41 protein-coding genes and 1 pseudogene (1 of these 42 running past the window's edge) are annotated in these 57671 nt (G+C 42.7%); 5 read left to right on the top strand and 37 right to left on the bottom strand.

Annotation, left to right across the window (positions count from 1 at the left end):
* Nucleotides 1-283 carry the beginning of a Cof-type HAD-IIB family hydrolase gene (locus HP548_RS04620; RefSeq protein ID WP_175381041.1) on the bottom strand. The gene continues 518 nt to the left of window position 1, outside the view, so only the first 283 of its 801 coding nucleotides appear in the window; it begins with the start codon at nucleotides 281-283; its stop codon lies beyond the left edge, outside the window.
* A gap of 455 nt (nucleotides 284-738) precedes the next feature.
* Nucleotides 739-1482, bottom strand: coding sequence for an SDR family NAD(P)-dependent oxidoreductase (locus tag HP548_RS04615; RefSeq protein WP_076291428.1), 744 nt, complete (start codon nucleotides 1480-1482; stop codon nucleotides 739-741).
* 159 nt (nucleotides 1483-1641) lie between these two features.
* On the opposite strand from HP548_RS04615, the gene HP548_RS04610 reads away from it, so the two are divergent.
* Complete coding sequence (locus HP548_RS04610) at nucleotides 1642-2775, top strand: LuxR C-terminal-related transcriptional regulator (protein ID WP_175381040.1); 1134 nt, start codon at nucleotides 1642-1644, stop codon at nucleotides 2773-2775.
* Nucleotides 2776-2844: 69 nt separating this feature from the next.
* On the opposite strand, the gene HP548_RS04605 is transcribed toward HP548_RS04610, so the two are convergent.
* From HP548_RS04605 to HP548_RS04570, 8 genes and pseudogenes are all read right to left on the bottom strand, one after another.
* On the bottom strand, nucleotides 2845-4149 hold the full coding sequence (locus HP548_RS04605; protein ID WP_175381039.1) for a sensor histidine kinase: 1305 nt from the start codon (nucleotides 4147-4149) through the stop codon (nucleotides 2845-2847).
* A complete protein-coding gene (locus tag HP548_RS04600; protein WP_076291430.1) occupies nucleotides 4124-4822 on the bottom strand; it encodes a response regulator transcription factor in 699 nt (232 codons plus the stop codon). Before HP548_RS04600 ends, HP548_RS04605 begins: the two co-directional genes overlap by 26 nt.
* Nucleotides 4823-5113: 291 nt before the next feature.
* On the bottom strand, nucleotides 5114-7714 hold the full coding sequence (locus tag HP548_RS04595; RefSeq protein WP_217504619.1) for an InlB B-repeat-containing protein: 2601 nt from the start codon (nucleotides 7712-7714) through the stop codon (nucleotides 5114-5116).
* Between the two features lie 103 nt (nucleotides 7715-7817).
* A complete protein-coding gene (locus HP548_RS04590) occupies nucleotides 7818-10319 on the bottom strand; it encodes a X2-like carbohydrate binding domain-containing protein (RefSeq protein WP_175381037.1) in 2502 nt (833 codons plus the stop codon).
* A gap of 678 nt (nucleotides 10320-10997) precedes the next feature.
* Nucleotides 10998-12206 carry a CynX/NimT family MFS transporter gene (locus HP548_RS04585; RefSeq protein WP_175381036.1) on the bottom strand — a complete coding sequence of 403 codons (1209 nt, stop codon included), beginning with the start codon at nucleotides 12204-12206 and terminating at the stop codon, nucleotides 10998-11000.
* A complete protein-coding gene (locus HP548_RS04580) occupies nucleotides 12203-12895 on the bottom strand; it encodes a FadR/GntR family transcriptional regulator (RefSeq protein ID WP_076291392.1) in 693 nt (230 codons plus the stop codon). The genes HP548_RS04585 and HP548_RS04580 overlap by 4 nt, the downstream gene beginning before the upstream one ends.
* 248 nt (nucleotides 12896-13143) lie before the next feature.
* Nucleotides 13144-15132: a Na+/H+ antiporter gene (locus HP548_RS04575; protein ID WP_175381035.1), complete on the bottom strand. Its 1989-nt coding sequence runs from the start codon at nucleotides 15130-15132 to the stop codon at nucleotides 13144-13146.
* 272 nt (nucleotides 15133-15404) lie between these two features.
* A pseudogene (locus tag HP548_RS04570) lies at nucleotides 15405-15829 on the bottom strand (family 16 glycosylhydrolase); the annotation flags it as partial.
* 121 nt (nucleotides 15830-15950) lie between these two features.
* Between HP548_RS04570 and HP548_RS04565 the strand changes: the two are divergent.
* Nucleotides 15951-17057, top strand: coding sequence for an FAD-dependent monooxygenase (locus HP548_RS04565; protein ID WP_175381034.1), 1107 nt, complete (start codon nucleotides 15951-15953; stop codon nucleotides 17055-17057).
* 188 nt (nucleotides 17058-17245) lie between these two features.
* On the opposite strand, the gene HP548_RS04560 is transcribed toward HP548_RS04565, so the two are convergent.
* The 10 genes from HP548_RS04560 to HP548_RS04515 form a co-directional block, all read right to left on the bottom strand.
* A complete protein-coding gene (locus HP548_RS04560; protein WP_175381033.1) occupies nucleotides 17246-17734 on the bottom strand; it encodes an NUDIX hydrolase in 489 nt (162 codons plus the stop codon).
* Nucleotides 17735-17881: 147 nt separating this feature from the next.
* A complete protein-coding gene (locus tag HP548_RS04555) occupies nucleotides 17882-18781 on the bottom strand; it encodes an SDR family oxidoreductase (protein WP_175381032.1) in 900 nt (299 codons plus the stop codon).
* Between the two features lie 189 nt (nucleotides 18782-18970).
* Nucleotides 18971-19966 carry a helix-turn-helix domain-containing protein gene (locus HP548_RS04550; protein WP_143764814.1) on the bottom strand — a complete coding sequence of 332 codons (996 nt, stop codon included), beginning with the start codon at nucleotides 19964-19966 and terminating at the stop codon, nucleotides 18971-18973.
* A 16-nt stretch (nucleotides 19967-19982) separates the two neighbouring features.
* Nucleotides 19983-21188, bottom strand: coding sequence for an MFS transporter (locus tag HP548_RS04545; protein WP_175381031.1), 1206 nt, complete (start codon nucleotides 21186-21188; stop codon nucleotides 19983-19985).
* A 489-nt stretch (nucleotides 21189-21677) separates the two neighbouring features.
* On the bottom strand, nucleotides 21678-22859 hold the full coding sequence (locus HP548_RS04540; protein WP_175381030.1) for a NupC/NupG family nucleoside CNT transporter: 1182 nt from the start codon (nucleotides 22857-22859) through the stop codon (nucleotides 21678-21680).
* Nucleotides 22860-22861: 2 nt separating this feature from the next.
* The gene (locus HP548_RS04535) at nucleotides 22862-24178 is read right to left on the bottom strand and encodes a purine/pyrimidine permease (RefSeq protein WP_175381029.1); all 1317 of its coding nucleotides are present in this window, start codon (nucleotides 24176-24178) and stop codon (nucleotides 22862-22864) included.
* Nucleotides 24179-24223: 45 nt separating this feature from the next.
* Nucleotides 24224-24931, bottom strand: coding sequence for a purine-nucleoside phosphorylase (gene deoD / locus HP548_RS04530; RefSeq protein ID WP_076291400.1), 708 nt, complete (start codon nucleotides 24929-24931; stop codon nucleotides 24224-24226).
* Between the two features lie 158 nt (nucleotides 24932-25089).
* Nucleotides 25090-26526, bottom strand: coding sequence for a helix-turn-helix domain-containing protein (locus HP548_RS04525; protein WP_076291401.1), 1437 nt, complete (start codon nucleotides 26524-26526; stop codon nucleotides 25090-25092).
* Nucleotides 26527-27095: 569 nt separating this feature from the next.
* Entirely contained in the window at nucleotides 27096-27725 is a 630-nt protein-coding gene (locus tag HP548_RS04520; protein WP_076291402.1) for a DapH/DapD/GlmU-related protein, read from the bottom strand.
* Between the two features lie 71 nt (nucleotides 27726-27796).
* A complete protein-coding gene (locus tag HP548_RS04515; protein ID WP_246317930.1) occupies nucleotides 27797-29218 on the bottom strand; it encodes an MATE family efflux transporter in 1422 nt (473 codons plus the stop codon).
* 91 nt (nucleotides 29219-29309) lie between these two features.
* Between HP548_RS04515 and HP548_RS04510 the strand changes: the two genes are divergently transcribed.
* Nucleotides 29310-30209, top strand: coding sequence for an AraC family transcriptional regulator (locus tag HP548_RS04510; protein ID WP_175381028.1), 900 nt, complete (start codon nucleotides 29310-29312; stop codon nucleotides 30207-30209).
* A gap of 6 nt (nucleotides 30210-30215) precedes the next feature.
* Here HP548_RS04510 and HP548_RS04505 read toward each other — a convergent pair whose 3' ends face one another.
* The 5 genes from HP548_RS04505 to HP548_RS04485 form a co-directional block, all read right to left on the bottom strand.
* A complete protein-coding gene (locus tag HP548_RS04505; protein WP_175381027.1) occupies nucleotides 30216-32000 on the bottom strand; it encodes a sensor histidine kinase in 1785 nt (594 codons plus the stop codon).
* Entirely contained in the window at nucleotides 31993-33630 is a 1638-nt protein-coding gene (locus HP548_RS04500) for a response regulator (RefSeq protein ID WP_175381026.1), read from the bottom strand. Before HP548_RS04500 ends, HP548_RS04505 begins: the two co-directional genes overlap by 8 nt.
* A gap of 19 nt (nucleotides 33631-33649) precedes the next feature.
* The gene (locus tag HP548_RS04495; RefSeq protein WP_175381025.1) at nucleotides 33650-35191 is read right to left on the bottom strand and encodes an extracellular solute-binding protein; all 1542 of its coding nucleotides are present in this window, start codon (nucleotides 35189-35191) and stop codon (nucleotides 33650-33652) included.
* Between the two features lie 235 nt (nucleotides 35192-35426).
* Entirely contained in the window at nucleotides 35427-36587 is a 1161-nt protein-coding gene (locus HP548_RS04490; RefSeq protein WP_175381024.1) for a Gfo/Idh/MocA family protein, read from the bottom strand.
* Nucleotides 36588-36605: 18 nt separating this feature from the next.
* Complete coding sequence (locus HP548_RS04485) at nucleotides 36606-37352, bottom strand: TIM barrel protein (protein ID WP_175381023.1); 747 nt, start codon at nucleotides 37350-37352, stop codon at nucleotides 36606-36608.
* A 154-nt stretch (nucleotides 37353-37506) separates the two neighbouring features.
* Between HP548_RS04485 and HP548_RS04480 the strand changes: the two genes are divergently transcribed.
* Nucleotides 37507-38337, top strand: coding sequence for a helix-turn-helix domain-containing protein (locus HP548_RS04480; protein ID WP_076291409.1), 831 nt, complete (start codon nucleotides 37507-37509; stop codon nucleotides 38335-38337).
* 52 nt (nucleotides 38338-38389) lie between these two features.
* Here HP548_RS04480 and HP548_RS04475 read toward each other — a convergent pair whose 3' ends face one another.
* The 12 genes from HP548_RS04475 to HP548_RS04420 all read right to left on the bottom strand — a co-directional run bounded on the left by HP548_RS04475 (nucleotide 38390) and on the right by HP548_RS04420 (nucleotide 56148).
* Nucleotides 38390-41485, bottom strand: a complete 3096-nt coding sequence (locus tag HP548_RS04475) for an alpha-mannosidase (RefSeq protein ID WP_217504618.1) — start codon at nucleotides 41483-41485, stop codon at nucleotides 38390-38392.
* Between the two features lie 169 nt (nucleotides 41486-41654).
* Nucleotides 41655-43016: an ABC transporter substrate-binding protein gene (locus HP548_RS04470; RefSeq protein ID WP_175381022.1), complete on the bottom strand. Its 1362-nt coding sequence runs from the start codon at nucleotides 43014-43016 to the stop codon at nucleotides 41655-41657.
* 130 nt (nucleotides 43017-43146) lie between these two features.
* Nucleotides 43147-44124 (bottom strand): carbohydrate ABC transporter permease, encoded by a 978-nt coding sequence (locus HP548_RS04465; RefSeq protein ID WP_064637608.1) that lies wholly within the window; start codon nucleotides 44122-44124, stop codon nucleotides 43147-43149.
* Nucleotides 44121-45017 carry a carbohydrate ABC transporter permease gene (locus HP548_RS04460; protein WP_157258433.1) on the bottom strand — a complete coding sequence of 299 codons (897 nt, stop codon included), beginning with the start codon at nucleotides 45015-45017 and terminating at the stop codon, nucleotides 44121-44123. Before HP548_RS04460 ends, HP548_RS04465 begins: the two co-directional genes overlap by 4 nt.
* Nucleotides 45014-47185: a DUF5696 domain-containing protein gene (locus HP548_RS04455; protein ID WP_175381021.1), complete on the bottom strand. Its 2172-nt coding sequence runs from the start codon at nucleotides 47183-47185 to the stop codon at nucleotides 45014-45016. Before HP548_RS04455 ends, HP548_RS04460 begins: the two co-directional genes overlap by 4 nt.
* 46 nt (nucleotides 47186-47231) lie before the next feature.
* Entirely contained in the window at nucleotides 47232-49247 is a 2016-nt protein-coding gene (locus HP548_RS04450) for a YIP1 family protein (protein WP_175381020.1), read from the bottom strand.
* A gap of 28 nt (nucleotides 49248-49275) precedes the next feature.
* Nucleotides 49276-50142 carry a carbohydrate ABC transporter permease gene (locus HP548_RS04445; RefSeq protein WP_076291413.1) on the bottom strand — a complete coding sequence of 289 codons (867 nt, stop codon included), beginning with the start codon at nucleotides 50140-50142 and terminating at the stop codon, nucleotides 49276-49278.
* Nucleotides 50143-50144: 2 nt separating this feature from the next.
* Nucleotides 50145-51116, bottom strand: coding sequence for a carbohydrate ABC transporter permease (locus HP548_RS04440; RefSeq protein WP_343054762.1), 972 nt, complete (start codon nucleotides 51114-51116; stop codon nucleotides 50145-50147).
* A complete protein-coding gene (locus tag HP548_RS04435) occupies nucleotides 51113-54073 on the bottom strand; it encodes an extracellular solute-binding protein (protein ID WP_175381019.1) in 2961 nt (986 codons plus the stop codon). Before HP548_RS04435 ends, HP548_RS04440 begins: the two co-directional genes overlap by 4 nt.
* On the bottom strand, nucleotides 54070-55188 hold the full coding sequence (locus HP548_RS04430; protein WP_175381018.1) for an ABC transporter ATP-binding protein: 1119 nt from the start codon (nucleotides 55186-55188) through the stop codon (nucleotides 54070-54072). The genes HP548_RS04435 and HP548_RS04430 overlap by 4 nt, the downstream gene beginning before the upstream one ends.
* A 294-nt stretch (nucleotides 55189-55482) precedes the next feature.
* Entirely contained in the window at nucleotides 55483-55650 is a 168-nt protein-coding gene (locus HP548_RS04425; RefSeq protein ID WP_246317927.1) for a LysR substrate-binding domain-containing protein, read from the bottom strand.
* Between the two features lie 69 nt (nucleotides 55651-55719).
* The gene (locus HP548_RS04420; RefSeq protein ID WP_076291416.1) at nucleotides 55720-56148 is read right to left on the bottom strand and encodes a MarR family winged helix-turn-helix transcriptional regulator; all 429 of its coding nucleotides are present in this window, start codon (nucleotides 56146-56148) and stop codon (nucleotides 55720-55722) included.
* Nucleotides 56149-56306: 158 nt separating this feature from the next.
* Between HP548_RS04420 and HP548_RS04415 the strand changes: the two genes are divergently transcribed.
* Nucleotides 56307-57617, top strand: a complete 1311-nt coding sequence (locus HP548_RS04415; protein WP_175381017.1) for an amidohydrolase family protein — start codon at nucleotides 56307-56309, stop codon at nucleotides 57615-57617.
* The last annotated feature ends 54 nt before the right edge of the window (nucleotides 57618-57671 follow it).

The following is a 57671-nucleotide window of genomic DNA, read 5'->3' as shown; positions in this document are numbered from 1 at the left end:
TTTCTTCAATGGCTCGCAGAACAAGCGTGCGATCAATGCTAAACTCTTTGACGACTTTTCCATCTTTCTTAATTCTGGCCGCGCTATCTCCGAGAATCCAAATTCCTTTTCCATGGTTACCAAACAACTTTTCTACTCGTTCACACTGTTTTCCCGTACAGGCAACAAACGTTATTCCTTTCTTTTGCATTTCTTCATGTACTTCATTAAAAAGTTCATTATTAAACGAACCTTGATTATTCAGAAATGTTCCGTCCAGATCAGTTACTACGAGTTTAATCATTTTAAATCCTCCGACTTCAAGTTGGATTTATTATTTATCTTTATAAAGTAAACTTATTAAGTATCTATGGCAATTCCTTTATCTATTCAAAGAGATCATTAATGGATCGAACTGGCTTCACTTCTATAGGCTGATTCGACAATTTCAAAGCCGCATATGCCCCAATCCAAATGATAGCTGCTAAAATTATATATACCATAACGCTCACCTCCTGTATCTCCATTGGTCCTTTCTAATGTAGCCGTGCGTTTTGTAACCATCTTTATAAAACAACTTTATAAAGTCAGTATGCAGCAAACCTTAATGCTCTGTCAAAGGGTATTTTAGGAAGCTTCTATAGCCTCGGCCGTATGTAAAAGAAAACCTCTAATCATGAATGAATTCTTCAATGATTAGAGGTTTATTTCGATTTGAACATTGGTTTTCAGATAAAATCATCTTTTATCTCACCAAAATTAATGTGCGGTATACCCTCCATCAACAAGCAAGGTTGTACCATTCACGAAACTAGCATCATCGCTGGCTAAGAATAATACAGCTTTTGCTACTTCTTCTGGTCGTCCAAGTCTGCCCTGTGGGTGAAGTGAAGTTAAATATTCTTTGCTTTTTACATCTACATTTTTCAACAGAGGCGTTTCAATGTATCCTGGACATACCGCGTTGACACGGATTCCCTCGCTTGCATATGCAGTACATAAATTCTGAGTTAACAGTTTAACGCCTCCTTTTGCCGAGGCATACGCTGTCGTTTTAGGCAACGCAACAAAGCTGTGGATTGAGCCAGCATTAACAATAACTCCACCATTTCCTTGCTTAAGGAACTGCTCAATCGCATATTTATCGGAAAGAAATACACCTGACAAGTTAATATCGATCGTCCGTTTCCATTTATCATATGACAATACATCAGCGATTTCGTCATCGGCAACCCCTGCATTTGCATACATAATATCCAGCTTACCGTATTTCTCAACGGTTTCATTAATCATGTGTTTAATATCTTCTTCTTTAGTCACATCTGTTTTGACAAATAACGTATCATGACCTTCCCCGTTGAGTTCGGCAGCTAGTTCTTTACCATGTTCAGAAAAGTCAGCAATGACCACTTTTGCTCCTTCTTTTGCGAAAAGGCGAACGGTGGCTTCTCCAATTCCACTAGCACCACCTGTAACAATAGCTACTTTTTCATTTAATTTCATAAGATTCAACCGCTCCATTTCTTCATAGTAAGATTCATGAACTTGTACTCCTCAATCTTACTCCTTTAATTTTGAAATACTATCCTATAAAGTTCTGTGTAATAATGGATTGTATACCCCCCATTTGTAGGGTATTTCATTTGAAGGGAACGACTTATTATGACACAAAATTTTCATCCATATACTGAAATGACTTTTCAGGAATTTGTATTATTTTTCAAAACGCATAGCAAACAGCTCGAAGAAAACACAAACATTTACCTGATCGCGGAAGCTAATATTTCTGAAACACATCGGATCGAAACGGAAGTACTGATGAGATCCTTTTTTCAGATGTTTACTTATTCAGACTTGGATCATATGGATAATCATTATTCTTCTTATTTGGATACCTGGGTTCAATCCCAGTTAACTATTTTAAATATGGCAAGCTTACAATGGCTTCAAATTATATTGGAAAAATCTTTACTAACACTATTAATACAACTGAAACATCAACGGATGTTGGACCCGCTTATGTTCCTGTTATCTGTCTTTTCGTATCTGATGCATAGCTTTCATAAGTGGGCTGATACGGAGTCTGGTAATCATGAAACGGAGGAAAATAACGAATTAAAAAAACTGCGTTTGCTGGACCAATTAAACCAACTCCTAGTCAGTTCTTCGGGAGCTTCAGATCTAGCCTTTATCCTGAAAAAATGTGAGAAGTATTTCAATTACAAACGTTGTGTCTTCTATGCCTATGTACCTTGGTCCAACCAGTTCTATGGGGTCATTGGTGAAGAACTTCCGAAAATTCAGAGTATGAAAGGACAATTGACCGAGCAAAATCTAATCTTCAACTCTAAAAGACCGATCTATTTGAAGAATCCAAAACCTTATCTAAGGGATGAGCATATCCAGTTATTTCAGTTGTCTTCGATTATATTTATACCGATTGCTCACGAGCATCAATTGTATGGCTGGGTCACTTTTGACCAAATGGGAGATTCATTTGATTGCACGAAGTCTGAGCTGGATTTGCTTGAACAAGTGGGAAAAAGGATTGGTTTGTTTTTATCTAGGAAAGAGAAGGAAAATACCGCCAAAACGATGGCCATCGCTTTAACAGAAAGAGAGGCAACCGTTCTCGAACTTCTGGCGGAAGGTTATGATAACAAGAAAATCGCTTCCTTGTTGTTCCTCAGCGAGTATACAGTGAGAGATTACGTAAGCAGCTTGATGACCAAGCTGCGTGCAAAAAATCGGACACAGGTCGTTGCCTATGCTTTCCGTTGGGGATTATTGAGTTAGTACCGTTGAATTTAATTCGCAAAAAAAGATCACCAACATATGTACCCTGTTGATGATCTTTTATTTCATTCAGCGCTTCTTGGGTAAATGCACAATAACGTTGAATTGATCGCCGTGAATCTCGACTTTGATCTGCCCTCCATGCAACTCAACGATGCTTTTCACAATAGCCAGACCTAGTCCCGAGCCCTCTGTCTGGCGGGATTCGTCTGCTCTTTTGAAACGTTCAAACAATTCTTCCGCATCAAAATCAATCTCATAAGCAGAGGTGTTTTGAATTTTGAATCTTACCAGATCATCCGTCTCGTCCAAGTAAATATAGATGCGGGTTCCTGGAAGCGAATATTTCTGCGCGTTGTTAATTAGATTTTCAAATACACGCCATATTTTATTACCATCCAAATACGCATGGATCGGGAACTTGGCAATCCTCTCCCGCATTTCGAGCGACTCCTGTCCCATATGAGTGTTGGATTCCGCTATCGCTTGTGTCAATAACGTTGCCACATCGATGTACTCCATATCCAGCTCTATTGAACCGCTGGCCATCTTAGAGATATCGAACAGGTCTTCAATTAACAGTTTCAGTCGAAGCGACTTGCGCTCCAGCGTTTCAATATAGGCTCGGCTGGTTTCCGAAGTATGATTTTCTTTTTTTAATAAATCGACATAGTTGATAATCGAAGTAAGCGGAGTCTTCAAATCATGCGATACGTTAGTTATCAGTTCCGTTTTTAACCGCTCGCTTTTCATTTGATGTTCCAATGCGCTTTGGTACCCGGCTTTCATATTGTTAATATAGCCAGCAAGTTCAGATAGGGAATCGTTTCCGGCAGCATCTTGAATTGAACTCTGAATATTCCCTTCGGCAATCTTTTTACTTCCATTGATGATGGCAATGAAACGTCTAAGCTTGGAGAGTATATAAGGAACCACAAACAGCACAAATAGCAACAAATAAAGGATGAGCCATCCCTCTCCGTAATATGTGACTGCCTCCCAAAAACAAATGCCGGCTAAGGCGGTCAGCAGAAACATAATAATGAGGCCAAACGTTAGTCTCCCGTTTTGCAGACTGGCTCTAAAGCCGGTCCTCCAAATATAAAAGTAATCTAGCAACACACTGCCATCCCAGAAGGTACGTTTATTATGAGGCGCCTTAAAATAACGAAACAGTCTGGCTACCAACAAACCCAAGATAATAATGGAAAGTAGTTCCAAAATAAAACGTGAAGTTGAAAATCTCAGACCCACCCCCAAGTATGAATACTCGTTAATAAGTAAGAAGATCCCTAAAATAACTGCGATGATGAGGACAAGAGGGTCGATTCCAATCGTTCGATCCGCTTTACTTTTTCTCAATTTTGTATCCAATTCCCCATACCACCTTCAAATATTTTGGGTCTTTAGGATTGATCTCAATTTTTTCACGAATATTTCTCACATGTACGGCAACCGTATTCTCTGAAGCAAAAACCGGTTCATTCCACACGCGTTCATAAATCTCTTCAATCGAGAAAACTCGGCCCTTGTTCTCCATTAACAGCTCCAAAATTTTGTATTCCTTCGCAGTCAGTCTAACGTCCTCTCCATCCACTTCAACAGTTTTCGAGCTTTTGTTCAACACGAGTCCTTTCACTTGAATGATCTCTTCCCCAATGGAGTGAAAGGAACCTAAATTCGTAAACCGGCGTAGCTGAGATCGGACTCTAGCGACCAGTTCCAAGGGATTAAATGGTTTTGTTATATAGTCATCGGCTCCAACATTAAGTCCCAAAATCTTGTCACTATCCTCCGATTTGGCGGAAAGCATAATGATCGGTATATTTTTATCTTCACGAATTTTAAATGTCGTCTTGATCCCATCAAGCTGCGGCATCATGAGGTCCATGATAATAAGATGAATCGTTTCTTGTTCAAGGATCTCCAGTGCCTCCAATCCGTTAGAGGCCGTAAATACATCTACTTCATTGCTTTTTAAGTAAATAACGAGAGCTTCTCGAATTTCCGGTTCATCGTCTACAACAAGAATATTATTGATCTCCATATTTCTCACCTTCATCGCGTAATTGCTCCTACAACTCTACAATACTTTGTGCAGACGCACCAGTTACGTAATGCGAATACATTTTTCCATTTCGTTTCCTTAAGACCAGCATACACAATCTAAATGAAAAATCTCTGTTATAAAAACGAAGGAATTTATGAAGTTTTTATACATCGTCAGGAAGTGATTGAGACTTGAAAGTTCTTCTCCTCCATCAAGTAATAAAAAAGAAAAACCAGCCTCTAATAAAAATATATAGTAGGCTGGTTTGTAATATTGTTAAACTATTTGTCAGTTATTCTGATTATCGATCAAATTGCTTCCTACCAAAAAACGTTGTACTATCGCTGCAGTTTCGCCCCGAGTCAGGTTCTTTGTTGGCATCAAGCCTTCAGTCGATCCTTCCACAAGTCTGTTCTTCACGGCTGCAGCCATGGCCTGTTTCGCCCAGGCAGCAACCGCTGCTTGGTCTGCAAACGGAGACAGCAGAGATATTGCATCGGCTCCGTCGGTTTCTAGACCCGCGAGTCTCAAAGCCCGGTTCATGATCACCAATGCTTCTTGCCGAGTAATGGTTTGGTTAGGAGCGAAGGTCTGGTTTTCATAGCCTTCAATCAAGCCATATTCCACAGCCTTGGCGATAGCGCCAGCATACCAATCACTGGACGTAACATCAGTAAACGTCGTCTCGTTGCCATTATCAGACAAGCCCAACGCGCGAACCACGATGGCTGTGAGTTCTGCCCTTGTAATGACAGCATCAGGTTCATAATGGTTCTCGTCTTTACCTTTGATAATTAAGCGGGAAGCCATATCATTTACGGCCTGCTTCGACCAATGACCTTCCACATCTGCGAAGTTCTTCTGATTCCAGACCAGGAAATAGTCGCTGTTGGTTAGACTGTTCACGGTCGCATAATTTTTCCCATCACGACTTGTGATATAGGTCGGAACATGGCGTACACTTCCATCCGAATTCAGCACGGCTGCCGTTGTCACCTTGCTCATGTCAACGCCAGCGGGAAGCGGAATTTCGCGTTTCACGTAGCTGCTGAACTGCTCGACGCCTACCGTTTTACCTTTGTAGGATGCCGTAACATTAAAGGTAACAGGCGGAGCCGCAATCTCAAATCCTCCTTGAGCCGCCGCAGTTTCTGCGAGAACCACCACAGCCTCATTACTCTTGGTAATTTCCACATGAACGACAATGTCCGAAAGTTTGACCTGTTCGCCCATTTTAGAGGAAATGTTATCAATGGCGATTTGCCCGGCAGGCAGCTTGTAGGTACCGTTTGGCGTCTGAACTTCCAAAATCGCTTGCTTGTTTTCCATACTCTTCACCGCTTCACCCGTCAAAACGACCAATACTGTGTCCACACTTCCGGTTACGGGGATAATCACGGTGGATTTGTTGGCCGCCTGTTTGAGCTGATCAACTAGTTTGGATGGATCGATCGTAGCCGTCAACACCGATTTGCCGTTCTCTTTAGTCATCGATCCTGTAGCAATTTGGTCTTTCACAATGCCGTCAACAATGACTTGTAAGCCCGCAGGTTTCTCGACGGTCGGTGTACTTGGAATTGATGGCGTGCCAGAGTTATTCGAACTATTTGAACCATTGTTTGAACCACCGGTTGTCCACTTCGCAAACAATGTCATATCAGATATGACTATATCTGCCGCAAAGTTCCAAGCATTTGTTCCCGCTGGTTCTTTGTACCAGCCTGCGAATGTGTAGTCCGCTCTCGTCGGCGCTGGCGGAGCACTGATTGTCTTGCCGCTATCCACATTGGCGATACTGGAAACCACACTACCTCCCATGGAGTCGAACGATACAGTGTGTTGTATCGGTCCCTCTTTTACCGTTACCTTGCCAGGGATCAACGTTTTATTCATCTCTTCCCCGGACGAATCCAGGATAGAGAAAAGAGTGGGTTCTTCTGTCTGAACCGTCAGTGCCTTATTACCTAAAGTCGCCTCGCCCTTAATCTTGAAGCTGACGGTGAACAACTTCTCTCCAGCCGCAATTGGCGTATCTCCTGCATCGCTGTCTACCCATACTGTTTTGAGCCAGCCTGCATCGTTATCGTAATTGGAGTCGAAGTAATCTCCTGAATTACCCACAACGCCCGTTACTTCCAGACCCTCTGTGTCAAAATCAATCTGTAGGCTGTGAGCTGCAATTCCATAGGTAGAGTCGATCACTGTTACCGGTACGTCCACTGTAGACCCCGGCGCACCACTGACCGAACCGATCTGGATCTGTGCTGCGTGCCGCGTCCACTTGGCGTACAGCGTTACATCGGACGTTACAGCGTCTTCTTCGAAATTCCAAGCTTCAGTACCGGACTCATCTTTATACCACCCTGCAAACGTGTAACCCGCCTTATTAGGCGTTGACGGAGCACTCAATGTCATGCCGTTAGCCACATCAGTCGCCGGCTCTACCGTGCTCCCTCCCTGCGAGTCGAACGTAACGGAGTGCGCTGCATTTGTTGCCTTTACTGTGATTTTTCCGTTCTCTACTGTAGTCGAAGCGATATCATTACCCTCATAGAGTTCGTATTTGAGCAAACTCAAGTTAGAATCCCCAGACTGTGCAGTGTTCTTAATTTTGAAATGAAGTGTGAACACCTTTGTATCTCTTTCTACAACCAATACTGGATTAGCCTTTACATTGATTGTCCCATCAATGGAGAGATCCGTTGCAAAATCTCCCTCATCTGTAAAGCTCCCTAATTCATCTGTCACTTCATTTCCGGATTCCAGCTCCAGAGAGTTGGTATCGAACCCAATCGAAATGTCGTATTGGTTAATCATTTCCTCAGGTGTCAAAAATACCGACACGCTAACGGAATCTCCGGGATACCCTTCTTCGCTGCTTACCTTCATTGAGTTTGACGCTATTTCTGACTCCGCATAACCCGTCGTTCCGAAAGGCAACAGCATTACGGCCGCCAGCATTGTAGATATGATTTTTTTCCAACGCATTATATCAACCCTTTCCCACGGAGATGGCAAGAATCACTTTGATATCTTCATCGTCCCATTTACCGTCACCATTCATGTCAAGCGCCTGCAATTGCTCGGGCGTTAGTGTGATCTTGCCTTTGATATATTTGCTCAACAGAAGTGCGTCCGCAGCCGTCACTTTACCGTCGCCATCGGCGTCCCCCATGACAAACACTTTATAATATGCGGTATACGTCACATCAGCTGTCACCGTAACTGCAGTTACTTGTTGACTTGTAAGCTTTGTAATCCCGCCATCGCTGCTCCATCCTGCAAAATGATATCCCTCCGCTGGCGTGACTGTTGGCACCGTTGCCGGATGTCCACCAATTGCTACATTTTCGCTTGTACCTTCGAAAGCGCCGTGATCTCCGGGCAAATAGCTAACCGTTAGCATCTGCGGTGTCGTGTCACTGATTGTAACTTCCAGCTTCTGTGGTGCTCCCTTACTAAAGGTGAAGATCAAGTTTAGCGTTCCTTCCGCTTGTTTCGACAAATACTCTTTACTGATCGTCACCGTACCAGCAACAACGTTATAGTCGGTACCCAGCACAAGTGCTTCAACCCCATTGGTAATTCCAGTAAGTTCATTTCCGTTTAAGACAACTTCTGTTGTTACATCCTTGTAATCCGGTGATGAGCTGTATTTATCGAAAAATCCAGTTGTGGGATTGATTGTACTGTTCGTTACCGTTTTCCGTAAAATGACCCCCTCCTGTCCGATCACTACATCTTCGCTTCCGCTCGAAACAATATCCATAAGATAAATGTTAGTACCGCTAGGTTGCTTCGTCCAAGTGATTCCATCTGTCGAAGTTACAATGGTTCCGGAAGCCCCAGCGGCTTTGAAGCCATTCTCGTCATAATGAATACCATGCAGGGCGCTATAAACCGGGCTCGTTTGATCCGTCCAGGTTAACCCATCGGAAGAAGTAATGATCTTTCCGCCTTCCCCGACCGCTACAAACAAACCGTTGCCGTAGGTTACATTATACAGATAGGTTGAAGAGTCAGTGGGTTGTTGCTTCCATGTTATCCCATCAGAAGACGTTAAAACTGTGCTGCCACCTACTGCGACATATAGACCGTTTCCATAACTGACACCATAGAGCACGTCTGACGATTCATTAGCCTGGCTCGTCCAAGTCTCCCCATTTGATGAAGTCAGTATCGTGCCGTTAGCACCTACAATTACATATTGCTGATCTCCATATACACTTCCTAAAAGCGTACCCTCACCATACGTTTGCTCAGTCCAGGATATCCCATTGGACGAGGTCATAATAAGGCCCTGGAATGCGGCTGATTCCTTATACCCCAATGCAATAAATTTGCCATTACCATAACTAACACTTCCAATATAATCTCGCGTAAAAGGTGCTACGGATGGCTTCCGGTTAATCCAAGCCTTCCCATCTGGAGATGTGAGAATCAAACTTTGTGAGGTTGTCGATCCCACCAGTTCATTCCCTACAGCAACAAACATACCATTGCCATAAACTAAGCCCTCGAGGCCTGCCGCCGTTCCCTTCAACTGGTCTGTCCATGAGATCCCATTGTCTGAAGTCAAGATCACACCGCTGTACCCAACGACCACAATGAGTCCATCTCCAGTTCCGATGCCGTTGAGATCCTTAGCAGTCTCTTTTATTTGAACTGTCCAGGTCGTACCATCAGGAGAAGTAACAATGGTCCCTCCTCCGCCTACCGCCACATATAAGTTGCTGATATTGTCATAGATTACTTTATTCAGAGTGGCAGAGGTATTGCTCGTCATACTGTTCCAGTTCGTCCCATCTGTCGATGTCATAATCAAGCCACTCTGCCCTACGGCTACGTATTTGTTGTTGCCATAGGTTACTCCGTAAAACATGTTAGTAGTACTAACCGTTTTGGTACTCCAACTAATCCCGTCGGCGGATTGAATGACAAATCCTCTAATCCCTACTCCAACAAACTTATCTTTGCCATATGTAACACCCATGTGAAAGTTACTTGTACTGCCTACGGTCTGTCCCGTCCAAGTCATCCCGTCGGTCGAGGTCATCACTTTCCCGTCGGCCCCTACTGCTACAAACTTCCCGGTGCCGTATACAACACTAGATATACCGTAAGTTGTAATATTTTGCTTCTGAATCTTCCACTCTGTTTCCCCGTCTACCAAAGTTACTACCAATCCGCTTGATCCAACCGCGACAAATCTGCTATTGCCGTAGCTGACACTTGATAGACTGGAATTAATGGCTTCTGGATGATCCGAAACCATCCAATTCTTCCCATCAGTGGAAGTGAGAATCACTTGATTTCGTCCCACTGCGACAAATTGATGGTTGCCATAGGTTACATCATTAATTGTATTAGCTGTTGGGAATGGACTTAGTTGTTCCCATTCGTCGGAAACAGCTTCTGCATAATTCTGCGGTATGAACGCCACCGTCATCAGGAATGCCAATACTATCGCCAGACCTCGTTTGAAAATTTTCATGTTCTTCCTCCCGCGTTTATTATTTTCCTATAAATGGAATTATAATGAGTTCAAATTTTGAACTCGCTATCTGGGACCTTTTTTGGTTTGGTTTTCCCTTCAATTCATGTTCCCCCTCGTGTACATTTTAAAAATTGCAATTACATGCAAAGTATATCGAACTATTCTGAACCAATTCTGAACATGAGTTTTTTGGTTTTCCAACTGCAAACATCAAAAAAATGTCATGTGATATATATTCATGACGCTAAACCAAATCGTATCGATTCTAAATAATCCATTTTTTTACTCTATGAGCTTTCTGAGGTCAACCGTATAACATCCTATCTTCAAATTAAGTTCCTTTTGTAATACATAACCGTAACAGCAGACAAGAATTTGGAGCATTAAAACAAAAAAAGTCGCTAAAATAGCGACTTTCAATGGGATGATGTTGTATCCCTCGACAGGAATTTTGAAACTAGATCAATATTTTAATCTAGATCTAAACGAATGGTTTTATTAAGTAAATGGATAGTCATCCCAAACAACATAGTCTTTTGGATAAACGATTCTTTTTGGTTGCCTTAAAGTTGAAATGGTATTCCGGCAGAACCGACAGAATTGATGCTACAAATCTCATTCTGCATCTGCCGTTGGAATTCGGCGTGTTACACAAGCTCTGCTTATTCTTCTCTCTTATACCGTGCGATTGCTGGATGCGCCCAAACCAAACAGGAGCAGCAAAGCGCTAACGCCAAGCAGAAGCAATAGCGGGGGGTTCCAGCTTGCCGTGATGTCATGAAGCAAACCAAACAAGATCGGTCCAGTTGCCGCCAGCAAATATCCTACGGATTGCGACATGCCGGACAAAGAAACTGTATCGTGGGCATCTTTCGTCCGCAAACTTAAAAAGATCATGGCCAAGCTGAACGCACATCCCCCACCAATTCCGAGTAGAACTGTCCATAACGAAATGAGCGCATTTCCCCCAAAGTAAAGACCTCCCAATGAAACAAACAACAGGATAGTCATGATGATGACCAGTAAACGTTGGTTCTTCATGCGTCCCGCAACAATCGGCACGATGAACGCTACAGGCAGCGCAGCAGTTTGAAACAGCGATAACATCCAACCGGCGCTGTCTTCACTCAATCCCCGGCTTGTCATGATTTCTGGCAACCAAGCGACCAAAACATAGAAAAGGAGAGACTGTATCCCCATAAAAAACGTAACCATCCATGCTAGAGGCGAACGCCACAGACTTCGACGCTTGAGCGCACCACTTGTTGCCGATACGGCAGCCCCCCTACTCGCCCGAGCTTGAGGCAACCAGAACAATGCAGCCAAAAGAACGAGTACGCCCCAAATGCCGAGCGCACCATTCCAGCCGAAACCGAGATCACGGGCGACCGGAACACTGACACCGGATGCAATCGCACCGGATAAATTCATCGACACCGAGTACACACCGGTCATGAGACCGACTTGATGAGCAAAATTACGTTTAACCAGACTTGGTATGAGTACGTTGCACACCGCAATCGCCAACCCAATCAAAGCAGTTCCTGCAAACAAAGAAGCTGTTGCGGCCAACGAACGGAGCGCGATACCTACCATGAGTAAAATCAAAGCATAAAGAAGAGTTCGTTCCACCCCAAGACGGCGTGCCAGAAAGGGGGCGAACGGCGAAAGCAGCGCGAAAGCAAGCAACGGCAGCGTAGTGAGCAGACCTGCTGTAGCATTTGACAGTTCGAGGGATTCGCGAATCGAGCCGATCAATGGGCCTACCGATGTTAAAGGCGACCGCATAATCATTGCAATCAGAACGATGCCGAGGATGATTGGCCAAGCCAACGACAACGGTTTCTTCCCAATCGTTGACTTTGTATCGCTTAGTACGCTCATGGCTGCTCATCTCCTTTGACCTCAAAAACAGCTTTCGATTCCGCAATATGACGGTGAACCGCTGCCACGGCACGTTCGGCATCTTGATCAACTATCGCTTCAACCAGATGCCGGTGCATCTCCTTGAAACTCGCGCCGATTTCATAACGAGTCAAGCTGATAATGGTATCTTGTGATGCGTCCGCGATATGGTTGTATAATTCGATTAAGATTTCATTATGAGACGCCGCGATGATGCCTTGGTGTAGACGGATATCCTCTGTTACAATTCCATCCATGTCACCGCGTGCTGCCGCCGCCTCCCAGCGTTCCAATTGGAGAAGAAGTTCGCGCGCCTCGTCGTCCGTTCTGCGCTGTGCGGCAAGATGGGCTCCCTCGCGCTCGAGCGCATGCCGGACTTCCAATGTCTGCATTGTATCGGAGCGCATGATTCGTTTATGTAGCACAACGCCCAGCACGCTCGAAGAGCAGACATACGTCCCGTCCCCTTGTTTTGTCTTCAAGAGTCCTGCGTGGACCAACGCCCGAATGGCTTCCCTCAATGTATTACGGCTAACATTCAACTCGACCATCAATTCTGGTTCAGCAGGAATACGAGTCCCGACAGCCCACTTGCCAGATTCGATCTGTCTTTCCATTTGCAATGCGACTTGCTCGACCAGTGTCAGCCGATTTGTTTTCTGAAGCATACGTAAGCCCTCATTTCATCTATTTTTTTCAAACGTAGGATGTTTGGTTAATAGGTACTTTAACACACTTATATCCTCTAGGCAACTCCTTGCCTAAAAACAGCCTATGAGTATTCAGGTCAAGGACAAAGTTCTATAGTTCCATAAAAACAAAAAAACCGCTAAAATAGCGGTTTTCTTCAATGCGCTTTCGGAAGAGATCTTTGCATTCCCCCTAGGTTTTTGACAAAAACATCGAACGGTACCTCTCAGCTTGTCTCTTCTCGCAAATCATGCTCCATGAATAGAATATCTCGTTTCATCTCCTTCACGCCCTGTCTTGAAATCCTGCCTGTCTCGAACATGGACTGGATGTTGTCTCTCTCCAGCTGAATTCCGACTCGGGCCAGCTCCTGCAGCGATATGCCAAACTCTTTTCGGGTGCCGGTTTCCTTTTCATTTCTGGTCAGACCCAGCAACATTCGTTCATACTGCAGAATTAGCGAGCTGACCATCTCCATATCTTGCTCGCCTTCTGCGAGTTGAACATTTAGCTGCTTAATGACATAAGTAATATTTTTAATTCTAAGACTATTCAATTCAGCCCTTCTTTCACGGAAGCTTAACCGGACTTGCTGCAGCATCCCGAACACTTCGTCCCAATGCTTAACGGGGAAAAACTCTTTTTTATAACGGGCATCTCTTGTGTGCATAAACAACAGTTTGTTAATTCGGTTAAGATAACGGTACGCTGTGTATGGATTCACTTCTTTCTTTTCAAGCGCATGCAGCGTATTTTCTCTTTCCCATTTCAATACGGACAAACCCAAGGATCGCTGTGCCTTATCCTTCTTCTCATCTTTCTTGAGTGTTCGTATTCTGGAAGTATACGTATTGATGATTTGGGCGGTCGCAAGACGATTCTGGTCCGTGATCAGTTCATTTAATCCGGTAACCACATTCCTCAGAATCTCAATTTTTGCCTGAATTTCGTCCTCTTCCTGCTCCGTTTGTGTTTCTTTACCCAATAAAAGCGGCAACAGATAGTTGGATGCCAGAAGTGTCCACAGGATAACTCCAGCTGCGAGGAAAATGATCAGATCTCTGGCTGGAAATGCAGTGCCATCATTAAGTAAAAACGGCAGTGACAAGGTACTCGCCAGTGTAATCGTTCCCCGAACTCCCGAAAGACTGAGGATAAGCGCCTTCTTCAACCTCAGCGCCCAAGGATCACGCGGTTTGGTCCCTTCGAAAATATCCATCAGCATTGCCCAGATGAGACGCAGTCCGAGTACAGCCAAAGTCAATAATAGTGTGTACATAATGATTTTAAAATTACCTATTTCGGGGTTACTCCAAATTGTCTGGATAATTTCAGGAAGCTGTGTTCCAAGCAAGAGGAAAACGAGTCCGTTTAATACAAAAATAATAACTGACCAGGTGCTTTTGGATACAACACTTAGCTTGGCTACTTCAGGGTTCATTTTCTTGTAACCGAAAGAATGGGCAATTCCTGCGGCGACAACGGCCAGGATACCATTGACCCCCAATTCCTCAGCAGCCATGAAAATTAAAAATGGAGTCAGGATCTCAATCAGCATATGAAGCGTGACATTCTCCATTCCCAGTTTGCGCAACCACTTCACCACACCATATTTTACTAAGGTGAGCAGCAGACCCAACACCACACCGCCAAGTGAAATCGCAATAAAGCTGATACTGGCCGTTTTGAAAGAGAATACACCTGTGACCATTGCGGCTACGGCAAACTGAAAGGAGACCAGCCCTGATGCGTCGTTTATCAAAGACTCTCCCTCAAGAATTTGCATTGTCTGATGGGGGATCTTCACTTTCTGCTCCAGTGCGCCTACGGCCACAGCGTCGGTAGGTGCCAGTGCTGCTGCCAATGCGAAGGCTGCCGCCAGCGGGATGACCGGAAGTAACCAATTCAGGAAATATCCCATCACAGCTACTGTTACAAATACCAGACCCAGTGCAAGCAAAAGGATCGGTTTCTTTAGCTTCCACAGTGCTTCTTTATCCGCATGTCTGCCATCATTGAACAGTAACGGGGCAATGAATAGAAGTAAAAACAGCTCCGGATTTAATTTCAGTTCATAGTGCAAGGGTAGCAAAGTAATCAACATCCCCAGCACGATTTGAATAATAGGCACGGAGATCGAAGGTATAAACCGGTTTACTAAATTGGATAAAGAGACCGCCACCAGCATCAATAAAATAAATTCAAACAATTCCAAACGAATCTTACCTCCATATTTATCTGTAATAAGCAGCTTTTCGTAAAACACGTTACTAACAAGAATTTATCTTATTGTAAATTGCATTTATGAACTGTATATGAATCGCTTGCCCCTAGGCTGCCCAGAGCATTCTTCCATAATCCCCTCAGCTATTTTTATCGGAATTGCCGATAATTTCATTAACATCTTCTACTCGAAATTTCTTTTCAGGAGGTACCTCGTGCTCTTGAAAAAACAAAAGCAGCCGCTGAGCGGCTGCTTCTGCATAACTAATTACTCGTATATTTAACCCAATCATATTCAGCGTACAATGGATTGGCACCGTTATAAGCACCTAACCAACTATCAATCCCGGTCCCATTCCATATGTTCATCATAATTTTACCGGGAGTTATGGGGATATTGCTGGTTGCCAGTCGAAAGCATAGGTATGGAATCCCTGTGATGCATCAAAGCCAAGGTTAATAACCTTCTCGTGACCACCGACCCCATTCGTAAAATAATTAAACTGTGCTTTGGTCGTGTCTTTTCCTAAGAATTCAATATCAATCTCATCCCATTGCGTGCCATGAGCAGGTCCTGTGTAGGTGAAAAAGGAGGATACGATGCCTGTATTTTTGGCAGGCTTCATGCTTACTTCATACAACCCATATCCATAATTATTAGTGGAGCAATACTCCCCACAATCAAACTTGGCTTTTCTTGAGGAAAATATCAACGACTGGCTCTGCACGAGCCATTCATATTCAGTTCACAAAGCTATTTTATTCTATACAACATCATTAGAACTATTATGGATCATGAGAGGAACGAATATGATAAAAAATATTCTAGTTAGCGGGGCGAGTTTCGCCGGCATCTCAACAGCCTACTGGATGAAGCAGTTTGGCTACAACGTGACCGTTGTTGAGATTGCTGAAGATCTTAAAAAAGGCGGTACACCTGTAAATATCCGCGAAAATACCGCCGACATTGCGAAACGTATGGGGCTTTTAGACCAAATCCAGTCGAATAAAATAGACATGGAATTAATGGAATTCAAAAATTCCGATGATGTCACTGAAAGAGTCGAAATCCGTGAGCAGCTTGCAGAAGATGAATATGAAATTGAGCGAGATGTATTGCTGGATATCATGTTCGAGGCTGTCCAAGATGACGTTGAGTTTATTTTCGGGGATAGCATTACGTCTTTGAAGGAAGAAGCTAATGGCGTTGAGGTAGCTTTCAAAGGAGGACAAAAACGCTCTTATGACCTGGTGTTCGGCTGTGATGGTATTCATTCGGTCGTCAGAAAATTATGGTTCGGCGAGGAAGCGGAATTTTCGCATTTTCTTAAAACGTATTTCTCTATCACCATCGTGGATAAGTTGTTGATCCGGGAGAATACGACACAAATGTACAACGAGCCGGGCAAGGCGGTCATGCTGAACTCTTATAACAATAAAACCGATATCGTGCTCTGCTTTTCTTCGGAGAAGGAGCTCCCCTACGACTACCGAAACGAGGAACAGCAGCGGGATATCATTTTGAATCAATTTTCCGGACTAGGCTGGCGAACGCCAGAATTGCTGGAAGAAGTGAAGAACTCCAAAACTTTTTACTTTGACAAACTGTGCCAAATGAAAATGCCCTCGTGGACAAAAGGCAGGGTAGCGCTAGTCGGTGATGCTGGATACTGCGCCTCTCCGGCTGCTGGCATGGGTGGATCACTCGCAATAGATGGAGCGGCAGCCTTGGCTGATGCTTTCCATAAAAACCATGGGAACTATGAACTTGCGTTCCAAGAATATAATCAGAGTTTCCGTCCTTTCATCGAGGAAGTGCAAGCAAACGCGGAATTGATGGTAGATTTTCTTGTCCCACGAACTGAAGAAGACATTCGCGAAAGAATTTCGCAAACAGCATCCATCAAGGACATCTAGGGACCGCTCTGTAGGATATTGAGAGGATATCATTTGATGGTATTTTTTCAGTGAGTATTTGTTGAGTTTAATGATCAGATCAAGTTCTTGTCCTCAGTTTGGAGCAAGAACTTGGTCCAACAATAAAAAAAGCCGCTATTGTAGCGACTTGGGTTGGAGCTATGTTCTTGTTTGATCCTTCGTACACTTTAAACACGCCTTTGAAGCTTGATATCACATTCTGACATTGTTCCCGTGACGTATTCGATATAATTCACAGAACCGTTAAAGTTCAAATAAGCTTCATAACGCATACGGATGGCAGGTAATGTGATCAAATCCAGAACATTTTCCTTGGGAACCCACCTACATTCACTCGTTTCATCAGAAGTTGCTAACTCTCCACCTACAGCCTTGCACACGAAATCAAACATCACTTTCGTAGGAACATCAGTTACACCGTCATACCACTTATGTACCGCTGTATTCGAAACAACATTAATTAAATGGTTAACCTCGGCGTCTATTCCACTTTCCTCTTTAATTTCACGAATCACGCCATCAATCAGATTTTCTCCAACTTCAGTTATACCACCAGGATACACCCAACCATCGTCATGGGCTTTTACTAATAGGATATTTCCTTTTCCATCTTCTACAATTCCACCAGATGAGACAATATGTGTCGGAAACGCCATTTCACGACCTCCAAATTCGGTAAAGTTGTATACTTATTCCACATGATTCCTAAATTATCCTGCTTTTGTGAACATGCTTGATTTAACAAAATTAATGTATGGAGATCGGTCGTTACAGAATTGAACATAATATTCATTAATTGCTTATTAGCCTTTTAGTTTAAAATAGTTCAGGCTATCTATATCATTAAGAAGCCCATGTTGTTTTGGTTTCCATCCTAGCTTTTCTTTCGTTTTTTCACTTGAAGAATTTAGATCCATTTCAGCAAAATGAGTAAACCATGTGAAATGGTTGTTAGCTTCCTCGCGAGCTATGCTTTTAACAGGAACGTTAAGTCTTTCCCCTATCACAGCTGCTATTTCTTTAAAAGCTACACCCTCCTCTGCAACTGCGTGATATACCCCTGTTGTTTCGCTCTCCAGAACCAGCCTAAATAGTTGAGCAGCATCAAGCCTGTGTACCGCCGGCCAACAATTATTTCCTTCTTCAATAAAAGCCGAAACACCTTTATTACGAGCTAAATCAATTAGTGTTGGAATAAAAGCACGATCACCATTTCCATGTACGGAAGGCGGAAGTCGAACTATAGAAACATTAACCCCTTTCTCCTTCGCTACCTCAGCTGCCTCTTCTGAAGCGATACGAGGATTAGCATGTGGCCTGAACACCGGCAACGTATCTTCGGTTACGAGTCTCCCTTTTGGAAGAACTGCCAGGGCGGATGTAATAATAAGCGGACGGTCTGAACCAGCTAAAACAGAGCTCATAGCATCAATAGACCTCTTATCCTTCTCACAGTTCTCTTTGAATTTTGAGAAATCGTGATTAAATGCAGTATGAATAACTGCATCAGCCGCCGATACTCCACTGCGCAAACTATCTGGGTCTTCCATATCGCCTCTATGAATTTGTGCACCTATTCCGCTAAGCGATTGAGCAGCTGCTTCTGATCGAGCAAGCCCTAGCACCTCATGACCCGCACGAATTAATTCCTGAACAATAGCAGAACCTACAAACCCGGTTGATCCCGTAACAAAAATCTTCATTTTTATTCCTCTTCTCTTTAAATTTCATGATTTTCTTTTACTTATATAATTTATCATCATGAAATTTTTGAGGCGTGGATAATAACAACACAATGTAGCACAATATTATCTCAGAAAATTATTACAAGTCTTCTTTACAGCAAGAAAGAATTTCGCAGAGTTAAACTACGTAGAAAAAAAAGAAAACACTTAGCGTTTTAGATATTTGCATCTAAAATTGCTAGGAGTTTCATTTTTAATTTTTTTAAAGATTCTACTAAAATAGTTACCGTCATTAAAACCTACTTCCAATGCGATTTCAATAATCGTCTTATCCGTGGTTATCAAAAGCTGTGCTGCCTTTTGAACACGCATCTGATTTAGAAAATCCATCGGCGGGAAACCTGACACCGTTTTAAAAACTCTTGAAAAGTGGACTGGACTTAAATGAGAAACCTTTGAAAGATCATCTAATGTGATTTTTTCAGAAATATGTTTCTCCATATGTTTAATGGCTGACTTAATTTGATTTAATTTTCTATACTGGATATCTATTTCTGATTGCTCTGGTATTTTCTTTGTATAAGATCGGATAAGATCAGTCAATATTTGATAAGTTAATCCCCTTAAAACAAGCTCAAATCCTTCCTTCTTCTCCTCATACTCTCGGATCATCTTCTGTATACTGCCAAGGATAAATTCATCCTCCGTGATCTTCTCCTCAAACAGAAATCGATTCTTTAAGAGCAGTTCAGTGTATATGGATTGTTGTAAATCAGGTTGATTTCCTAAAAGCAATAAAAGGTCAATTTTGAATAAATAATATGCTAAGTCCGAATTTATATTTTCCCCTGAGTGAATTACATTAGGGTTCACAATTAAAATTGTACCTTGCTCTCCTATTATCTGTTGATTACCAGCCTGGAGAATCATCTTTCCTTTTTCAATATATAAAATCATAAGTTGTTCATGCCAATGAGGAGGGAAAATACTGCCCTTTTCATTAAAAGAACAGTATTCCGTAATAATAGGTTTTGAAATTTCCTTGTCCTCCACATACCCATACATATTTTCATTCACAACTAATTCTCTTCCCATAACCAACACTCCAAACGCTAATATTTTCCCGTCAATCACTTTTGGTTTAAAAGTAATCTGATTATAGCAGTAGAATGTCCAAATTTGTATGAATTGAATTACTGGCATTGTCTTCTGAAAATCGTTAAACACGTGCACGCTGTACGCGCTTGATTCCTGTGCGTAGTGTAAACCCGAAGCAAAGAATCAGAATGATTCCGGCAACCACATAAGGGTAGTTAACATTGATATCAAACATCAGTCCAGCTACTACCGGCCCAATGATATTCCCAAGGCTGGTAAAAGCGGAGTTAAGTCCAGCCAAATATCCTTGATGTTCTTTTGCGACCATGGACATTTGAGTGCTGATGGCTGGGCGCAAAATATCGATGGACAAGAATACAACAAAGGTGACGGCGAAGATCAGCCAGTATTGGTGAACAAATAACGTCAACAGGACAAATACCCCGGCAAGTAGCAGGCAAACTGTAATGACTGCTTTCTCACCATAACGGCTTATAATCCAGCCGAAAATGGTTAACTGAACCAACGCGCCTCCAATGGAGCCGAATGTGAAAATGAAGGCAATATCCTTTGGTGTGAAGCCAAACTTATGGTCAACGAACAGACCGTATACCGCTTCATAGTTGGCAAGTCCAAAGGACATGACGAACACAATAATTAAGCTGATAAAATAAGGCTCGCGGTAAGTAGAACGCAACTGTTGAATTAGACTTCGTTTGGGTTCCAGATTAGCCAATCTATTCTCATCACCCTTTACAATAGACGACAGTGATTCCGGCAGGACAATCATAGTGAGGATCGCAGCGATCAGACCAGCGACCCCCGCAGCATAGAACGGAACGCGGATACCGAATTCGGCAATATATCCCCCGATGCCAGGGCCAATGATGTAGCCTGTCGAGATCGAAGCGTTAATGAATCCCATTCCCTTGGCTCGATCTTCCTCAGAGGTTACATCTGCCACATAAGCCATAACCGTTGGCATGATGAGTGCTCCGCTAACGCCACCCATCATCCGAGAAACAAAAAGTAGCAGAGCTGAGTCAGCTAACCCGAATATCACCTCGGCACAGGCGAAAACTAGCATTCCGGCGACAATCATTCGCTTGCGTCCTAAGGAATCGGATAATCGTCCCGCCAGTGGTGAGAAAACCAACTGTGTAAATGCGAAGGAAGCAGTAAGCATGCCAGCAATCGTTCCGTTAATATCTAAAATAGTAATATATTGCGGGATCACTGGTATAACCAGACCAATGCCAGCAAAGACTAAAAATAGGTTAAACATTAGAAGCAGCAGAGCGCCCCGATTTTTGAATAATAAAGCCATCTAATTGTCCTCCCAAAATCAAATATTGAATATGTACGCTAACTATGTATCTTCTGCAGACGCTGTTCTAACCCATTTCAAAGTGAAGAATAACTAACAAATAATACCTATTTTTATTCCAAGTTACTTTTTAAAGATAAATGTTTAAAAAGTACGGGATTAAATGTAATACACATTTTTTTCCCTGTCAATATATACTTTCATAAATTTAATTGGTTGATCTGTGAGTAAGCCGAATAGATCAATCGAACATATTGGACTGATAGTCTGTAATTATCCAATGTACAGTTCAGGCTGAAAACCATGGTCTGACTGCTCGTGACTGGCGTGGACTGCATCCAATTCGTCGTTCCGAATTTGAGTAAACACACGAAAAAAAGCCGCTAAAATTAGCGACTTTAATGTGAAATTTTATATCCCTCGACATCAACCGTCCTTTTGGAACAGCCCTATTTCGAGTCAAATTGTATTCAAAAGAAAATGATTCAACTAAAATATAATTCCGATAATTATGGCAGATAAAACGCTTACAAGTGTTGCGCCATATAAAAGTTTTAATCCAAAGCGAGCAACAATATTCCCTTGTTTTTCATTCAATCCTTTTACTGCACCCACGATAGTACCAATGGACCCAAAGTTAGCAAATGAGATTAGAAAAACGGAAACAATGGCTGTAGTACGCCCACTTAAACCGTCTTGAATCTTAACAAAGTCAAGCATGGCAACAAATTCATTCGCAACCAGCTTCGTGGCCATAATACTCCCCGCATGAACCGCCTCATGCCATGGTACTCCGATCATAAAGGCAATTGGTGCAAAGACATACCCTAGAATTCCTTGAAACGAGATACCAAATATGCCGCTGAAGACCCCGTTAATTAAAGCAATGATTCCAACAAAACCAACTAACATTACCCCAACTACAATGGCTACCTTAAAGCCATCCATAATATATTCGCCCAGCATTTCAAAAAACGTTTGTTTGCCTTCTTCCTGAACTTCAACAATATCTTCTTCGGCTGTAACTTCATACGGATTAATGATGGATGTAATGATAAAGCCGCCAAATAGGTTTAATATTAATGCAGCTACTACATATCTAGGTTCCAGCATGGTCATATATGAACCAACAATGGACATGGATACCGTTGACATTGCAGATGCACATAATGTATACAAGCGATGTTTTGGTAATAGTCCAAGCTGATTTTTCACAGAAATAAATACTTCATTTTGACCTACAATTGCGGCTGCAACAGCATTATAAGATTCCAATTTCCCCATGCCATTTACTTTACTTAGCACCAGACCAATATACTTGATAATGAACGGCAGTATTTTGTAATGTTGCAGGATTCCTATTAATGCTGACATGAAAACAATTGGCATCAACACAAACAGGAAAAAGGTATGAGCTCCTTCATTGGCAATCCCACCAAAAACAAAGTTCGTTCCTTCGTTGGCATATCCGAGTAATTTCGAAAAACTATCGGCAAACCCTTTGATTAAGAATTCGCCTATACTCGTTTTTAGTATAATTAATCCCAAAGCTAACTGAATAACAATCATTATGATGATTGGACGATATTTGATTTTCCGCTTATTACTACTCGCAAGCCAGGCCAATAATAGAACAATAACCAGACCAACAACAGAAATTAGATAATGCATAATTAACCCTCCAAATTATCGATACTTTTTTTGGAATCCTCATATCGATTTGCATCTTTCCACATTAACGCTTGTTCCAAAATAATCGCCAATAGACTTCCGCAAATTAACCCATTATTCAAAATGGCTATTACAATCGGAGATAAATGGCTCGTAGCGGATGTTGGAATAAACATTAAACCCACACCAACTAACAGAGAAACTCCGCTAACAATAAATGTTCGTTCTTCATGCAGAACCTTCTTCAATTCCTTCAGCGATAATCCAACCATCTTCACAAAGATGACGAATGTAACGGCATAGCCTATAGGCGCTGGGATACCGGATATTACGTTCATTATTGGCGGAAACAAGGATACAGAGATGACTAAGATGCATCCAATTAAAAACGATTTCCGTTCCCTCATTCCTGTTTGTTCAACATATCCCGCCGCTCCTGAAATAGGCACTGAACCAATCGCTCCGAAACTGCCACCAATAAAATGGGTAATGCCAGAAGCAAATCCGGCACGCAAATAACGGTTATAATCCAATTTCTTTTGTTTCATAACGGTCTCCATCAACCGAATAGACGCAAGCGCATTGGTTATTAATAATAGTGTTAATAGAAAGGCAGTTGTGACTGTTCCGCTATCAAATCTTGGACTTCCAAAAGGAAATATTTTGGGCAGTTTAAATAGCGTATCCGCCGGTGAAATCACCGGCATCTTGTCGCATATGATAAACAATAAACAGCCTATCGATATACTGATTATTACTGAAAATTGGCGCAGCAAAACAAAGCGACTGTTCCCTAACCCAAAGGTAATGCAAATCACAATCACACTCAGTACGAACACTTTCACATCTAACAAGGTGTGGCTTGACGTGATCCCCATCATACCTTTCATAAAAGAACCGCTTAATTGAAAGATCAATAAGAGCAAATATATAAAAGTGACCGTTGGCGTAAATAGACGAGCGATTTTATCCATTAGCTTAAATGCTGAGATTAGGATAAATAAAACTCCACTACAGATCATTCCCCCACTTAAAGCTTGCAGGGCAGCAATATTCGAAGAATACAATACCCCCACTAAACTTGCGTAAATGGTGAAAATACTCCACCATAACCCTGCTGGACCTTCATGAATAGGGAATTTATGGCCGATGACGCCTTGTAAAAATCCAGCTATTCCTAAAGTAATCAGTGTGCTCTGGATGAGTCCAGAAGCCTCCATAGGTGTTAGGTTATATAAATCTGCGATAGCAATTGGCGCAGCAATTGCACCTGCGATCATAAACATCATCCACTGCAATCCAGATAGTATTCCCTTCATTTCTTACTCACTCTCTTTTCTTGCACCCGTACTCGTATCGATAGATTAGCTCTCAATCGCTGTGTTAAGAGCGATTTCGACCATTTCATAAAATGATTGTTCACTTTCTTGATGAGTTAAGTGCTCCTGTGTTAACAGTTGACTGCCTACTGTCAAAATGGATAGAGCTTTCACACCGTATTTAGCGGCTAACGTATATAAGGCTGTACTTTCCATTTCAACTCCTAATACACCAAAATCCATAAACTTGTGAAGTCGATCTAAGCTCTCACGGTAGAACTCATCGGAGTTATAGATGTTACCGACAAAGACACTTACTTGTTTAGCTTTTGCTTGTTGATACGCTTTCATTAACAATGAGAAATCTGCTGTAGGTGCATAATTACAGCCATGGAAGATCTTATCCGTCATATTACTATCTGAAGACACGGATTGGGCTATTATAATATCGCGGATATTAATGTCTTTCTGCATCGCGCCACATGTACCAATACGAATCAATTTCTTCACTTCATAATCGACGATCAATTCCGTTGCATAGATACTCATCGATGGATTCCCCATCCCTGTCCCTTGAACCGATACACGTATCCCCTTGTATAATCCGGTGTACCCATACATGCCTCTTACTTCGTTATAACAAATGGCCTCATCTAAAAAGTGTTCTGCTACAAATTTTGCACGCAAAGGATCTCCCGGAAGCAAAACGATGTCCGCTATTTCTCCTTTTTTTGCGCCTAAATGCCTACTCATATTTCTGCCTCCTACTCTCAATGTTGAACCCAGGCTTTCCGAAATCTCTTCCACTTGCCTTCAGAAAACCAGTTCGGAAAGTACATTGAGCATAAGATTTTTCAGCATAACAAACTAGACCAAAATCTTACGGAGGGTAAGGGAAATAATTGATCAAATTATAAAAGCAGTTCTTTACGAATATTGTCTAGATCTCTTTTAGACGGGATCGTAGAGATAATAACAACAGGCACGGTCTGCAATGTTACCGGGATATTACTAATGACAAAATCGATCTGATGTTGCTGCATCATTTCGTCGGAGAGCCCTTTCATTATGGAAGTATTGATGATCAGCTGATCCCCAATTTCCTTCTTGATCAAATCCGCTATGTAATGACGAATTGAAAATTCTTCTCCAATCACCAAGAAGGCCCTTTTCCTTTTATAACGTAAATTAGAACGAACAATTAAGGTTAGCTTGGTTAAATGAAAATTATTGTACAAGGCGGCAGGATAAGCTTTACTCCACGTTTGCATGCAGGTTTGCAGTTCTTGATAAAGCTGCTGGCATTCCTTTTGAACATAAGCCGTTAAATTACTTTGTGAAATCATCATCCATTCAGGAATTGCATTATCGATTAATAACTTGTCAAAGAACGCGTATATCTCCAATAGAAATCGTTCTTCCATCTCCAAGTTAGGGTATATTTTGGCTAGTAGCCTTAGAAGCAGATTACCCATTTGATATTCTTCTTTGTCCTTATGCAATTCAACTTCTTTCATCGGCGTTATTTCTGATCCTTCATAATAATGATATTGGCTGAGACTGACCAGGGATTGCATAAAGTAAATTTCACTATGGGGAAAATCAATGGAAAGCTTCTCTCCAAGACTCTTGGCGAGGGTCTTCACAGGTATATAAAACATCCCCTTTTCCCAAGGGTAAGCACTTTCGTCGATTTTTACGTATTTTCCTTTAGCGACTCTTTCCACAACAATGGCCAACAAAAAAGATAATCTCCGTTTGGAATTGATAAAATACACAATATTTTTCTCATTCTCAGTATTTGTGATTAACTGATTGATATATGCAAAATCGACATTCGCAAAGGGCCATCCTGTGAACTCATACGCATCACAATATAACTTCCAATAGAAATATCGAATATTCATTTCATTCCCTTTGATTGTCGGGGTTGAATATGTAATGCGTAACTTATACGCTTTTAGATCATTATTATTTAATTGTACAATCAGTTTCTTCAACGATGAGGTACTCATAAACATAACTCCGGCTAGCTCCTCCACGGACAGTCGATCCACATTGGTGAATAATACATTCATCAGTCGATAAAAGACGGTTTGTCTGAACATCGAAGAAATCACTTCACTCATCGTTTCACTTCGTCCATCTCGCCGAAGAACGATTCCCTTTCCTCTAGAAACTTCTATGGTTACAGTAGGAGGTAATTGCTTGCTGATTTCCTCAACCATTTTACGTATGGTTTTATCGGAGATACCTAAACTTTTTTCAACTTCAGCTAAGGTAAACCATCTATGTTCCGTATCAAGCAGCGTTAATAGTTGACTAGCTAATGTAAATCCCTTATCCATTTTCCCCACCCTATTTCAATTTAAATTAAATGTTATCGTGTTTTTGGCTAAAGAAAAATCGATTCCTTCATAAGGAAAGAATCGGCTTTTTAATGTGTTTAAATACGGTCTATGATAAACCAATGTGAATAAGCTTAAACTATCCCACCCGGTAGTTCAATCTATATACAAGCCAGCCCTTTTGGCTACACTATGGATAATATTTTCCTTTTTTACCCATAAAAAAATCCCCTCCGCTCAGCAAGATTAAGTCCATCTTAACAGATGTCTTTTTCTCTTGTTTACGAAAAGGGGATAACAACAATTCATTCTATAGATCTTAAACTTTAATATTCAATTTGTGTTTTCTTCATAAAGATTAAGATTTTTTTCAAATTGTTCTTCTAGATGCTCTGCGTATCTGACAACTCGTGGGGATTCCAACAACCTACCTACTACACAATATAATCCAATCAAAATACATACTGATAAAATGATTTCAACAATGAGTGGCATCATTCTCCCATATTCTCTCCTTGCCAGGTAGCGTCTAGTCCCAAGTTAGAATTGATTATTAGCTTCGTTATCCATTACCATTCAACTTGGTCGAAACGCATGTTTTTGTAGTAATACTCTCTGTCATGGTCGGTGATTTCACGAAGAACCCTGCAGGGATTACCCACAGCGATAACATTGCTAGGAATATCCTTGGTTACCACGCTTCCTGCACCGATCACACTACCCGCACCGATGGTAACTCCTGGCACAATCACAGCGCAGCTGCCGATCCATGCGCCATCCTCGATGACTACCGGTAGAGCAAACATTCCACCTTCTTTGCGCTTTTCTGGGTGTACTGGATGATTGGTTACAGCAATCGTGACGTTTGGACCAAACATGACATCGTTTCCAATCGTGACTTTATAGTCATCGACAACAGTTAAATTAAAGTTGATATAGACATTGTTGCCCACTGTAGTGTTTGATCCATACGACATCCGAATAGGAGGTTCCATCCAAACATTTTCACCAATACTACCGAAAAGTTGTTCCATCAGAGTCTTACGCATTTCAATATCATCGGGATGTAAGCGATTGATTTCATAACATAGTGCCTTTCCTCGTTGACGGGCCCGAGCCAGATCAGAAGCTTCCAGTGGATAATTCGCGTCGTGATCAGTAAACAGTTGTCGGCTTGCCATTCGTTCTGTAATATTCATGTCTTAGTCCCCTCTGCATTAAATCTAATCTATTTATTTAAGTTAACCTTACATTCTTTGACCGCTTTTTCTTAACCTACTGGTGAAAAAGTCCTTGTAATATTATTTAGCCATTTGTATTGGCGATAACGGTAAAATGCCAATGGCAACTTAATGATCTCATCCAAACTAATGACGATATATAATACCAGGGGTGATACGTGCCAGACAAAAGCACAGAGATAACCAAGCGGCAAAATAATACCCCACATTACAATCGAATCACACCAAAAGCCAAATTTAGAGTCACCTCCTGCAGTAAATATTCCTGAGATATTAGTTGCATTAATGGATTTAGCAATACAATAAAATGCACTGATATATAACATTCCATCCAAGTAGTTTTGAGATATGGCATTTAGATTTACTATAGAGAAAACAAGCGGTTTTATCAGAATAATGGTGCACCCTGCTATTATTCCAAATAGTAAAGCATAAAGATTCATCCTGCTTCCCACCTGTTTTGCTTTCTCGGTCTCCCCTTTACCTAGATATTTCCCAACCAGTATAGAACCTCCACTAGCAATACCTCCACACAATACAATGGTTAAATTCTTAACCACGGATGCAACAGAATTCGCTGCAACCATATCAGCACTTACATGTCCTATAATTGCGGCAGTCGCAGTTAGTGCCCCTCCCCAAACAATATAATTGCCTTGTACAGGCATGGTGTATTTCAGGAAATCCTTTAGGAGATTGTGCTGAATACCATCCCATATGGGAAAATGAAAACGAATCGATCCTCGCGTCACAGAATAAATAACACAGCAGCCCAACTCAATAAACCGAGCTAAAACTGTAGCGAGAGCCACCGCCATGATTGCCATTTCAGGTCTATCTGGGAAAAGTACAAAGATGCATAACGCATTAAACAAAATGTTTAAAATTAAACATAGCGAACTAATCCAAGCGCTTAGTTTTGCATTTTCCATACTTCTAATCACGCTGAGATACATTTGTGAAATGCCCATTGCAAGATAAGAAAACGAATTCATCTTTAAAAATATTGAACCATAACGAATTAATTCACTATCATTTGTAAAGAAACGCATTAACGTTTCAGGATATAAAAAAGATACTAAAAAGAACAAAATAGAAATACTAAATGAGAACAAGCAGGCCGTGCTGAGAATACGTTGTATGGTTTGAACATCTTTCTTCCCCCAATATTGTGCAGTCAAAATCCCTGCTCCCGTAGCCATACCCATGTAAAACAATGTTAATGCAAAGGTGATTTGTCCCGCTAACGATACGGCCGACATTGTAGATTGGCTAATCATTCCCAACATAACTACATCAGCTGATATAACTGTTGCTGAGATTAGATTTTGTAATGCAATGGGAATGACAAGCGTGATTAATTCCTTATTGAAATTTCGCGTCATAGGAGTAGTTAACTGTATGCGCTTTTTCTTTTTAACGTATATCCACTCCTCTCTGTTGCTTTCCATATTATCAAGATAGGATAAAATCATTGTCCTTTCCACAAATATTGGCTATACTTTTGTCAAAATCGTATATTTATTGGAGGCACTTTGTTGGATGGAAAATTTAGAAGTATTTTCTGATTTATCGGAACGATTGAATTATAATCTACCTGACCTACCCTTGTATGTCCGGAGAGGAAGCTTGAATCAATTTGATAATTTTGCAGCTGCCGCCCATTGGCATTCGGATATAGAGTTCATTTACATTCTGGAAGGCTCCATGGAGTATTCGATTAACGGACAGACTGTTAGTATAGAACAAGGAAATGGGATTTTTGTGAATAGCCATCGATTGCACTTTGGTTTTTCTCACACTCATTGTAATTGTTCATTTATCGTTATAGTGATCCATTCTTCTCTCATCGGGGAAGGTTCGTTCATACGAGCATACTGGGAAGAGAAGTTTGGTCCAAACATGGATGATTTTGTATTACTAGCTGAACAGATCTCCTGGCAGCACGAGATATTGTTATCCATTCAAGCGATCTATGCTGAAATGCACAATAATTTTGCTCCAAATCCATTCCGCTTAACTTCTCAGGCTTTATCTTTATGTGCTGGTATTGGAGATCACTTGCAACCGAAGGTGGGAGATATCCAAAATGTACAATTATGGACAAATATTCAGCAAATGACTCGATTCATTCATCAAAACTACGAACAAAAAATAACTCTTGAAGACATTGCATCCTCAGGAGCCGTTTGTCGAAGCCGCTGTTGTACTTTATTTAATAAATACGTGGGTCAAACTCCCAACAATTACTTAACTCGATACCGCCTTCATAAAAGTTGTGAGATGTTGAGGGAAACTAAAAGATCTGTAAGTGAAATCGCACTTGCCTGTGGCTTTCAAAGTGTGAGCTACTTCTCATCCCTTTTTCGTAAACACATTGGATTAGTTCCACTAGCATATCGAAAAAGCGACATAAATGGCTTAAGTAAAACGGAGAATTAAACCGAGTTATGCCCCATTCTCTAATTTCTCTTTCAGAATCGGATGGCGGATTGTAATTCGGGTGCCTATGCCCTCCTTGGATTCGATTTGTAATTTATACTCTAAACCGAAATAAATCTTTAACCGCTCATTGACATTGCGCAGGCCGACACCAGATCGCCCATTCATCTTCTGATCCTCAGATTCCTCCTCCAAGGCCTGTATAACTGAATCTGGTATTCCCTTCCCGTTGTCAGTAATGTCAATGACCAGATCCTGCTCTTCTATTCGTCCGGAAAGTATAACTTTGCCATGCTCGAAATTCCCACGTATGCTGTGTTGAATCGCATTCTCAACCAGAGGCTGTAGTAAAAGGCGCATGAACGTCATATTCAGCATATCCTCATCAAAAAAGTACACCACTCGCAGTGGCATACCGATTCTGGCCTGTTCGATTTGCACGTAGGCCTTCACCTGTTCAATTTCACGACCAACTGTCGTAATATCCTTGCCCTGATTGAGACTGAGCCGTAATAAATTGCCTAATGCGGACACCATTTCACCAATATCATTTCGTCCATGATTCTCCGCTTTCCAGCGGATCGATTCCAGCGTGTTATATAGAAAATGCGGATTGATTTGATGACTGAGCACTTGAAATTCAAGTTCTTTCTTGCTCCGTTCGGCTCGGGTAGATTGTGCAATCAAATCCTCGATTTTACGTACGATGCTGCCGAATCCACGAAACAGCCACCCGATCTCGTCCTTACGTTCTTGATGCGGGATGTACATTCCAAAATCGCCTTCTTCAAGCTTTTTCATCAGACGCACCAATCGAAGGACAGGCTGCGTGAAATTTCGGGTAAGATAAATAACGACGCCAATGGATACAAGTAAATAGACAATAATAATGACAAGAAGCAACCGATTCATCTCCATAACAGGCTCCACTAGAGCATCCATCGGCGTCAGACTGATAATCGTCCAGGGGAGGCTGTCCATCCGGACGAAAGTGATCAAATGCTCTTGATCATAAATCGACAATTTCTCAACGCCTTCGTTATACAGATTGCGCTTGGCTAGCAGTTGTGGAGAAGGTAAAACATCACCAGTCCATTCGTTTCCGGCCGAATCAAAAAGAATAGCCCCTTTTTCATCAATGATCAGAAATTTTTGCCTTTGCAGTCGTTTGGTAGGTGAAAAGAATCGGCTTAGGTGATTGTCAGCCAGATCCGTTATCACAATGCCGCGGGGTGTCCTGCTGTGAAGACTTGTGAACGTCTTGATATAAGACAATAGCGGGCCCCGATTCGGACCATCACTTACTGATAATTGCCAATATGGCATGTTACTGTCCGCTGCTTGCCGAAACCACTCTTCTTCACCAACCGAGGCAGATTCCTCCAAAGCTCTCATATACGTTGGATAATCTGCCGGAATTAGTGGATATACTCGAATCTGCAGCGCATCCATCTGTTTCTTCTTTTCATACACGATACTCAGCATATCAACGGAGTTCGTCTCTTCTTCCTTTTGAGTTAACGGTGGCCTCTCCAATAAATACTGCAATGTTTTGTCACCAATCAAGCTATTGATACCTTCGTTTAACTGAGCTAAATACGTTTCCACGTTTATCTTGGCTTGCTCCAGATAACTCATCGAGAATGTAATATTGGCTTGCTGAATGCCTTCTATTGATTTGGTATGGGCATATGCAGAGAATAGGATAAAGGGGATGATCGTTATCGAGAGAAAGATCAAAATCATACGGTTACGAAAGGAAGATGCCAGGCGCAGAAAAGCATTAATCATCCGAAATCCCCCGTAATCTACGGAATTCTTTTGGTGTTACCCCGACATGCTTTTTGAACAATTTTGAAAAGTGAACCGGATCCTTATAGCCAACTTCATATGAAACTTGATAAATCTTATATTTTATATCGCCCAGCAATTCTTTGGCTCGTATCATCCGGATACTTGTTAAATCCTCCAGAAAGGTATGACCCCGTTCTTTTTTGTACAGCTTGCTGAGCCAAATCGGTGTAACATGTACCATTGATGCGATGTATTGCAACGATAGATTCTCGTTGTAACGGGTTCGGATCAATTTTGCAGCTTCCTGCACAATTCTGCTGGATGAGTTATCCATTTTATGGAAATCACTTGCTAACAGATGCAAGTTTTTTTCTACATGCTTCTTTAGGGATTCCAGAGTGTCATATTGTTCCAAGCGTTCCCACAACCCAATAGGATCGCGTTCCCATGAACGGTCTGGCCAACCAGCGGATGCGGCGGTTCGATAGATGTTCATTAACCACTGGAATATTTGCTGTTGAATGTCCTTCAGACTTAAGAGCTCCCATGATTTAACCATGTCTTCGAAACCTTTCATGGATTCAATAATATCCTTTTCTGCACCATACCTGACCAGATCCAGCACTGCCGCCGGTTCGCGAATGGACATCTTCTCATTCTCAGTATCCATCTCATCAACGGATTCAGTGAACAACCGATTGCCCCCATAAATGACTTTCTGCTCTAACGATTCAACGCATTCAACGTACAAGGCATTAAGATGCTTTAGCTCCTTCGGTAAAGCACTTACTGCAATACTGGCCTTCACTTTTACGAATTGATTGATCCGTTGCAAGCAGATCTCAGCCACTGATTTGCATAACTCCAGTATTTTTCCATCAGGACAACTGATCACAGCCACCCAACGGTCCGTGGTATCCTTGAATAAAGCTGCGGGTACATTCAATTCTTCAGCCAGTGTCTGGCTGACCACGTTGCCAATACCGAATAGTACAAGATCCTTCTCAGCCGTCAGCATTTGCATTTTGACCAGCGCCTTCAGATCATCTCCTTCAACGACCATCATAAGCAAAGGAGACTCTTTCATCCAGTCCAAATGCAAGGACTTCAGCCGATGAATGATGCGGGTTTCTCGATACGGATTATATTCATTTTCTACCACTTCGCGCAGAAGTTCTTCTTGCAATATGGGAACGGCGAATTGAACCTGGTACGCAATATTCGTTTTATTTTGCTCCTCTAGCCTCTCCCGCCTGATGTGATCCGTTGCCTTGCGCACAATCCGTTCCATCTCATCCATGTTGATGGGTTTCAATATGTAGTCGATAGCCCCCAGGTGAATCGCCTGCTTTACCAGGGAAAAATCATCATATCCGCTAATCAAAATTGCTTTCCAATCTTTAGGTTCCCTCATCTGCAATTCACTGAGCAGTTCAAGTCCCGACATCCGGTTCATTTTGATATCCGTAATGATCAAATCGGGTTTGTACTCCTGTGCAATCTGTAGTGCTTCGTCGCCATCGGAGGCAGAACGGACTGTTCCAACTCCATATTCATGCCAAGGAAAGCGCTTACGAAGACCTTCACGAATTTCATACTCGTCATCAACAATTAACACATTAATCATGAAGTAAACCTCCCGGAAGTTAGTCAGGGTGATTCGACGCCAGATTCAGATCGACTTGCCGCTGCACCTCGTCAATGATTTTATCAAGCCCGATGTTCTGTTGTTTTATTCGGTAATCCGATACCGCCCCCTTAACATCAGATACCAATCCGAATTCAATGGAACGACCCATATCTTCATACAACTGTACCCGTTCTTCAACTTCCTTGCTGATCGCATAATCACTAAGCAGCAAACCTTCTAACGGCGAATCCAAATTGACTGCTATTTTGGCAAACCGCGCTTCCTCTCCCCAGAAATCCCCAGGGTATGTCTCCGTGGACCTGATGAATCGCGAATTCCAAAGCGCCCATTGTCCGCCCCAGCCCATATAGTTGCTTGTCGAATCACTTAAGTTGTGCGGATATACCACCTGCTCCCCGTCCATCTGATACGTCTTGCCTTCAATGCCGTAGATCACTAAGTCATACAGTTTTCGATCGGTCTCCATCATATCGAGAAATTGCAGCACCAATTCAGCATGCTCCGAGTTACGGTTAATGGCAACAACGTTCGAAATTGGACTGCGGTTGACCTGTTTCTTATCCGGGTACAGAAGAGACATTTGCTGGCGATAGTTTGGATCAACAAATCCCTGATCAGCAGCATGTGCCCATTCATGCGAGGTAAGTGTAAATAACACTTTACCGTTGCGCCATTGATCGGAACTATCTGCTCGGTCAATCAGTGATTCTGGACTCAAAATCTTGTCTTCATACCATTTCTTGCTCATCACTGCGGCTTCCACATAGAAGGGTTGCTGCTCAATGGCCTGCACTTTATGATTAGGATCATTCAGATTAATACCTAGTCCATGAAACCCCAAATCCAGCCACTCCTCCCGCACGAGATAGAATGGAAGTGCTGTTATACGAGTCACTTTACTGTTCGGATATGCGCGCTTTAGTTCATGTAAGAGCACGTCCACATCTTGAACCGTCTGCACCGATTCCGGTTCCCGATAAATCCCCGCTTTCTCTGCGAGATCTACCCGCCATCCGGCATATGGACGTTGATTCATTTTGATAGACCAAGGCAGTCCGACAATATCTCCGTTCATCGTAGTAGATCGCAGGTTACCATCCATCTGATATTTTTTATAGAGATTTGGCGCATACTCGGGTAAAAGTTTATCTAAGGGCATATAAGAACCCCGCGAAGCCATCTCTCTGAAGGAAGAATCCGAATCAAAATTAAGGTCCCACCGATCACCGGCAGCAGCCATAACTAGAAGTTTCTCCGGATATTCAGGCCAAGAAATGAAATGAATAGAAAACTTTACATTCAGTCCTTTGTCTTTTACGTACTCGCTGACTGCCGTCCATACTTCATCGGTCGCTGCTTTTTTCTCTCCGCCAAAATAAAACTTGAGTGTCACTTCCGGCTCACTGGGAAGATTAGATGATGTGAAAAAATCATTGATATCTGCCCCCGGGCTGCCCATGCATCCCGACAATGCCAGAGCTATGCATAGTAGATAGGGTGCCAGCCACCTCTGGAATCTGAAAACGGAACTCTTCATTTAATCCCCTTCCATTTCTGAAATACGGACATCGCCATCCATTCAAGATTTCTATATCAAAAAAAGCATTCACCCGTGTTCACTGTTTAAATATACCCACTTCTTTTTAGTAAAACAATGGAAATCATATATCTCATCCAGTTTAAAGGATGTACTTCTTCCACCAAATAAAAGGAGGGGTTATTCTCCCCTCCATCTGCATTTACGAACGATCAGATTTCTTTCTCCATCCATTTCATGTACCAAAACTTCCTGTTGTATCAAATAGTACTGATTCCCCTATCTTTCGTTTGGATGTCGAGATCCGCTTCTTCAACTCGGATAAATACAAATCTTCGTCAATTGGAAATTCAACGGTTTCGCCAGTCCAACTGGACAAATGCATGGCGTTCGACAACATTAAGCTATGGATGCCTTCCTCACCGTCCGCAATGAGCGGTGTTCCGTCCAGGATCGCCTTCCCAAATGAAGCGATGATCCCCATATGCTGGCTATTATCCCCTTCCGCTGGAACAACCGATACTTCAACCGACGGCGATGTAAAGCCTTCTTTCGATTCGAAACAATATTCACGTTCGTTCTGGCTGAGCTTATGCAGCGTCAGTTTACCGTGTTCACAGACCAGCTTACCCATCTCCAACGTAATCTCAAGACGATTTGTTCCTGGTAAATCCGCAGTTGTGGTTACAAATACGCCTGTGGAACCGTTCGGAAATTCCAAATACGCCGTCACATCATCTTCAACCTCAATATCATGCCACTTGCCTTCATGGCAAAAAGCACGTACTTTCGAAGGCATGCCGCAGATCCATTGGAGCAAGTCGATGTTATGAGGGCATTGGTTGATGAGCACTCCACCACCTTCACCAGCCCAAGTTGCGCGCCAGCTCCCCGAATCATAATAAGCCTGAGTTCTGTACCAGTCAGTAATGATCCAGTTCACCCGTTTGATGGCCCCAAGCTCGCCGCCTTGCACCAACTCGCGCATTTTCCGATACATTAGATTTGTTCGCTGATTAAACATCATACAGAAAACGACGCCACTTTCCTGAGCCTTCTCGTTCATCTCTCTTACCTGCTTTGTGTAGACTCCGGCCGGCTTCTCGCACAAGACATGTAATCCTTTGCTGAAAGCTTGTATCGCAAGTCTTGGATGATCGTAATGCGGTGTAGCGATAATAACAGCATCACAAAGACCACTGTCTATCAGTTCTTCCGGGCTATTAAAATAGCCTAATGTATCCGGTAAATACATCTTGGAAGCCTTAATCCGCTTTGCATCCATGTCTGATACGGCCGTAAGCTCCACCTCCATTACGGTGCCATTAATCAATTTTTTCGCATGGTCCGATCCCATATTCCCCATTCCGATAATACCGATACGTAATTTTTTCATGATCGATCTCCTTTTCCTCTAGCGGTAACCTAGAGAAGCCAAATTATTGTAGCTCGTCTGCAAACAATCGAATGGACTCGTCTGACATACGTCCTGCTCTACGAGCAAATATTTCGTATTTGCACTTTCAAGCGCTTTCAAAATTCCTGTGAAATTCATGTTACCTTCCATCACCGGTTCCATTTGCTTATCCGAACCCATGTCCTTCAAATGCACGCAATGAAGCCGGTCCTGTAATTTGTCGATCCATTCGCATACGTCAGCTCCGGCAGCATGTACCCAATACGTATCCAGAGTAATTCCCAGTTCTTCGGGTGAGAAATCTTCAATAAGACGTTCGATCATACGCTTGCCATCCATTTTCTCAAACTCGAAGTGATGGTTGTGATACATAAATAGCTTTCCGGATCTGGCGATCCGCCCAGCCGCTTCCCGGAAATCACTCGCGAAATATCCGTACCAATCCAGTGACCGATATTTATCCGGCATAGCTCCAATACCGATATAATCGCAGCCAAGAATGTTATGCTCCTCAATCACTTGATCGGTTTCATACAAAATCCGCTCAGGACTCGTATGCGTCAGAACAATTTGGAGCGCTAACTCGTCACACATGGCTCTAAGTGTTTCCGGCTTGATTTTACCGATTGCAGAAACTTGGATCGATGTGTAACCCATCTCGGCAATTTTTTGCAATGTACGTTTGATGTCGTTTTCAGTTTGAAGAAAAGAACGTACCGTGTACAACTGTGCACCTAAAATCACATGAAACAGCTCCCTCTCTACGTTTGGAATGTGTCTACATTAATTAATTATAGTTCTGACATGTAGATATTCCATTGTAAATCGGAGCAATTACATTGCAAATATAGCGTCGATCTATTAGACTAACTTTACACCGAGTGGAAGAGGTGATTGAATGAATACTGTCAATATCCATACCGAATCGTTAATTCTTCACCACGCTGTAGACCGTAAGAAGACTGAACAATATGCACTTCACTGTCACAATTACTACGAGGTGTTCTATTTCGTTGCCGGTGATGTGAGCTATCTTGTAGAAGGCAAACATTATGTTCCCAAGCCCCACAGCCTCTTGCTAATTGCTCCCCACGTTTTTCATGGGGTCAAAATCGAAAGCGACATTCCCTATGAGAGAATATCGCTCCATTTTGTACCTGGCTTTCTACCTCTTGAAAACCAGTCAGTCTTATTATCTCCGTTCCATCCTGATGACGCTTCGGCTGACATCTATTATATGGATAATGGGAATCAGGTTATGTTTCCTTTTTTCAAACAATTGATCGACGCCAGACATGCTGACGAAGCTATTCGTGAATTGTCGCTTCGCGTGCGTCTCGAATCACTTCTATCACAAATATTGATAAGCAGCTATTCACTCAAAGGGACATCTGAATCTCTATCATCCACTAAATCCGTATCAAAAATTATTGCTTATCTAAACGATCATATTACCGAATCTATTAAGCTGGACGATTTGTCTGCTGCATTCTACATCAGCAAACATCACCTGAACAAAATGTTCCGGAGAGCAACAGGCACAACGGTTGGCAATTATGTCATTCATAAACGGGTCATTATGGCGCAAAACTTGATATCACAGGGCCAAACAGCCAATTCCGCAGCATCAGCCGTAGGTTTTCACGATTATTCATCTTTCTTCCGCGCTTATAAAAAGGTTCTCGGCTATGCACCTTCTGTCAAACAAAATACAATGCTTCTCAAGTGATGGATTTATCGTTCTGTAATTTGATTTAACATTCAACCATCACTGTTTTATTTTAATAACTCACCTTAATGGTCTTGATTTCAAACGGTTTGAAAACAAGGTCCATATTAGAATCCAGGCTTTCGAGCGTTTCTTCCAACATATTAGTTATTTCCATTTTGTCAAAAGAGATATTTACATCCCAAGAGGTGATTGTATATGCTCCTTCTGCCTCATACATTCGAATGACAAATCCTCTATCATTATTCTCTAACGGTTTGATGGCTTCCACGAGAATATTATCAGCCTCTATCGATAAAAGACTGTTTTGCTGAAATTCCCCTTCCAAAATAAGCGGCTTCATATTGAATTGATATGCAGGATGCACAACATTTTTCGCCCAAAAGCTACCATCATGAGGTAAGAAAGAATAACTGCATTTATGTAAGCCTTTATCCCCTCGAGGATCTGGACGATTACCTCCCTTATGTAGTGAGAGTTGCATGCTTGAATTTTCCACACTGATTCCATACTTACAATCATTCAATAAGGCGGCTCCATACCTTGCTTCGGACAGATCCGTAAATTTATGATTCACCACTTCAAATTTAGCTTTTTCCATAGAATTATTTCTTGTTGTTGGACGTTCAATATATCCAAACTGTATCTCCTGTTTTGCAGTATTTGTAAAAATAGATGTATCAAAAGCTGTTTTCAAGAAACGATGCTCGTCTTGCCAATCAATCAAAGTATCGAACCTCACTTGAAGACTGTCACTATAGAAAACCATATCCTGAATGATGGTTGTTTTCACTGTAACTTGATACTTGCTTCGAATACGTATTTCAATAGGACCATTAGAAATCAATTCTCTTGAAATCATTGCAGCAGAATCCGCGAATTTATACTGGCTATCCACATCCAGATCCCAATTATCCCATGCAGTTGGTACATCTTCAGCTATAAGGAAGGTGTTGAATGCATAGCCTTCACCGCGGAGTTCCCTCTTGGCTTTTTTGTCAAAGAATGATTCAATATAACCTTGATCATTAAAAGTAACTTTAATTAATGGCGCTTCTAATTGATTCCCATCCAAACCGAACGCTGCTTCACCTCCAGGCTCACCTTCCTCCAGTGTTAATACGATGCTAGAGAAAGCAGGAATCATGACTTCTACGGCTAGCTTCTTGTTACCGTGAATGTCGGCAGTCACTTGTTGAAGATAATCTCCTTGCACCTTTAAACCTTCAGTATAATCTAGATACACTACTTCACACCGGTCAAAAGATAAGGTATTGATAACCGTTCTAGATTGTGATTTGTTCTTAGGTTTAATCAATTCTTGAATGTACTCGGCCGATTTTTCAATGATTGCAGATGTTTCAGCTAAGGATTCATCATGGACACGAGCGATACTTGTACCTGGCAAAATATCATGAAATTGATTAACTAGCATATCTTCCATCAGCGGACGAATTTTCTCGTCACTGGCTATAGTATTTTTCCTAATAGCTTCCCTTACTGTTACATATTCTAGGTTCCTTAATGAAATTTCAGCTAACCTGTTATTTCTTTTGATATTATGTTGACTGGTTAATGTTCCACGGTGTAGTTCCAAATATAATTCTCCGCTATAAATGGACGGATCTATTGCAGTTTCTTCGAGTTCTTTCATGAACTCGCTTACTGTAGTGTGATTTGCTTTAGGAATCCCTTCTAAATCCCGAACACGACGTGCCATTTCAATCATTTCAAATTGTGGACCTCCCCCACCGTCACCAAAACCATAGGCTATTAACCTTTTGTTTGTAACGGATTTTTCCTTAATTCCCCTCATCTCTCCCCCGGCAACATAATCTACCAAGCTTGCAGCATCAGGCCATATATGAGTTCGATTAAAATGTACGAATATTCTCGACCCATCTAGTCCTTTCCAAATAAAGGTGTCATACGGGAATACATTCGTATCATTCCAGTCCATTTTAGTTGTCAAAAAATATTTTATTCCGCAGCCCTTCATAATTTGAGGCAAAGAAGCGCTATAGCCGAACGTATCCGGTAACCAGAAACAATCCGAACGGTAATTAAAATTCTCCTGCGTGTATCGTTGTCCCCAAATAAATTGGCGGATTAAATATTCCCCATTAGGCAAATTACAGTCACTTTCGATCCATACCCCTCCATTGGGTTCATACCTGCCGTTTATAACCTGTTCTTTGATCCCTTCAAATACTTCAGGGTAATGCCGCTGAACCATTGCCGTATGGTATGCGGAACTTTGTACAAATTTATATTCATCGTATTGTTTCATCAGATTTAATTGATTGGCATAGGTTCGAGTACATTTCTTCAATGTCTCGTCTTTATGCCACAACCACGCTGTATCCATGTGAGAGTGTCCAATAATTCCGGCACTTGGTGCGGATATAGAATTTTGATTTTTTAGTAACTTTTGCAGGATCGGGTGTGCTTTTCGTATAGCGCCCATAAAAGTATCGTAATCTACATTGTCGTAATCGTAGTACAATACTTTATGCACTTCGATCAGATGGGCAACGATATTGCTTCTCACGAAGTTGTTAGAGTCCAATCTAGCAACAACTTGATTAAGTGTTTTTAAGTCAAAATAAAATGCGCAAATTTCATCATTCTTGGTACATATGTCAACGCTTTCATATACATAAGTAAAGTTACCCTGACTCTCTGTTTCCAGAGGTGCCACACCCGGAAAATCATGATGAGCATAGACTTCCAAAGCGATCTCTATATTCTCGCCACCTGTTACCTGTTGTTTTAACATGTCACAGTAATGGTTACCATGGCTGTTCACAATGATTTTCGAGCAGAAAATGCCAGACGGTACACCGTCGACCCACATCATCATTTCATATCCTCCGATGTGAGGATACAAATATAAATTTTGTCCGGCGAGACTACTGAGTACTTTGTAGCTTCCTTTAAACCAACAGTATGTTTTTTCCCCTTCCCATATATCCCCCTTCTTGCAATCCTTAAAGTTCGATTCGTCTGGAATCGTATATAGAGATTCTGTTGTATGGTATTTTTTCATTGGCACTTCATCCACTTTGGTAAACATAAGCGGTTCAATGGTCTTGGTAAATCGAACTAACTTCCCGAGCATCCGTTCTAATTGTCTATCTGGCATCATATGAGTACCCTCCATAACATGATTTGGTAGGCTAGCATTCATTCTTACTTCAAGTATAAGCGGAGTAATTCCTGTCAATTCAACGATCTCGTTCTCTCTTTTATCTTATATCACATCAAGTAGAATAACCGCTGATCATAAGACCAACGGTTATTATTCCCCCTTCGGGTTACTTCAGACTTTCGCGTAACTCTAGCGTTTTTTTGTTCCAGGCTTCGGTTTCCGGAATAATATCGTTAATATCTCGATCTCCAAAAATAATATCGTTCAAGAGGTTATTGTAGTTGTAATCTCTCCATCCGACGACAGTCAATCCTGACTGGATTCTAGCATTTTGTTGTGCAATTTTTACCGCTTCAATGTTCTTCCCCTCCCATATTGGAGCTTCATCGTAATAAGCGGTAATTTCCGGATCGTTAACCGACGCATTTGCCCCTTGGTCAATCTTCCATTTTTGCGCTTCTGGCGTGAATTGGAAGCTTAGCCACAGGAACGCCGCCTCCTTTTGTTTGGAGCCCGCAAGCATGGCAAGTGGTCCATAAATGGAATAACCCGGCTGGCTCACTTTCCCTTTGGGGAACGGAAGCACATCCCATTGAAAAGGCGCCTTCTCCTTCAATGTCGGTAGTACCCAGTCGCCACCAATTGCAAAACCTGTTTTACCGTTTATGAAATCCTTAGTCACATTTCCGTCTGCTTCTGCGGCTGCGTTGCTCTGCATGGAACCATCCTTGGTAACCAGCTCCTGAAACCACTTCACTTCGTTCATGATCTCTGGTGTATTCAGCAAACTTTGTGTCATATCTTCGTTCATGTATTGGTGGTTCGCAGCATAACCATCCGCAATCGCTTTACTGGAGAGCATGCGCATTTGAATTTCTGGTTGGCTAGTCACGCCATACTCGCCTGCATTCGAATCGGTAATCTGCTTAGCAATATTCCGGAAATCATCGTAGGTCCAATCATTAGAGAGCATATCGACGCCATGCTTGGCAAGTAAATCTTTGTTCACCAAGATCCACATCGGTACATCAACCATCGGTATCGCCAGCCTTTTGCTGTTGAACGTCATGGTGTCCAAGAAACCCTCAGGAAATTTCGCATTCTGGAATATTTCGCTTTCCTCAATGTAAGGTGTTAAATCTTCAATGAGACCCCCCTGCTCAAAAGCCACCAAATCGGTATCGATCTCGGTCACATCGGCAGGCGTGCCGGCCGCTTCAAGTGATGCAATGATTTCCATGATCGGTTGCTTATTGACCGGAATTTGCTCAATGGTTATCCAAGGATATTTCTGATGGAAGAGTTCATATAACTCGTCATAAGTGCCCTCTTTCCAGGAAATGAACTTCAACGTAACCGGCTCCCTATCCCCATCCTGACCCGTCTCCGTTACTACAGTGTCATTCCCTGCTGGAGGTGAACTCTCCTTATTCCCGCTAGTCCCTGAATTTCCACTGCAACCCGCCAACATAAATGTCAGAGACAAGACTGCAGCCAATATTGATGTTCCTAACCGCTTCTTTTTCAAGCTTTTCCCTCCCCATTGTGATCTTATTTGTGTTCTTTTCTTCAGAGATACAGACCGTCCACAGCCACTAGCGGCCAGCATTCCCCCTTTCCAATGAAGTCAAAAATCACTTCATCTCCCCAGTAGTGATCTACTCTACAATTCCAGTTCGTTCAATTCCGGTGATGAACCAGCGCTGGAGGAACATGAAAATCAACATCGGCGGGAAAATAATGAGGAATGCCGCTGCCATTTTGGTTCCTTCCGTAACCGGGTTATTAACCGACTCCTGGCTGCTGAGCAGAGAGGGATTCAATACTTCTTCCAGATTGTCCAGACGTATCGACAACGGTGTGAATCCCTTGGCCAAAAACATGGATGGTTCATAATACATGTTCCAATACCAGATGAAGGAAAAGAGAAAGACGACGAGACAGGCGGACTGAGCCAGTGGCAGCATAATTCGGAAGTAAAGTCGGGCTGCAGATGCACCGTCAAGCTTTGCCGCTTCTTCAAGGCTAGGGGGCTGGGATTTGAAGAATTGGCGGAATATGAGAATAAACAGTGCTCCCTTTAAACCCTGGCCGAAGATCGCAGGTACCAGGAATACAAACAACGAATTTAGCAGTCCTAACTTGCTGAAAATAACATACAGCGGAATAATGATGACCTGTGGAGGTATAAGAAAGGTCAATAGTACCAGTGCTGTAATTAGTCCTTTGAAGGGAATAGCCAGCCGTGCAAGTGCGTATCCGGTCATAGAACAGATCAGCACCTGAACAAGTGAACAAGTAAGAGCAATCACCGCCGTATTCCGCAATGCTTCCGGGTATTGTAAGCCCTCGTAAGCCTTTGTCAAGTTCTCCCATGTAACGACGCGGGGAATCCATTTCACAGATGGGTCCAACAGGTCACTGACCGTCTTTAACATCGTGGTGATCATGTAGAGAAGTGGCTGTAGATACAAATACGCCACAATAGACAGCAGCACATAAATGATCAGTTTAGCTAACAACCCGTCTGACAAATTCCTGCCCATAAGCAGAGCTTTAAGCTTTTGCGACTCTCTCCGCCACAGCAGATCTCTTACATTATTTTTGGCCCGATCAAACCATAGTTCTTCTTTCATGATCTTCTCCCCCTCTGGCGCATGCTGCGGCTGAACATTCCGAGTACTATCGCGATCAGGACAAAAATGAATCCGAAATAGATCCAAGCCAATGCACTTGCATATCCGTATCCGGTATCCACTTTGAACATATTGTCGCGAATATGCTTCAGCACTGGATTGAGAGGGAAGGTGAAGAGATCTATGATGGTATAGAGTACATTAAGGCTTATAAACGGAATGCTGGCAGGTAGCGTTATTTTCCAGAAGCTGTCCCAAGGCGATGCCCCGTCAATCCGTACTGCTTCATAAATAGATGGAGATATCGTCTGAAATCCGGCGATAAAGATCAAGATCTGTACCCCCGAATACCAGAGAATTAGGACAACGCGACCCAGCACTTCCATGATCATCTTCGCCATTTCGCCTCCGACATATTGCTTCACTAACGGTTCCAGATTGTATTGATCCAGAAAGGGGATATCGCCTGCCCCCTGCGTAAACAGCTCCGACAACACCTGACCAGTGGCGAAGATGACAGGTAAAAAGAATAAAGCGCGATAGATGAATCTTCCGGGAAACTTCTGATTCAGCAGCAGCGAAATAAGCAGAGCGAAGATAACGATAATCGGAACCATCAACAACATTTGCTGAAAATAGGTGATCATCTCGATCGGGAACACATTGTCCTTTAGGAAAGCATCCCGGTAATTTTGAATGCCGATCCAGTCATATTTAAATCCGCCCGGCACCACCGCCACCTTGTGTAGTGACATGAACATTGACCAACCGATGGGTATAGCTACGAACACACTGAATCCGATCATCCAGGGCAGCATGAAAAGCAAACCAACGCCATAGCGCTTGAATTGGTATTGAAGCGCCTTCTTCTTGTGTTCTTGCAACTGGCTCATCGGGCAGCCCCTTTCTCCACCTTGAAGCTCTTGGCTGCATAATCCACAATGACGCGAGTTCCATTCTCATACGTGGTCATATAACGTTCATCACTTATTTGTTCGTGATCAACAATCCTAAGCGAATAAAGATCACTTAAGCTATCAAATCGTCCGTATTCCTCTACAATGCGGCTTTCCCACTTGTCGAATCTGCTGCTGTATAGACCATATACAGGTGTGTTTTTCAACTTCCGGGAATCATCATGAGTGACGAAAAAGGATGGCAGCGCTCCATATTCTATCGCCTTCAAAAATTCGGTATCCTCATCATCGCGCAGATTTCCTGCTTCAAATGTGTAAGGTACGTTGCCGTGCAGTGCGATTGGGTAAAATGGAACGGTCTCATCGATCATGAAATCGTAACTAGAGGAGGATGCCATTCCGTCAATGAAATCAGTGCTGCCAAGCACATAAGCATTGCCGCGTTCAACGCTGGTCGATCCCAACTCCTTACGGGTGTAATCAAGTAAACCATTGTATACGGTCTTCGTATATTCTCTTGTACGGATGCCGGACAACTCATAGTCATGCACAAGAATCTCGCCCAATCCGCTGTAATGGATCCCGTTTACTCCAATATCTTTTAACTTGTCAATTGTTTTTGCTGCACTTACTGCCGTATATACTGGTTTAGCAAGATACCACCCATCAATGTTATAAGCCGTACCATCAATACCGCGAATGGCGTCTGTTTTGCCAGAGAATGATGACTCGCTGTCCACCCATAAAAAGTCCTCTTGGAAAGCAACATCAATACCTGATTTCTTCATCGAGGCGACAAAGGATTTAGCACCAGTCTCACCTCCGAGCGAACTCTCAATTGGGAAACGCTTCTCCATGTTGTAATCGCCCTCGTTCTGCCAGCCATAAAATATGGTCTTAAGCGAAGCGACACCCTGCTGTTGCAGCCGCTCTACAATTTCAGTCGCTTGATCAAACGTAGTGGTAGCAACATACTGCACTCTTCCAAAAGCCTTTTCATAATTTCCGCCCATCAATTTCAGGTAGAGGGGAACATGTTCTACCGGTTCCAAAGCTTCTCCCAACTGGCCGGATTCTTGTAAATAATCTCGGTAAGCACTCGCCATTCCGATATAAGAAGCTTGCTCCCCATTCAGAAAGCGGTACTCTACCTCACGGTCCAGGTCCAATTTTTGCTTCTGAATAGCCTTGCTTGGAGTAGCCAACCTACTCATTCTATATAAATACTCTTCTCGGTAGATTTGACTCGAGTACACATTGTAGAAGGATGAGCGTTGTCCAGGTGCCATTGCGACTACATTAGCAGAATCCTCGCCCTTCCTCATGACAGCGACATAAGCATGATCTCCACGTTTCAACCCAAATACCGGATAAGCGATATTCTCTCTGTTCTGAACCATTAAATTGATATTCCCTGCATTGGTCAGTTCCTGGCCATACACCTGATGGATGTACCCTTTGGAAAGGCTTGCCTTTGCCGTATCATAGCGGATCAGTCCGCCTGGACCATCAGGCACAAATAAATATCCATCTTCATTAGCCATAGCAGCGCCGAAATGAGGCAGGACATCCATTGAAAACAACACGTGATCTCCTTCTTCGCGGATTCCTGCTGCCGGCACTTTGACCTTTAATCCGGATTCCGTTAATTCGTATTGAATAGCAAAACCAATGCGTTTGTCAGGAAACCAGTATTGAATTTGAAGTCCTTTCATATCACGGATCATCGTCGTCTCTAAACCGGGCGCTTTACTGTTCAATGTTTCCCTAACCGTTTGGTCTGCTCCTTGCGTACGTACATGGGTTAATACAAACGGAGACTGCAAATTATCTAACAGTTGCCCCTTGACGCTCTCATCCGCGAGCTCAACTTCAGTCGGATTGCTGGTCCAACGGTATCCGCTTCTTTTGTCCAGAACGTAGATTTGCGTATTGAGCGGATTCACATACAGGGCGTACTGATCGTTATCTACCGCAATTGCATAACCATCTGCTTGTGCAGCAGGCTTCCATCTTCCACCTTGATAGAGGGAAGCTTTCTCTGGTATCAGCACTTGTATTCCAGTAGCGGCAAAAATCTCCGTTGTACTCTGCTGCCATGGTTTTATAACCAACACGATGAGCATCAGACCAAGCACCAGCACAATAACGGCGGTCCATCCTGCCCTATTCCATTTTCGTTTGAGTGTGTTATAGATTGATGTTCACCTCTTTGTAAAGCTCATAGAAAAAGTCATACAGATTAAAGGACAATCCGAATATAATGAAACCAAACATCCAGATCGTCAGAATCGCAAACACAGTAACGGCCGAGTTTTTGATCGTTTCCACAAATTCAAAATTGTGAATTACTTGTGTCATCACAAAGAACATGGAGAGAAGCCACAGTACCATCACCATATTCATGGCATGAATGATGATCGATTCATCTAGTGAGACGATGTTGGATAATAACAGAAGTGGAATTGAGAAGAATACGTATGGTGATAGCGCATACACACTTCCTTGAATTACTTCTCTGAATTTACCCTCACCGTCTTTGACACTGCAAACTAAGTAGTTGGCAACAATCCAGGTGATCCATGGTAGGATGAAGAACCCCATCTCTTTTAGTAAATTAACTTCTGAGAGTTCAACTGGATGAAAGAGGAACCCAGTCCAGTAGATTGTGCATAATTTGATGGCCAGCACGAGAGACAGCAGGGCTACCGTAATCCATGGTGCAATTCTCGCTTCCTTGATCCGGTAGAATCCTTCATATGGATGAAACATCACATAACTGAAATTTTTCAAATCAGCGAAAGGTTGCTGCAAGCGCTCAGAAAGCGGCCGCTTCCGCAGGTATAAACGTATTCCGCGTATACCAAAATGGAGGAAGAGTCCACCCCCTACTAGGCTATATATCAGGATCATAAAGTGGTTCTGCAACCAGTCTAACCTCAGCTTCCAGAAAGCTTTGGAGTAACCTTCTGTATCAAAGGCTGCCTTCATAAACATCAACGCATCCTCGTTGCGTCCTTCATGTAGAAGCACTTTTCCTAAACCTTGAAAGGTGCCGTTATACATATCGTTACGGGCGTAGACAGCTTCCCAGTAAGGCTTGCTTTGCTCGTATTTCCCTTCTGCATACAATGCTAGCGCTTTCAGCACATCTCTTCCCAAATCAGTACGCACATATTTGTGTACGGTATTCGTACCGCTGTCCGAGATCCAGATCGCATGGTTGCTGTCCACCCCAATGCCTGTCGGATAACCCAATATGCCATACTGCTGCGTATCTTTATTGACAAGACCAAACTCAAACATCGCTTCCCCATTACGGTCGTACATATTGATGTGCATAGAGTCAAGGTCAATATTGTAGAGAAATGCATCAGCATCAATCGCAGCATCAACAATACCGTGACCGTTCTCTAACGTCTTATTCTTGAATATATCCACGCCGCCTGCATTCAGTTTACGGATGGCTCCCTTCCCCTCACCGCCAGCAGTCGAAGTATAGATAAAGCCGTCTTTGTCTAGCGAGACATTCGTAATCGGTTTAGGAAGCGCAGCCTTTTCCTTGGCCAATTGATCTTTATTGAGAACCAGTTTCTTCAACCAGTTGAGCATGGATTGATCTGCTTTGTTAGCACCGAAGTAACCCATGAATTCACCTTGGGGATTTAACCGAACAAGCCCTTGATAAGATGAATTCAGTTGTATGTACATGACACCACGACGATCAACGATCAACTTGACGGGCACAAAGTGCTCGGACCCCATTAATGGTGTATTCGGTTTTTTGAAATCACGCTGAAACACCCCGTTTTGATCAAATACCGCGATCCTCTGATTACCTGAATCCGCAACATACACTGCATTGTCCGGTGTGACAAACACACCTTCAGGTGAAGACAACTGTCCTGATCCTTCTTCTTCACCGATTGTACGCAGAAGACTACCATCCTGATCTAGCACTACGATTCGGTTCTGCTTCTTATCTACGATGTAGACCTTGTCGTCTGAGGCTACGTCAAGGTCTACCGGTTCCCCAAAGTCGGCAGAATAGGCACCTGCTGGTCTGTAAATCGGCTGAATTTGGAACCAGTTAGACTGGTTACTGTCATAATAAGCCGTCCAGTACGGAAGACTTGCTGAAGCTGCCTTCGGCAGAACGGTTAACGCAATCAAGCCTATGAGTGCCATTGATAACCATTTTTTCATCGCGACTCTACTTCCTTTACTGATGACTTTACTTAATACCGGAATGGACCATCGTCTCCAATACCTTGCGTTGGAAGAGCAGGAAGATGATCAAATTCGGGATAAAAATGAGCAGTCCGGCTGCTGCTGCCATATTCTGTCCTGCGACATTGTTCTGCAGCCCACTAAGCAGGCTATTCACATAGAACGGTAAAGTACGCATCGCCTCTTTTTGCATGAACAAAGTTGAGGTCTCGACATCACCCCACACATTTTGAAAAGTAAGAATGGATATCGTTGCAATGGCTGGAACGGATAAAGGCAGAATAATTCGTCTGAATATACCGAAATGACTGGCTCCGTCAATCTTTGCAGCCTCCATCAGATCATTTGGAATTTGGGAAATAAATCCGACCAGCATGAACACCGCCACCGGTGATGCAAGTGAAGGTAAGATGTGTCCGAAATACGTATTGTTCAGTCCAAGAGCGCTGATGACCAGATAACGTGGAATGGAAACAGTTTCAGGTGCGAACATAAGGGAAAGTGTGATCATCCCCATAATGAGTTTCTTGAAATGGAACTGATATTTTGCCAATACATAACCTGCCATTGTACTGACCATGATTACACTGATCAGTGTAAATGACACAACAACCATACTGTTAAACAGGTAACGGGTGAACGGTACCAAGGCATTGGTAGCGTGAAGAAACAACGTTTCAAAGTTATTTAGTGTTGGCTGTTGTACAAAGAATTGAGGTGGAAACAAAAACAATTCATTTTGTGGTTTAAAGGCATGATTGAAAATAAATACAATGGGTAGAGACATAAATACTGCCAGGCAAGTAAACAACAAAATCAGAATGACATCGAAAGATGATACTGAGCGGAGCTTTCGTAATTTGGCTATCATACTTACAGCTCCTCCTTCGAGTTGAACAGCCGATATGCAAACCTCATCACAAAATAGCTGAACAACAGCAGCATGACCGACACTGCAGAAGCATAACCAAGTTCGAACCGGATGAATGCATAATCATCGACATGATTAATGATCAGATGACCGGCATACTGAGGAGTCACCGCCATACCCGTAAGCTGGGTCGAAATACTGCCTGCCTTCAGTGTAGACACGATGGTCATGACGGCACTGAACAACATCTGTGGCTTCATCGAAGGGATAGTGATATAGAATACTTCCTGAAGCCGATTGGAGAGGCCATCGATGCGGCCGGCTTCATACAGCTCGCGATTGACCGTTTGTAATCCCGCCAGCATCGCCAGAAAACCTACGCTGAAACTCATCCATAAGGAGACCATAATCATAATAGGAAGCAAATACTTGGGATCTTGCAGCCAAGTGATTTGAGAGTCAATCCAGCCCATTTGTAATAAAAAATTATTAAGATACCCAACCCTATCGCCACTGAACGCTGCAATCCAAACGACCGACAATGCTACCCCACCAGCCATAGAGGGTGCATAGAACACTAATGTATAGTAATCCCTGACCCGCAGAGGCAGTTGATGTATCAGCCAAGCGAAGAAGAACGATAGAATATAACCACCCGGCCCAACAATTAATGCAAACAGAAATGTATTCGGAAGTGCCTTGGTCAAAAAAATAATATCTTGCGTAAATAATGCGATAAAATTGTCAAAACCGATAAAATTCAGACTTCCAAACCCATCATAAGATGTAAAACTAAGTGTGGCCGCCATCACGACAGGAATGACGATAAATATGAGAAAGCAGATCAAAAACGGTGCCAGAAAAAGATAACAGAAAGCATCTTTTCTAAGCTCTCTTAGAAAACGCATCCACTTTGATACAAAAGGTGAAGGTGGCTTAGTTGGGTGTAACACTGGAACAACCTCTGTTTTCACGATTCTGTGTCCTCCCATACGTAGGGCTCTGTAATCTGTGGAATATTCAAACTTCTGCCCATGATGCCGAAGTTCCGCTGTCTGCGGTCCATCTCCCGCTGCAGGGACAAATGCGCTTCTTCCAATGATTCATCCGCTGGTATGCCGTCAAATACGGTTCGATTCCATGCAAAATCCATCTCCCTGCCCAAGAAATAGTATCCCGGTACATTCGGCATGTTCAACGCCCAACTGGCTTGTTCCCGAATAGCTTTCAAATCATCAGCAGGCCAGTTTAGAGAGTCCATCGCTTTTACATTGGCTGTATTCCAGCGATATTCAATACCATAAAATGATTCCATATCCGCAGCATATCGAGATTGTATTTCTCCTGAAGTCCACCACTTCAGAAATTCCCAATCTTTATCTTTCTGCTCGCTTTTTTTCATGATCATCGCACCAGTTAGGCCTTGAGGAGACCAGCGCACAACCTCACCATTTTCCTGCTTAATTCCAGGTAACGGAGCGACCTTCCAATGTCCTGTAATTTCCGGCGCAGCTACTTGTAACTGAACATAGGTGTTAAAATCAGATATCCCAATCGGAATATCCCCATCCCGAAAGTGTTGAAAGAAAGCCGGGATATCAATTGGCAAATTGTATTTTGTAAACATCTCGGTCCATAATTTAAATGCTTGTTGTCCAGTGTCGCTGAATATATTAGATTTCAGACCGTCTTGTGTATAAGGGTCGGTACCATGTTCCAGAAACAATGTGGAATAATCAGCTTTTGGTACGTTCATGGTCATCCCATTCTCTTGCAGAGTGGGTAAGATATCAAACACATCGTCCCAGGTATCAGGCACTTCTAAATCCAGTCTTTCAAGTATGTCCGAGCGGTAAAACAACAATTGAAAATTCTGTACTTCTGGCAATCCATAAGTTCCACCATCATACATCAGAGCTCTGGTAACACCCGGAGTGAACTGATTCATCATGTCATCAAAACCTGGATACTGTGATAAATCCTCGACAGCATTCCGCATGGCATAATCTGCAGGTATCGATTCTCCTACTCCAAGTGCAATATCAGGAACCTCTCCTGCTGCATTTCCAAGTATTAACATGTTTGGATTTGGCATAAGATTGATATTGACTTCAATCCCTGTCTTGGGCGTGAAATCCTGGCTAACCAGTTCGCGCAATAAATCAACATAATCACGCCCTCGTCCGACCCAGATCGTTAACGCACCTTCTTCTTCTGGCCCTCCGAGATCATAATCCACATAGAAGGAACGTGAGAAGTCCGCTAACGAATAAGGTATTCGTGAGAGTGCAGTAGGCTCTTTGAGGCCTGTCTTAGCATCCGGTGCCCGCACAACCAGATAATCGAGAAGTAGCGGTTGCTTGGTCAGAGTCGACATCCATGTCCCGATATTGGCCTGGATCGTGGAGAATTCTTTGATTTTGCTTGGAATTTCGTTCACATCGCTCAGCATCTCCTCCAGAATGGTAACCGAAGCTTTAATAGCCTGTGATAGATCCGAATCCCTCTCATTGACCGAATTGGTATAAAGGCGAATCATGTTCAACCGGTCTGTAATAGCTTGAAGTTTGTTCTCAACTTCCGGATCGTACTTTTTCATTTCCCATGTCCGCGTTGAGTCGATATTGGAATCGGACGCGCTCTTGCTATAGTTTCCGGTAATCAACCTCATCTCACGGTCAAAAGCGGCGATCTGTAACAAAGTATCCTTAAGTGCAATCAATATTGGCTGCATCTTTGTTGAATCCGCGGTCATGCGTATAGAGTGCTTTCCTTGTTTAAGATAGAATTTAAAGGGTTCCCCGGAAACATTGGATAAGGTCGTAATTTCAAATTCCTTATGATAGTCAATTGCGTAGTTCAGCATCTCCTCGAAAGGAACCTTGCCGTCAATGGAGATGGTACGATAGGCTTTAAATCCTGGACGATAGTTCTGGAAGTTCTTTAGATCAATCTCGTACCAACCGTTTGTTGGCACTTCAATATCCCATTCTACCCATTCACCTGGTAAGTTCCAGTGGTTTCCACCAAGCACATTATAGGTGATCCGTCCCTTGGGATCTGGTGATATGTAGGGCTCTGCCCAATGATCTGTTTGAATCGATAAATGTGATTTGCGTTCAAATTGCTCTGTTTCCCTCACCATGTACCAGTCGGAAGCATCAGATGATACTGAAGGATATGCACTCTTATATTCCTCGTACGGTATGACATGCTCCTGACTTTGGAATGACATTTGTTGCAATGCAACTCCACCTCGTTCGCCCACTAATCTTAGCGTGTGTTCCCCTGTCTCCAGTCGAAACAACAGCGGACGGGAGGAAACCGAATAATCTGATACTGCTTTACTTATCCATTCGTTCAGTTCCGTCTGTTGCGGTCTTACCTGCATACCTAGTTCGTTGCGATCATACGGATACTTAGCATCCTTCCACATCCGTTCCAATTCAACACGTTCCGCTTCCTCGAAGGGATAACTGCCATCAATCATCACTCCCCGAATCACGGAACTGTTACTGCCCGGTAAGGGCTTGTAATCCAAATGAAGTTCATACCAGCCAGCTTTCGCTACATGAAACGTCCAATCTACTGATCCTGCTTCGTTCTCCCAATTGAGCACGGTTTTTCCGTCATCCTTCGATGAACTGAGTTTGGTTATCGGTGCTGCTGTGTCATATTGACTAGGGTTGATCCGTATTTCATTCCCGTTTCCTCCAGAACGTTCTTGTTCGCTTACTCCCTGCATCAGGATGGCATAAGGGATTTTATCACCTGCTGGCTGGAATTGAAGTAGCTGATCAGCTGTCACACTACCAGAGTAAACAACCTGTTCCTCGGAGGTTATCCACCGGATAACGCCAACAACCAGGGCAACAACAATCAATATTTGTATCGGAAAGCGAAGATAGCGGGGCAATGAACGCTTCTTCATGTTTCATCTCTCCCAAATACAAGTTCCGTAGTCTCATCAAAAAAATGTATCTTGTTCATTTGAAGTCCAACCGATACGATCTCATCCGTTTCATATCGTGTGACTGGTTCTGTTCTAACAATTAACCTGATATGTCCAAGCTGGATGTAGACATAAGAATCGGCTCCAGTCTCCTCAGTCATCTGTACAATACCTGGTAGGAACGAAGGATCATCGATACGTCCACGGCAAAGAGAGATGTGTTCTGGCCTCACGCCCAGAATAACGTTTCTAACCGCTCCAAATTTTCGTTCTAATCGAGAGACACAGTTTTCTGGAAGCAGTAGCCTCATCCGTTTGTTGGAGAAGTAATAGAACCCATCGCTCACTTCGATCGTGCCTTTAATGAAATTCATTTGCGGAGAACCAATGAAGCCTGCTACGAAAACATTCGCAGGTTCATCATAGAGCTTTCTTGGGGGGGCGACTTGTTGAATAACACCATCTTTCATCACAACAATACGTGATCCCATCGTCATTGCTTCCACCTGATCATGCGTAACATAAACGGTTGTCCGTCTTAGTTCCTGCTGCAGCTTGATCAGCTCTGCACGTGTCTGGGCTCTAAGCTTGGCGTCCAGATTGGAAAGAGGTTCATCCATCAAAAATACTTGTGGTTCTCTTGCAATAGCTCTACCAAGGGCCACACGCTGCTTTTGACCGCCAGATAACTGACTTGGTTTGCGGTCCAATAGGTGCGAGATTTCCAGTATCGAGGCTACTCGTTTAACACGGGTATCAATCTCATGTTTCGCAGTCTTCCGCAATTTCAGACCAAGTGCAATGTTCTCCAGCACGGACAGATTGGGATAGAGGGCATAATTCTGAAATACCATGGCTATATCCCTGTCTTTTGGTGAGACATAATTAATGAATTTCCCATCTAGGTATAACTCTCCGCTGCTGATTTCCTCTAACCCGGCCAGCATCCGTAGCGTTGTTGACTTTCCGCATCCAGATGGTCCTACCAGGACAAGAAATTCCCCTTCATCAATCGTTAAATGAAAGTCGTTGACGGCAGGGCGGGACTCGCCTTTATACCGTTTAAATACATGATCAAAAGTAATGCCTCCCACCTATTCTCACCTCTCCCTTACTCAACTTCCGTTTGTATTCTCAATGGTAGCGCAAACATTTCCAGTAAAAAATGAGATAAAATTAATCTTTGTAGTTCATTCTTAATCTGTATTTCAAAACAGTAACTAAAGATAAAAAAAGCCCGTGTATGAAACCACTGTTCAGTGGTTCCATACACGGGCTTAGTTAAACGATCCAAATGAACACTTACTAATAAATACAGCTTTTCTCATGTTAAGTTGGGCCATGGAACTAAAATCGCTAATTTAGCGACTTTCTAGATGATCATGTTTTTACCCCAACGTTTTCAACTCACTCTTTGCGATATCAATAAAGGCAGCCATTGATGGAGAAATCCATTTCTCACGATGCCAGAGCATCTGTGCGGAAAAGGATACATCCGATAAATCCCATGGTAAAGCAACTAGTCTTCCCTCTCTTAATTCTTCCTTCAAAGCCATCTCAGGTAGGGACTTTCAGTGGGGCAAAAACCTTTTAATCAGCCATCATTTCACAGAAATTTTTCTTCTTTATATCGTCTCATTGATTTTGATCAACAATTTCTTTAATACTTGCTTCTCTTCGTCAGAAAGGACTTGAACGATTTCTTCCTCCACTTTTTGGAAAGACTCTTGGAAGTCTTCAATCAATTCAACCGCCTTTGGCAATACGTATATGTTTTTTTGCCGTTCATTATTGGCCGGGATTTTACGCTCGATGAACCCTTTCTGCTCTAGAGCTTGAAGCATACTTGTAATGCTGGCCCGACTTAGATGAAATCGATCTGCAAGATCCATTTGAATAATATGACTATTTTGGTTTTCGTAAATATAATCAATTACTTTTCCTTGTTGAGCGTTTAGCCCTAGTTCTTTTATACTTTCGTCCGCTCTTTTCTTTAACTTAAGACCGATAATCTGAAATAAATCCAGATAAGGTGTTTCCTTTCGGGATTTCATAATCTTCCCTCCTGATATTGTTAGGAACCTAATTGTAAGTATATAAACTATACTGCGATCCTCTTGGCTTGTCAAAAAAACATTAGCTAGTTGACAGTTAGAAAACTAACAGTTATGATTCGAATTGTTCGAGAAAGAAACACTTGGGAGGAATTCAAATGGATAAGATAAATAAAAATGCTGCGTTAGAACAAGTTACGGCGATTACAAATGTACGTGTCTTTGATGGGGAGCAAATCATTTCATCAAGACATGTTGTCATTAAAGGGGAGTCTATTGTTTCAGTCGGTGGAGACTTTCCAGCCGATGCAACGATTATCGATGGAGATAATGCGACTCTAATGCCTGGTCTGATTGATGCACATGTCCACACTTCCATCGGCGGATTACGAGATGCCCTACAATTCGGCGTTACCACTGAACTCGAAATGAACGGTGATTTTACTAAACGAGGGCGCGAAATTCAGTTGAAAAATGTGAATGACATCGCAGATGTCCGTTCTGCTGGCACAGCAATCACCGCTCCGGGTGGTCATCCGGATGAATTATTGCCGGATGGAGATGAAATACCTGAATTCGTATTAAAGGAACTAGAGAAGTTATCAGAGGCAGACCGGGAAGCAATGTTAGCCGCATACGCTCACGATCACGATGAAATACCGCAAGTGACAACAGTCGAAGAAGCGATTAAACATGTGCATACCCAAGTCGAGAATGGGGCCGACTATATTAAGATCATGATTGAAGAAGGTACGGTCATGGGTGCACCTGGACTGCCTGTATTAAGTGACGAGATTCTAAAAACAGCCGTGACAGAAGCCCACAAGTCCGGTAAGCTGGTCATCGCCCACGTCTTGACGGCTCTTTCATCGCAACAAGCCATCGATTTTGGAGTCGACGGTTTGGGCCACTTGTTCATCGACAGACCCGAGTACACCTCCGAGTTAGTGAAATCTATAGCAGGTTCAGGCGCATTTGTTACACCGTGCTTGGTGTTGAATTCATCAATTATTGGAAATACGGCATCCGAATTAGCGAATGATCCGCGTGTGCATTCCAAATTAAGCCCTGATTGGATTGATATTTTGAACTCAAGCTTCAATACGTTCCCTCAAGGCAATATGGAGAATAGCTTTAAGAATGTGATGGACCTTCACCGTGCTGGAGTTGATATTCTGGTAGGGACAGATGTCGCACCAGTTCCCGTTCCGAACCTCGGAGGCCTTGCTCATGGGGCAAGTGTCCACCACGAGATGCAGTTGCTAGTGAAAGCCGGGTTCACTCCAATCGAAGCTCTTCAATCGGCTACTTCGAAACCAGCCCGTTGCTTTGGTCTTCACGATCGCGGCCGTATTACCGAGGGAGCGCGTGCTGACCTTGTTCTCGTAGACGGTGATCCAACAACGAATATTTTGGATACCTTGTCGATCAAATCCGTGTGGTTTAATGGTTCGCAGCAACTAGGTTAATCCCATTCAATCTGCTCGTATATTGGAAAACTCCGTGCTATAGCACGGAGTTTT

Origin of the sequence: Paenibacillus taichungensis, assembly GCF_013359905.1 — a bacterium.
Taxonomy (GTDB): domain Bacteria; phylum Bacillota; class Bacilli; order Paenibacillales; family Paenibacillaceae; genus Paenibacillus; species Paenibacillus taichungensis.
Note: the sequence above shows the minus strand (reverse complement) of the source record. Positions and strands in the feature narration are given on the sequence as shown.

Bases quoted from the DNA above. Each gene is read 5' to 3' on its own strand.
- HP548_RS04615 (WP_076291428.1), bottom strand. From the start codon at position 1,482: ATGAAATTAAATGAAAAAGTAGCTATTGTTACAGGTGGTGCTAGTGGA.
- HP548_RS04610 (WP_175381040.1), top strand. From the start codon at position 1,642: ATGACACAAAATTTTCATCCATATACTGAAATGACTTTTCAGGAATTT.
- HP548_RS04600 (WP_076291430.1), bottom strand. From the start codon at position 4,822: ATGGAGATCAATAATATTCTTGTTGTAGACGATGAACCGGAAATTCGA.
- HP548_RS04595 (WP_217504619.1), bottom strand. From the start codon at position 7,714: ATGAAGGTAAGCAGCGAAGAAGGGTATCCCGGAGATTCCGTTAGCGTG.
- HP548_RS04590 (WP_175381037.1), bottom strand. From the start codon at position 10,319: ATGAAAATTTTCAAACGAGGTCTGGCGATAGTATTGGCATTCCTGATG.
- HP548_RS04585 (WP_175381036.1), bottom strand. From the start codon at position 12,206: ATGAGCGTACTAAGCGATACAAAGTCAACGATTGGGAAGAAACCGTTG.
- HP548_RS04580 (WP_076291392.1), bottom strand. From the start codon at position 12,895: ATGCTTCAGAAAACAAATCGGCTGACACTGGTCGAGCAAGTCGCATTG.
- HP548_RS04565 (WP_175381034.1), top strand. From the start codon at position 15,951: ATGATAAAAAATATTCTAGTTAGCGGGGCGAGTTTCGCCGGCATCTCA.
- HP548_RS04560 (WP_175381033.1), bottom strand. From the start codon at position 17,734: ATGGCGTTTCCGACACATATTGTCTCATCTGGTGGAATTGTAGAAGAT.
- HP548_RS04555 (WP_175381032.1), bottom strand. From the start codon at position 18,781: ATGAAGATTTTTGTTACGGGATCAACCGGGTTTGTAGGTTCTGCTATT.
- HP548_RS04550 (WP_143764814.1), bottom strand. From the start codon at position 19,966: ATGCCAGTAATTCAATTCATACAAATTTGGACATTCTACTGCTATAAT.
- HP548_RS04545 (WP_175381031.1), bottom strand. From the start codon at position 21,188: ATGGCTTTATTATTCAAAAATCGGGGCGCTCTGCTGCTTCTAATGTTT.
- HP548_RS04540 (WP_175381030.1), bottom strand. From the start codon at position 22,859: ATGCATTATCTAATTTCTGTTGTTGGTCTGGTTATTGTTCTATTATTG.
- HP548_RS04535 (WP_175381029.1), bottom strand. From the start codon at position 24,178: ATGAAGGGAATACTATCTGGATTGCAGTGGATGATGTTTATGATCGCA.
- deoD (WP_076291400.1), bottom strand. From the start codon at position 24,931: ATGAGTAGGCATTTAGGCGCAAAAAAAGGAGAAATAGCGGACATCGTT.
- HP548_RS04525 (WP_076291401.1), bottom strand. From the start codon at position 26,526: ATGGATAAGGGATTTACATTAGCTAGTCAACTATTAACGCTGCTTGAT.
- HP548_RS04520 (WP_076291402.1), bottom strand. From the start codon at position 27,725: ATGAATATTACAGAACGAATGGCAAGCCGACAACTGTTTACTGATCAC.
- HP548_RS04515 (WP_246317930.1), bottom strand. From the start codon at position 29,218: ATGGAAAGCAACAGAGAGGAGTGGATATACGTTAAAAAGAAAAAGCGC.
- HP548_RS04510 (WP_175381028.1), top strand. From the start codon at position 29,310: ATGGAAAATTTAGAAGTATTTTCTGATTTATCGGAACGATTGAATTAT.
- HP548_RS04505 (WP_175381027.1), bottom strand. From the start codon at position 32,000: ATGATTAATGCTTTTCTGCGCCTGGCATCTTCCTTTCGTAACCGTATG.
- HP548_RS04500 (WP_175381026.1), bottom strand. From the start codon at position 33,630: ATGATTAATGTGTTAATTGTTGATGACGAGTATGAAATTCGTGAAGGT.
- HP548_RS04495 (WP_175381025.1), bottom strand. From the start codon at position 35,191: ATGAAGAGTTCCGTTTTCAGATTCCAGAGGTGGCTGGCACCCTATCTA.
- HP548_RS04490 (WP_175381024.1), bottom strand. From the start codon at position 36,587: ATGAAAAAATTACGTATCGGTATTATCGGAATGGGGAATATGGGATCG.
- HP548_RS04480 (WP_076291409.1), top strand. From the start codon at position 37,507: ATGAATACTGTCAATATCCATACCGAATCGTTAATTCTTCACCACGCT.
- HP548_RS04475 (WP_217504618.1), bottom strand. From the start codon at position 41,485: ATGATGCCAGATAGACAATTAGAACGGATGCTCGGGAAGTTAGTTCGA.
- HP548_RS04465 (WP_064637608.1), bottom strand. From the start codon at position 44,124: ATGAAAGAAGAACTATGGTTTGATCGGGCCAAAAATAATGTAAGAGAT.
- HP548_RS04460 (WP_157258433.1), bottom strand. From the start codon at position 45,017: ATGAGCCAGTTGCAAGAACACAAGAAGAAGGCGCTTCAATACCAATTC.
- HP548_RS04450 (WP_175381020.1), bottom strand. From the start codon at position 49,247: ATGAAAAAATGGTTATCAATGGCACTCATAGGCTTGATTGCGTTAACC.
- HP548_RS04445 (WP_076291413.1), bottom strand. From the start codon at position 50,142: ATGATAGCCAAATTACGAAAGCTCCGCTCAGTATCATCTTTCGATGTC.
- HP548_RS04435 (WP_175381019.1), bottom strand. From the start codon at position 54,073: ATGAAGAAGCGTTCATTGCCCCGCTATCTTCGCTTTCCGATACAAATA.
- HP548_RS04425 (WP_246317927.1), bottom strand. From the start codon at position 55,650: ATGGCTTTGAAGGAAGAATTAAGAGAGGGAAGACTAGTTGCTTTACCA.
- HP548_RS04420 (WP_076291416.1), bottom strand. From the start codon at position 56,148: ATGAAATCCCGAAAGGAAACACCTTATCTGGATTTATTTCAGATTATC.
- HP548_RS04415 (WP_175381017.1), top strand. From the start codon at position 56,307: ATGGATAAGATAAATAAAAATGCTGCGTTAGAACAAGTTACGGCGATT.